A 54,486-nucleotide genomic window follows, 5' to 3' on the forward strand; every position below is an offset into this window, starting at 1 on the left:
CGAAGGACTGTACCCCAGCGATGCTGCTGTCGCAGCGATACTTCCGCGACGAGCGAACTCGCAGATCAGGACCAAACGCCGCAATTCAAGCATCAGTCTTCCTTATGCCTACCCACGAAAAGCCTCGCTTGTGCTGATGCCTTCATCAAACCACCCTGGGAACGTGACAAACATGACGGTGACGTTGTCCGCCACTTTGGCGGCAAACGAGGACATCGACCGAAGACGGCACGCCGGGGAGCGAGTGCTTCACCTGGCCTTCGGCGAGGCAGGGCTACCCGTCCACCCGGCACTGCGCGACAGGCTCGCCGGCGCGGCCGAGCGCAACGGCTACGGGCCGGTCGCGGGAGCGTCCGAGCTCAGGACGGCGGCGGCGGGCTACTGGACCCGACGCGGGCTCCCCACCGACCCCGGGCTCGTCGTCTGCGGACCTGGCAGCAAGTCCCTGCTGTACGGCCTCCTCCTGGCGATCGGCGGGGACATCGTCCTGCCCATGCCCAGCTGGGTCAGCTACGCCGCCCAGGCGGAGCTGGTCGGCTCCCGCCCCATCCTGGTGCCCGCACCGCCAGGAGGGGGCGGAGTGCCCGACCCCGACCTCGTGGCCGGCGCGGTGCTCCGGGCCAGAGCCCAGGGCCGGACGGTCAACTCGCTGCTGGTGACGCTGCCCGACAACCCGACGGGCCGCCTGGCCGGTCCGGAGACCATCGCGCGGCTGGTGCAGATCGCCCGCGAGCTCGATCTGATGATCATCTCGGACGAGATCTACCGCGACGTCGTGCACGACCCGGCCCTGCCGTTCACCTCCCCCGCCGACCTCGCCCCCGAGCGCACGATCATCACCACCGGGCTGAGCAAGAGCCTCGCGCTGGGCGGCTGGCGGATCGGCGTGGCCAGGTTGCCCGCGGGCAGCCACGCGCTGCACAGGAGCCTGCTCGCGGTGGCCAGCGAGATCTGGTCGGCGCCCGCGGCCCCGGTGCAGGAGGCGGCGGCGTACGCCTTCGACGAGCCCCAGGAGCTGCTGGCCCGCATCGAGCTCGCCCGGCGGCTGCACGGCACGGTCGCCAGGGCCGTGCACGAGAGGTTCACCGAGATCGGGGCCGACGTGCCCGCCCCGCAGGGCGGCTTCTACCTCTATCCCGATCTGAGCCACCTCCGGCTCGGCGGCTCCGCCGAGATCACCAAGATCCTGCTGGAGGAACACGGCATCGGCGTCCTGCCCGGACACGCCTTCGGCGACGACCCGGCGGCGGCGAGGGTGCGGGTCGCGGTGAGCCTCCTCTACGGCGAGACCGCCGAAGAGCGACTGACCGCTCTGAACAGCCCGAACCCCCTCCAACTCCCCTGGATCGCCGACAATCTGGACTATCTTTCGAGGGGTCTGAACGAGCTGGCCTCGGTGTCGCACGAAGCGGTGCGTGAACGGCGTCCCGCGTTCGTCCCGACGCCATGTCACAGTTAGGCGAATCTTTCCCCAAGAGCGGGTTTACCATCGCTCAAAAGGGGCCGCTGACCTGCAGGAACACCCTGTCTGCAGAAAGCTGCAAAAGATCTTCCTTACTGCATGGTTACGTGCGACCCCGCTTCCCCTCATCATGTGCTCATGCCCGCTCTTGTCACCTTGTCCGGGCGCTCCGTGCGCCTGGAACCTCTCAGCCTCGCGGCGATCGACGACCTCGTCGCCGCGGCGAGTGAAGACCGTTGCACTTACGCCTTCACTCGCGTCCCGGAAAGCCGGGACGAGATGGTCTCCTATGTGGAGGCCGCCATGGCTGAGCAGGCGGAGGGCCGCTCCATGCCCTTCGCCATCCGGTGGCTGAACACCGACCGCGTGGTCGGTGCCACCCGTCTCATGCACCTGGAGTACTGGCAGGGCCCCATGCCCTGGCCTCCGGGTACACGGGGTGCGGTGGGCGAGATCCCGTCCGTGGCGGACATCGGTTACACCTGGCTGGCCGCCAGTGCCCAGGGCACGGGTGTCAACCGTGAGAGCAAGTTCCTGATGCTCTCGCTCGCCTTCGAGACATGGAACGTCCACCGCATCACCCTCAAAGCAGATGTACGTAACACCAAGTCCCGGGCCGCCATCGAGGCCCTCGGCGCACACTTCGACGGGGTGCGGCGAGCGGATAGCCGAGGCGCCGACAACACGGTCCGAGATACCGCGTTCTACTCGATCCTGAGCTCCGAATGGCCGCTCGTACGCGAGCGGCTCGCCCTGCGGCTCGGACTGGTCGAGGCGGCCTGAGAACCTGTCCACCACGGCCCCGCCCCAAGAAAGTTTGGGCGGGGCCGTATTTTTTCCTGCCTACGCGTGCTCTACATGACACGCCCCCGCGGTGTGAGTCATGCCTAGCCGACCATCAGCATCCAGGGGCGCGCTCAACACCGGATCAAAGACCGATCAACGGCACATTTAACGATCAGTCCGGAGTCTAGGTGACAAAGGACGTTGGATCTATCATTTGGTAACAAAACGATCCATTGGCTGGGAGACATTCGGCATGGCTGGTCAGAGCGTCGAGGGCGGGCTGAGGTTCGCCGTGCTCGGTCCTGTCCGCGCCTGGCGTGACGGCCAGGAGCTCGATCTGGGCACTCCGCTGCAGCGTTCCATCCTGGGCATGCTGCTGCTGCGTGAAGGCCATGCGGTCACCCCCAACGAGATGATCGACGCGGTCTGGGGCGAGGACGCGCCCCCGCGGGCCCTGGGCGCCCTGCGCACCTACGTCTCCCGCCTGCGTACGGTGCTGGAGCCGGACCGGCCCGCCCGTTCCCGCCCGGAGCTGCTGACGTCCATCGGGAGGGGCTACGCGCTGCGGCTGCCCGACGGCTCGCTCGACCTGGTCCGCTTCGAACGCGGCGTCCAGGACTCCGAGAGCGCGCGCAAGGGCGGCCGGCTGCGCGAGGCCGCCGAGGGGCTGCGCGAGGCGCTGTCGCTCTTCGAGGGCGAGCCGCTGGCCGGGACCGTCGGCCCCTACTCCGAGCACCAGCGCGACCGGCTGGTCGAGCGCCGCATCAGCGTCGTCGAGACGCTCATGGACGTGGACCTGGAGCTGGGCGACCACGCGAAGGTCGTCTCCGAGCTGATCGCGCTGACCGCCGACCACCCGCTGCGCGAGAAACTGCGCGCCCAGCTCATGCTGGCCTACTACCGGTGCGGGCGGCAGGGCGACGCCCTCAACGTGTTCACCGAGACGCGCGAGGCCCTCGTCGAGGAGCTCGGCATCGAGCCGGGCCCCGAGCTGGCCGCGCTGCACCAGCGCATCCTGGCCGCCGACCCCACGCTGGCCGCCGCCGAGGTGCCCGCCGAGGAGCCGGTGGAGGAGCCGGAGCAGCGCCAGGCCCCGCAGTTGCCGCGCCCCGCGCAGCTCCCCGCCGCCGTCAACGACTTCACCGGCCGCAAGGAGGTCGCCGTACGGCTCCGCACGCTGCTGTCGGCCCAGTCGTCGGCGCAGTCGTCGGTCGAGGGCGTGCCCGTGATCGCGGTCTCCGGCATCGGCGGCGTGGGCAAGACCGCGCTGGCCGTGCACGTCGCGCACCTGGCCGAGGACCTGTTCCCCGACGGCCAGCTCTATGCCGACCTGCGCGGCTACACCGACGAGGCGACCGTGCCCGAGTCGGCGCTCGGCGGGTTCCTGCGGGCGCTCGGCATCCCGCCGGACATCGTCCCGGACGGGCTGCCGGAACGCGCCGCGCTCTACCGGTCGATCCTCGCCGACCGCCGCATCCTCGTGCTGCTCGACAACGCCCGCGACGCCGAGCAGGTCAGCCAGCTGCTGCCGGGTTCGCCCGGGTGCGCGGCCATCGTGACGAGCCGCGGCAAGCTGGCCGACCTGCCCTCCGCGCGGCTCATCGACCTCGACGTGATGGAGCCGGGAGAGGCGCTGTCGCTGTTCGCGTCGGTGGCCGGGGCCGAGCGCGTGTCGGCCGAGCACGGCGCGGCCATGGACGTGGTGGCCGCCTGCGGGTTCCTGCCGCTGGCGGTGCGCATCGTGGCCGCCAGGCTGGCCGCGCGCCCCTCCTGGACGGTCGCCTCGCTCGTGCCCAGGCTGGCCGACGAGCAGCGCCGCCTCGACGAGCTGCGCGTGGGCAACCTGGCCGTCGAGGCCACGTTCGCACTCGGGTACGGCCAGCTCGCGCCGGCCCAGGCGCGTGCCTTCCGCCTGCTCTCGCTGTCCAAGGGGCCCGACATCTCCACGGGGGCGGCGGCGGCCGTGCTGTCGGTGAGCCAGTTCGAGGCGGAGTCCGTACTGGAGTCCCTTGTGGACGCGAGCCTGCTCGAGGCGCCCGCGCCCGGCCGCTACCGCTTCCACGACCTGCTCAAGCTGTTCGCCAGGCGCCAGCTGGACAAGACCGAGCCGCCCGAGGCCAAGGCGCGGGCGCTGCACCGGCTGCTCGGCTTCTACCTGGCCTCGGCCCAGTCCGCGCACAGCCTGGCCTACGAGGGCAGCATGATCCCGGCCAACATCGTGACGATCAGCGAGGGGCTGTCGTTCACCAGCGTGGACGAGGCCGTGGCCTGGCTGATCGCCGAGGGCGACTCGCTGTTCGCGGCCATCAACCAGGTCGCCGCGTCGGCCGTCGCCGGCGAGCAGCTGCTGCCCGCCAGCGACCTGCTGGTGGCGATGGAGCCGCTGCTGGAGGCGGGCACGCACACGCGCGAGTTCGCCCAGGGCACGCGCGCCGTGCTGAGCGCCGCGCAGCGGCTCGGCGACCAGGGCAGCGAGCTGCGCAGCCGGTACGTGCTCGGCCGGGTGCTGTTCGCCGACAACCAGCTGAAGGCGGCCGAGGGCCACTTCAGGGTCGTCCACGAGCTCTCCACGGCCCGCGGCGAGAAGATCGTCACCGGTGAGGTGCTGAACGCCCTGGCCGTCGTCGTCGGCAGGCAGCGCCGCCACATCGAGGCGCTGGAGCTGTTCGACGCGGCGATGCGGTTCTACCGGGCCAACGACGTGCCGGCCGGTGAGGCGCTGGTGCTCAGCTACTCGGCCCGCGACCACCTGGGGCTCGGCCGCCCCGCGGACGCGATCGCGGCGGCGGAGAAGGGCCTGGCCCTGTTCACCGAGATCGGCAGCGGCGCCGGGACCGCCCGCGCCCGCTACCACCTCGGCATCGTGCTGTCCCGGGTCGGCAGGCTCACCGAGGCCGTCCACCACCACGCCGAGTGCCTGGCCTTCTTCCGGGCCAGCAAGCAGCGCGTCTGGGAGCAGCGGGTCTGCTCCCGGCTGGCCGAGACGTTCATCGCCGCCGGACGCCACCCCGAGGCCGTGCGCCACGCGGAGCAGGCGCTGGTGGTCTCCCGCGAGATCGGCCACCCGTACGGCGAGGCGCTGTCGCTCACGGTGCTCGGCAAGGCGCTGCGCGGTCTGGGCAGCACGACCAGGAGCCTGGAATGCCTACGGCAGGCGTTCGAGATCTTCTCCCGGCTCGGCGCCCCCGAGGCCGGGGACCTCAAGGCCCTGATCGAGGCCATCCCCGCCGAAGGGGCCGTCGTCGAGTCCTGAGTACAGCTCATCGTCCAGACGTGTCATCCACACATGGTTGATCAAGGCTGTCCTTTCGATGAGAAACCTGCTAAATGGACTGCCGCTACGGTCTTTACCAGGCACGACAGTAGGGCGGCAGGCTGATGAGCAGGTTTCCCATCGACCAGGCCGTCACGAATATGTCGTGATGCAGCCCGGCCGGTCATCTGTCGCCACCACGCGTCGCTAGGGGGCCCGGTTATCCGGATGCTCCGCGTAGTGGCTAGCCGCCTCACCTTAGACGACCGGCCGGACCTGACACGGCCCTCGAACCCCCCGGGGTCCGTGTCTTGGCCATGAGCCTCCACCCGAGCGCTCAACGTCCAATTGACGGGCGATTAAAGCAGGAAGTAACCCTCCGCGATCAGCGGCCTGACCGCGTCGGAGTCGAGGATCTCACCGTCGCCGACCAGCTCGGCGATCACATTGAGCAGAGGGCCGAGCGCCAGCTCGCCGTCGCAGACCCCGGCCAGCGCGGCCTCCACCGTGCCGACCTCCCTGCTGCGGCGCAGGCCCTGCGTCTGGCGCAGCACGATGCGGATGGGGTCCTCCGCGCCCGGCAGGCCGATGCGCTCGTCGAGCAGGCCGTCGGCGGTGCGCAGGAGCGCCGTGTCCAGCTCCTTGACGCGGTGCGCGGTGGCGATGGCGTCGAGCACGGAGTCCACGTAGTCGCCGACCGGGAGCGAGACCAGGTGGTCCAGGTGCTCGACGCGGACGACCGGGTCGAGCGTGCCGGAGTTGCGCATGGTGATCCAGCCGAACCCGATGCCCTCGACCTTCCGCTCGTCGAACCAGGCCAGCCAGCGGTCGTAGTGCTCGGCGTACGCCTTCGTGCCCTGCTCGGCGGCGTCCCTGAGCCAGAGCTCGACGTACTCGGCCGGGTCCTGCACGTCGCGCTGGACCACCCAGGCGTCACAGCCCGTCTCGCGCAGCCAGCCACCCACGCGGTCGTGCCAGTCCTCGCCCTCGACGTGCAGCCAGTTGGCCAGGAAGTGGGCCTGGCCGCCGGGGTTGAGGTGGCCGGGCGTGCGGCGTACGAGGTCGCGGCAGAAGCCGTCGCCGCCGGCCTCGCGGTAGGTCAGGCCGCCCCCGGGGCCGAGGACGAACGGGGGGTTGCTCACGACCAGGTCGAACAGCTCGTCCTCGACCGGCTCGAACATCGACCCCGTACGTGCCTCCACGCCGGAGACGCCGGACAGCTCCCAGCTCAGCCTGGCCAGCTCGACGGCCCGCGGGTTCACGTCGGTGGCCACGATGTGCTCGGCCCGCCCGGCCAGGTGCAGCACCTGCACTCCGCAGCCGGTGCCAAGGTCGAGCGCGCGCCCCACCGGACGGCGGGTCGCGAGCTGGGCCAGGTTGGCCGAGGCGCCGCCGGCCCCGACCACGTGGTCAGGACGCAGCGCCGGGTCGCCGGGGCGCACCTTGCGGTCGGAGACGAGGTAGCCGCCGGTCTCCCAGGGCTGCAGGTGCACGGTCGCGGTCACCTGGTCGCCGTCGGCCCTGACCAGTCCCGAGTCGAGGACCTCCGGGGCGAGGGACGCGGCGGGGACGGGAACGCCTAGCCACCACAGCCTGATCGACGCCGCCAGCGGATCGAGGTCGGCGGTGGCGCGCAGGGCCGGCACCAGCTCCTCCCTGGCCAGGGCCGAGGCCGCCATGCTGCCCAGCCGCTCACGTACGCCGTCGATCGTGTAGTCGGTCTCCAGGAGGTGATGGCGCAGTCGTTCCACAAGTCCATCCTTTCACCACGGACACTCCCGCATGGTCCGATACCGACGGTGCTCACACTGTTTCCCGACACTGACAGTGCTCATACTGTTACTTAGACACCCAAGCGTTCTGCAAGCGGCGGACAAGTAGTGAGCGGTATCTCTAAGGAGTCGCCACGTCGCCCCGAGGAGCGGACCCATGCTGATCCCTTGCTTGGCCTGCGAGTCCCGGTTCGGACCTGACGAATACTTCCGCGCCTGCTCCGACTACAACCGCGGCATGGACCTGGTGTCCTGGACGTGCCCGCGCTGCGGCAACCGCGACGACCTGCGGGTGCTGCCCGGCGAGCTGGGGTTCGGCTATCCGTATCGGGGCAGGTTCGCCGTGCACGACCGGGTCCGCGTGCCCGGCCTGCGCAGGCACCGCGGCGACCTGCGGCTGGACATCTCGCTCGACCGGGCGAGCTGGCGCGTCCACACCCGCCTCCGCCAGCCCGCATGACGGCCCGGGCGGATCAGGCGAACGGCAGGGCGGGCACGCAGGCGTGGGCGGGCCGCTCGCCGCGCAGCAATCGGGCGATGTCCTCCACCAGCATCCCGGCCAGCTCCTCCCGGCTCTCCCCCGTGGCCTCGCCCAGGCGGGGCGTCAGCACCACGTTCGGCAGGCGCGTCAGGGGGTGGGCCGGATCGAGCCACTCGCCCTCGAAATGGTCGAGCCCCGCGCCGCCCACCTGGCCCTGGCGCAGCGCGTTGACCAGCGCCGTCAGGTCGTGCAGCGCGCCGCGCGAGGTGTTGAGATAGATGGAGCCCGGCCGCATCGCGCCGAACTCGGGGTAGCCGAAGAAACCCCGCGTCTCGCCGGTCAGCGGCACGTGCAGCGACACCACGTCCGCCTCCGCCAGCAGGGCGGGCAGGGCGTGGGTGGCCTCGGGGACGAACGGATCGCAGGTGATCACCCGCATGCCCAGGCCCTCGCAGCGCCAGCGCACGGCCCTGCCGACGCGGCCCAGGCCCACGATGCCGAGCGTCCTTCCGCTCAGCCGCCTGCCGCGGTGGCGCTGGGCGGGCGGCACCTTGCCGACGCGCCCCTGGCGCACCTCCCGGTCCGCGGCCACGATGTTCCGGCTGACGGCGAACATCAGCGCGAGCGTGAGCTCGGCCACCGACTCGGGGTCACGGTCGGCGGCGTGCAGGACGGTCACCCCGTACTCGGCGGCCAGCGCCAGGTCCACGCTGGTGGTCGGGCCCATGACGGCCACCACGTCGAGGGGCAGGGCGAGCACCGACGTGCGAACCTGGTCGCCGTCGGTGATGAGCACGGTCGCGCCGGTCTCGATGACCAGGTCGGCGAGCTGCTCGTCGGTGAAGCCGAGGCTGGGACGCGCGGGAACCTCGGCCAGGTCGGCTACCTCGCCCAAGCGGGCGAGCGCGCTCTCCGGCATAGCGGGCAGTGCCAGCGCCCGAGGTCGAGTCACAAGTGGACAATAACACCACAGACGGTGCCCGGATCATCGCTCCCCGCGCTGGTCAGGCCCCTTGCGGGGGCCTGTCATTGCTGGCGGAGGCTCTGCCAGGCGGCGGCGCCCAGCCCCTTGATCTCCTCTTCCGTGGGCGTGTGGGCGCCCGCGAACCACAGGCGGCACATCTCCTGCGCGGGCCCCAGCCACAGCACGTAGCACATGGTCGGGTGGACGGGCTGGAGCAGGCCGTTCTTCATGTGCGGCCGCCACCAGTCGGAGACCTGGCGGAAGAACCCGCGCCGGGCCTCGGCCACCTCCGCGCCGCCCGGCTCGTGCTTGCGCGGCGGTCGCTCGCTGACCAGCAGCCTGGCCCTCTCCGGGTGCTCGCCGGCCCACCGCATGTGGAAGGCCACGACGGCCTCGATGCCGTCGCGGGCCTCCTCGTGGCTGACCAGCTCGGCGAGGAAGGCCGCCTGGTAGGCGGTCAGGATCTCCGCGTACAGCACGCCGAAGACATGCTCTTTGCTGGCGAAGTGGTGGTAGAAGCTGCCGACGCTGACGCCGCTCTCCTCGCGGAGGCTGGCCAGCGTGGTGGCCGAGACCCCGTCCTGACTGAAGCGGCGGAGGGCACCCTCGATGATGCGGGTACGGCCGTCGCGTCCGTTCTTGGCACTCTTCACGCTGTCAATGGTGTGCCAACAGAACCTTGTTCCGCAAATAGGCCGACTGGATCGATCATAGCGGTCACCTCCACCGATCCGGAAGTCACCTTCATCTCGGCGTCCGGCCAGAGCCGGCGGACGAGTCTCAGGACGCGCCGGTTCTCCCCCAGCACGTCCATGCCCACGGTCCGCGCACCCCGTACGGAGGCCCTGAGCAGCAGCACGTCGATCAGCCTGGGCCCGATCCCCTGACCTTGCCACTGATCGGCCACGACCACGGCGACCTCCACGTCGGCGCAGCCGCCCCTGAAGCTCATGGCGTGGCCGACGATCTCGCCGCTCTCCGTGATCGCGACGAGCGCGTCGCGGCGCTCGTCCAGCGCGAGCAGCGTGCGCACCAGCCCCGCGGCGGGGGTGCTGACGCCGGTGAAGAAGCGGAGCGTCTGCGTGTGGAGCGACAGCCCCGCCAGGAAGCGTCTGATCCGTTCCTCGTCGTCCGGGCGCGCGGGGCGGATCTGGGTTCCCTGCATAGACTCAGCCTGCCCGTGAGCGCTGAGTCTGTCAAATGAACTCAGATATAATGGGGCAATGAACGTTCCCTTCCGGGTGGACAACTGCTCGATCGAGCGCACCCTGGACATCGTCGGGGAGAAGTGGACCTTCCTGGTGCTGCGCGAGGCGTTCAACGGCGTGCGGAGGTTCGCCGACATGCAGGCGATCACCGGCGCCCCCCGCCAGGTGCTCAGCGCCCGGCTCGCCCGGCTGGTCGACGAGGGCCTGCTGCGCAAGGAGCCCTACCGCGAGCCCGGCCAGCGTCAGCGCGACGAATACCGGCTCACGGACAAGGGCCGCGACCTCTATCCCCTCCTGGTCGCGCTCATGCACTGGGGCGACAAATACCTGGCGGACGAGGACGGGCCGGCGGTGCTGCTGACCCACCGCGACTGCGGGGCCCCCATCGAGCAGCATTTCCGGTGCGCGGACGGCCACGACGTGAGCGGGCCGCGCGAGGTGACCCCGGTGCCGGGTTCGGGGGCCCAGCTCAGAAGCGCCTAGGCGCGTGAGGGGGCACCCCCTCCGGTGCCTACCCTTGAAGCGTGTACCGGTTCCTGCTGACGCCCCGATGGCTCGCGCTCCACGTGGTGGTGCTGCTGGTCATCCCCGCTTTCGTGTTCCTCGGGCGGTGGCAGTTCGGGCGCTTCGAGGAGCGCTCGGCCAACAGCGAGCGGGTCACGGCCAACATCGAGGCCGCGCCGGTGCCGCTGGAGCGGCTGGCGGTCCCGGGGCGGCAGGTCCGCGCGGATGACCGGTACCGGAAGGTCACGGTCTCGGGCACGTACGACCCGTCCCACGCCCTCCTCGTACGCCGGCGCCCCCAGGAGGGCCAGAACGGCTTCTACGTCCTGACGCCCCTCGTCACCGGCAACGGCACGGCGGTGATCGTCAACAGGGGCTGGGTCAAGGCGGGCGCCACCGCCGACGCCACGCCCGAGGTGCCCGCTCCGCCCACAGGACAGGTAAATGTCACCGGGCGGCTACGGCTCAGCGAGACCGAGGACTCCAGCGGCATCCGGGAGCGCTCCGGGCTGCCGGCCGGGCAGGTCCTGCTGATCAACGCCGACAAGATCGGCAAGGGGCTGCCGTACCGGCTGGTGGGCGGCTACGTGGAGCTGACCGAGCAGGCGCCCCCGCCCGCCACGGCACCGGCCCCGGTGCCCGAGCCTGACGTGGGCGCGGGCGGCGGCCTCAACCTGGCCTACGGGGTCCAGTGGTGGCTGTTCATCGGCATCGCCCTGGCCGGCTGGGTCCTGCTGATCCGCCGCGAGGTGGCCGAGCGGAAGGCCGGCGATTCGTCCAAGGAGTCTGTCACCGCCGCCAATTAAGGTGTTGAGGGTGATCCGCCACATTGAGTTCGCCAACATCTTCAACTTCCGCGACGTAGGTGGATATGCCGCCCATGACGGGCGCACGGTCCAATGGCAGCGGCTCTATCGGGCCGACGCGCTCGGCTGGCTGGCCGGAGACGATCTCAGGACCTTCCGCGAGCTGCGCGTGCGTACGGTCATCGACCTGCGGCACGCGTACGAGGTCGAGAAGGGGGGCCGCGTCCCGGACGCCGAGGGGCAGAGCTACCAGAACCTGCCCATCGAGGGGCGCCGCTGGGACGTCACGGTCTACGACGAGAAGAGCGGGGTCGGTCGATACCTCGCCGACCGCTACCTGGAGACGACCGAGGACGGCGTCGAGAACCTCAGGACGGCCCTGGAGACGATCGCGCGGGCCGACAACGCCCCTGTGGTGATCCACTGCGCGGCCGGCAAGGACCGCACCGGGGTGCTCGCCGCGCTCGTCCTGTCACTGGTGGGCGTGGGCGAGGACGACATCGTGGCGGACTACGCGCTCACCGGGCTGGCCACCGAGCGGTTCGTCGCCAGCTGGCGCAGCAGGCACCCCGACGCGCCCATGTGGCCGGGGTTCGGCCTGGCGCCCGCGGAGGCCATGCGCCTCTTCCTCGGCGACCTGACGGCGCGGCACGGCTCGATCGAGACGTATGTCACACAAGTCCTGAACATTTCCCCGGCCACCGTTTCCGAATTACGCGGCCACCTGCTGACTGAACCGGACTCCGAGGGGTAGTGGCAGGCCGGGTCCCACCTGCTGCGTCCAGGTGAGGGGCCCATCCCTGGCCTGGGACCGCCCGGCGACCCCCCTCCCGGCGGTCCCGGGTCGAAGATCTCGGATACCCAACGGATACGTCGCAGCTTGTTCGACGTTATCCCGCCGTCGTACGGTTACCTGCGTGACTACGCCGCTGCTCCCCGACCCTGACCCGAGGCGGCGCGACTACGTGATCATCTCCGCCGACGATCACCTGATCGAGCCTCCCGACCTGTTCGAAGGGCGGCTGCCGGAGAAATATGCCGATGTCGCGCCCAAGGTCGTGGATACGGAGGCGGGCCACCAGGTCTGGCGCTACGGCGGGGCGACATACCCGTGCGCCGGCATCGACGTGGGCGCCGGGCTGCCCCGCGAGCAGCGCACGCTCGACCCCATCAGGTTCGAGAACATGCGCCCCGGCTGCCACGACATCGAGGCCCGCGTCGAGGACATGGACCTGGCGGGCATCTGGGCCGCGCTGTGCTTCCCCGGCATGCTGGCCGGGCAGTCCGGCATGCCATTCGCCAGGACCCGCGACCAGGAGCTCGGTCTGGCCCTGGTCAAGGCGTGGAACGACTGGCACATCGACGTCTGGGCCGGCACCTATCCCGAGCGCATCATCGGCCTGCAGCTCCCGTGGCTGCCCGATCCCGACGTGGCCGCCAAGGAGATCCGCGCCAACGCCGCCCGCGGCTTCAAGGCCGTGGTCTTCCCCGAGTTCCCGACCCGGCTGCGGCTGCCGTCGATCCACTCCGGCCACTGGGACCCGTTCTTCGCCGCCTGCGAGGAGACCGGCACGGTGGTCGCCCTGCACACGGGCGACTCGTCGTGGTCCCCGGTGCCCTCGCCCGACACGCCCATCGAGGCCATCACCACGCTGATGCCGACCAGCGCGATGTTCGCCTGCGCCGACTGGCTCTGGTCGGGCGTGCCGCTGCGCTTCCCCTCGCTGCGCCTCCTCATCGTCGAGGGCGGCGTGGGCTGGCTGCCCATGCTGGCCGAGCGCGCCGACTACGCCCTCGACCACCCGGTCGCGAGCGAGGCGTCGTGGGAGGGCGGGCTCAAGCCCAGCGAGGTGCTGCGCCGCAACTTCTTCTTCGGCACGCTCGACGACCACGCGCTGTCCGGCGTGCGGCTCGCGGTCGGGCTCGACCACGTGCTGCAGGAGAGCGGCTACCCGCACTCCGACTCGACCTGGCCCGACACGCAGAAGTCCGTGGCGCGCAATCTCGGAACGCTCCCGCCCGCCGACATCGCCAGGGTCGCCTACGGCAACGCCGCCCGCCTCTTCGGCCACCCGCTGCCCTCACGCGCCTGGCTGCGGATGGAGGAGATCTAGCCCGGATCTAGCCCTCTTCCTCGACCAGCCTGGCCTGGATGACGTTGCGCTCGTGCTCGACGTAGCGGCCGCTCTCACCGAGCAGCGTGGCGGCGAGCCACAGGAACACGCCGAAGTCGTCGACCACGCCGATCATCACCAGGAAGTCGGGCACCGCGTCGACGGGTGACAGGATGTAGACCACGCCGAGCCCGAGCATGGAGAGCTTGCCCTTGCCCATGCCCGCGTACTGTCCGCGCATGACCGCGCCGACCATCCGCGGGATCGCCCGGACCCTGGTCATCAGGCCGGGCGACCCCGGCTTGGTCACGTCGCGGTAAGTCCGCCAGGCCGCCGCTGCCCGTGCTGCCTTCGCCATCATGAGGAACCCCCTACCCCCGGCTTCTCACGACATAACGCGTCGGGACCGCCATGAGTTCCTGGCCTGCTCCCGGAAGGGGCCAGCGCAGCGCAGCGTGCTCGAACGGCCTGGCCCGCTCGATCTGCGACGGCCACCCGGACGAGCAGGTCCTCCCTCCCGGCCGCCACCGCCGTCGCGCACGGCCGAGCCCGCGCTGCAGGGCTCACCCGCCTGCCGCGTCCAGCCTCAGCACGTCGTGCATGGCCCCCTACTGCCCTCGTGGGGCCAGGGCTCGCACGGCCTGCTCTATGGAGATCTCACCGCCCGGGACGGGCGCGAGGACGGGGGTGTCGAGGCCGTTGTCCACGTACTCCTGGATCCTGGCCCGGCAGGTGGCCGCGTCGCCGTGCACGATCAGGGCGTCGACCACCTCGTCGGGGATCGCCTTGAGCGCCGCCTGCCGGTCGCCGGCCTGCCAGGCCTCGTGCATGGGCCGCAGCACCTCGCCCCGGCCCAGCCAGTCGTGGAAGGCGGCGTACACCGGGACGGTCAGGTAGGTGGCCAGCATCCACCTGGCCATCTCACGCACGCGGTCGACGTCCTCGCTGACGCAGACGAACAGGCGCGCGATCAGCTCGGTGCCCTCCCCGATCTCGGCGCGCACCTTGCGCACGTCGTCGGGTGAGAGCCAGTTGGTGATCGCGCCGTCGGCCTCCGCCGCGGCGAGGTGGAGCATCCTGGGCCGCAGCGCAGCCAGCACGATCTTCGGCGGGAGCTCGGGGGCCCGCTCCAGCTTGAACCCCTTGATCTCGAACGTCTCGTACGTCTCCGAAACCTTCTCCCCGGCCAGCGCCTTCTTCAGGAAGCGCAGCGTGTCGCGCGTGCGCGCGTAGGGCTTGTCGAACCGCCCCGCGTTCCACCGCTCGACGATCGCCGGCGACGAGGCGCCGATGCCCAGCACGAACCGCTCGGGCGCCAGGTCGGCCAGCGTGGCCGCGGACATGGCCAGCAGCCCCGGGCCGCGTGTCGAGACGGGCACGATGGCGCTGCCCAGCCTGATCCCCGGCGCCCACTGCGCGGCCATCGCCAGCGGCACGAACCCGTCGGCCCCGTTGACCTCGGCGGACCACGCGTCGGTGTAGCCCAGCTCGGGCAGCTCCGCGATCAGCTCCTGCGACTTCGACAGCGGGCGATCGTAGAAGGGGATGGTCATACCCCAGTTGCGACTCATTCACGGCCTCCAAGCGCGTCCGCAGCGGCCGCTCCACCCTACCAACCGACCGGTATGGCGTCCTAGGCTCGCAACTCGTGGACCGCCGCGATGAAGTCCTTCGTGATCCCCCTCAACCCGGGCAGATGCGACAGCCCGACCAGCCGGTCCACCAGCGGCACCGTCACCTCGATCAGCCGGTACGTACGCGCGCAGCCCGGCGAGGTGTCGTGCACCCAGAACAGCACCATGCCCATGGACAGCAGCCAGAGCAGCTCGGGCAGCTCCTCACGCAGCTCGGCGTTCATGCGGTCCCGCGATCCCTCGACGACCTGGCGGTAGATCTCGATGGAGGCCTCACGGGCCGGGGACGACTGCTTGCTGAACGGGCTCAGCGGATTGGTGGGCTCGGCCGCGTGCTTGAAGAACTTCACGGCGAACTCGTGGTAAGGCTCGGAGACGCGTACCCACTCGCGTAGCACCCCGCTCAACCTGGCCGCGAACGACGTCTCGGTGGCCAGGAACTCCCTGCACGCCTCCTCGTGCTCGGCCTGGGCGCGGTCGTAGTACGCCTGGATCAACGCCTCCTTGCTCTCGAAGTAGTAGTAGGCGTTACCCACGGACACCCCGGCCTCGGCGGCGATGGCACGCATCGTGGTCGCGTCGAAACCGCGCTCCCTGAACAACCGCAATGCCGTCTCGACGATGACGTCTCGGGTGCTCTCCGATCCTCGGTTTCGGGCTTCGGACACGTTCGTCACTTTACGTCGTGATCGGGCGTCGGGCAGAAAACCCGCTCATCAGGCTGCTGTCCCTCTGTTGTGTCTGGTCAGGGCCATAGCAGCAGTCAAATCTAGCAGGTTTTGCAGTCCAAGGTCATGTAGCCGCACGGTGATCACCGCCACAAGGCAAAGTTGCACCTGCGGCATGAGTTATCTCCTGCGAAAGGTGGGATTGTCGTTTCAGGCGGAAGGGCTATTTCCGCGAAAAGGCATCGACATGTGGATACGTGGAACAGTGCGCCTCGCAGTAGTCGCACTCCTCGGCATTGAGATAACCATAATCGCGCTGGCCTCGGCCGCTTCAGCCGCCACCCACCCCGAAGGGTCGGCTGCGCCGGACAGCCAAAAATCGGCCGAGTCCGAGGGCTCGGAGCAGGAGTCCGGGTCGGACCCGGGCCGGACCTGGGCGTTCGATCGGCTCATGGCGGCCGGTGAGGACATCACCGCCACGCCAGGCTGGCCCTTCAGCGACTCGGCCGACGAACAGGAGGGACCGCCCGACGACTGGACGCCGCCCCGCCTGCACGGGCCCGCGCAGCTGACGGTCATCGACCCGCCGGCGATGGCACCGCGATCTCCGGCCACCAGATCCGCCAAGAGCCGCGTACGTGCCAGAGTGGCCCGAATGCCCCGGGTGCGGCCGCGCGCGGCGCTCAGGCGCTCTGAAGTCGATCTGACGCGTGTCCTGCCGCGCTTCGGGGCCATGCACATGTCCCACGGCCTGGCCACCGGCTGGCTGAGGAGCGGGGGCGTGCGGATGAAGTCGACCGGCAACTGCTCCAGCAAGCACGTGCACCACTGCACGTCGCTCGACTCGGTGCGGACCGGGACCATCGCCCGGATGATCGAGCTGAAGCGCGAGAGCGGCTGCCCGATCATGGTGACGGGTGGCACGGAAGCGGGCCACGCGCCCGGGCAGTACAGCCACGGCAACGGCTACAAGCTCGACATCTCTCACAACACCTGCATCGACCGGCACATCACGCGTTACCACGCGAAGGCCGGCGTGCGCAGCGACGGGGCCCGGCTCTACCGTTCCGGCTCAGGCACCGTCTTCGCCGACGAGAGCGACCACTGGGACATCCTCTTCCGGTGACAGAGCCCGGGTGAGGGTACGCCGTGCGGGGAGCGCACGGCGTCACACCACCTGGACAGCCTCGAACGGTGGACGCCGTGCGGAACGCACGGCGTCACACCATCCGGATGAGGTTACAGCTCGCCCGCGACCAGCTCGGCGATCTCCGCCGCGTTGAGCGCCGCGCCCTTGCGCAGGTTGTCACCGCACACGAACAGGTCGAGCGTGTTGGGGAAGTCGATCGCCTGACGGATGCGGCCCACGTAGGTCGGGTCGTTACCCACCACGTCGAGAGGCGTCGGGTAGACCCCGTTGGCCGGGTCGTCCATGAGGACCACCGTCGGCGCCGCCTCCAGGACGCGATGAGCGTCGGCGACCGTGATCTCACGCTCGAACCGCGCGTGCACGGCCAGCGAGTGAGTCGTGATCACCGGCACGCGCACGCAGGTCGAGGAGACCTTGAGGTCGGGGATGCCGAGGATCTTGCGGGACTCGTTGCGGAGCTTGAGCTCCTCGGAGGCCCAGCCGCCGTCCTTGTAGGAGCCGGCCCACGGCACCACGTTGAACGCGATCGGCGCGGGGAACGGCGAGTCGTCGGGCAGCTTGTTGGCCAGCACCTTGCGTACGTCACCGGCCGCCTGGCCGATCGTGCGGTCGCCCGCCAGTGCCTCGATCTCGTCGTAGAGCCGCGCCGAACCCGCCACACCGGCGCCCGACACCGCCTGGTAGGAGGCGACGACCAGCTCCGTGAGCGTGAACTCGGCGTGCAGCGCCCCCATCGCCGCCATCATCGACAGCGTCGTGCAGTTGGGGGTCGAGATGATGTTGCGCGGCCGGCTGCGGGCGTCGAGCGGGTTGACCTCGGGCACGACCAGCGGCACGTCCGGCTCCATCCGGAACGTCCCCGACTTGTCGATCACGATCGCGCCGCGCTCGGCCGCGATCGGCACCCACACCGCCGACACCTCGTCCGGCACGTCGAAGATCGCGATGTCGATGCCGTCGAACACCTCGGGCGCGAGGGCCTGCACCACGACGTCCTCGCCGCGCACCCGAAGCACCTTGCCCGCCGAACGCGGCGAGGCGACGAGACGGATCTCGCCCCAGATGTCCTCACGCGACGACACGATGTCGCGCATGACGGTGCCCACGGCGCCGGTGGCCCCGATCAGGGCAAGTGTAGGCCTGCTCATCGTCCACTACCTCCGTACACCGTGGCTTCGACCTGGTCGGCGTCGAGCGAGAACGCGCGGTGGGCAGCCTGCACGGCCGTGTCGACACCGTCCTGCTCGACGACCACCGAGATGCGGATCTCCGAGGTGGAGATCATCTCGATGTTGACCCCCGCGTCGGCGAGGGCCGCGAAGAACGTCGCCGTGACGCCGGGATGCGAGCGCATGCCCGCGCCGATCAGCGACACCTTCCCGATCTGGTCGTCGAAGAGCAGCGACTCGTAACCGATCTGACCCTGGATCTTCTTCAGCGACGACAGCGCCGTCTGGGCGTCGGCCGTCGGCAGCGTGAAGGAGATGTCCGTGCGGCCCGTGGCCGCGGCCGAGACGTTCTGCACGATCATGTCGATGTTGATCTCGGCGTCGGCCAGCGTTTTGAAGATCGAGGCAGCCTCTCCGACCTTGTCGGGGACCCCGACAACTGTGATCTTGGCCTCGCTCCGGTCGTGTGCGACGCCGGAGATGATCGGCTGCTCCATCTCGGTTCCTTCGGTGTAAGGGTCGGAGACGACCCAGGTGCCTTCCTTGGTGCTGAACGAGCTGCGTACGTGAATCGGCAGGTCGAACCGGCGAGCGTATTCGACGCAGCGCAGATGCAGGATCTTCGCGCCGCACGCGGCCATCTCCATCATCTCGTCGTACGAGATCCTGGGGATCTGCCGCGCCGCCGGCACGATGCGGGGGTCGGCGGTGAACACGCCGTCGACGTCGGTGTAGATCTCGCACACGTCGGCCTGCAGGGCCGCCGCCAGCGCCACCGCCGTGGTGTCGGACCCGCCGCGGCCCAGCGTGGTGATGTCCTTGGTGTCCTGCGAGACGCCCTGGAAGCCGGCCACGATCGCGATGTTGCCCAGGTCGATCGCCTCACGGATGCGGCTGGGCGTCACGTCGATGATGCGCGCCTTGCCGTGGATGGAGTCGGTGATCACACCTGCCTGCGAGCCGGTGAACGAACGGGCCTCGTGGCCGAGGTTGGCGATCGCCATCGCCAGCAGGGCCATCGAGATGCGCTCGCCCGAGGTCAGCAGCATGTCGAGCTCGCGGCCCGGGGGCAGCGGCGACACCTGCTCGGCCAGGTCGAGCAGCTCGTCCGTCGTGTCGCCCATGGCGGAGACGATCACGACCACGTCGTTGCCGGCTTTTTTCGTCGCGACGATCCGCTGCGCGACCCGCTTGATGCAGGACGCGTCGGCGACGGACGAACCACCGTACTTTTGCACAACGAGCGCCACGAGAGTCTCCCGGTTTGGACTGTGAGCTGCCAGTCTACTGGGGGCTTCTCATGAACCCGATGGGCTGTACCACTATCTGGACGATCAGACGGTCGTCTCCTCGGCGACGTCCAGACGCGAGTGCGCGGCCAGGGCCTGGAGGGCGCGCATCGCGGCGCCCGCGTGGTTGCCCCAGGTGTTGAAGTAGGAGTACTGCCACCACCAGAGCGCCTCATGGGGCCGCCCCGCGTGGTAGTGGCGCAGGCCGTGGATGAGATCGGCGGCGACCGCGGTCAGGTCGTCCGAGAGCCGGTAGGGCGTGACGCCGGTGTCCTTGTATGGGTCGAACACCTCGGCGTAGTCGTCGACCGGCCGCAGCCGCTCGGCCAGCGCGGTGCGGACGCCGTCGATGTCGGGGTCCTCGCTCATGGCCGGCTCGTAGTTGCCCGCGAGAATCACGTCGCGGTTGGCCCCGAGCTTGGCGCCGGCCAGGCTGACCTGCGCGACCTCCACCAGCAGCAGCGACCAGATGGCGTCGCCGCCCTCGCCGCCGGCGACCCTGGTCAGGCCGTCGACGTAGTCCTGCGCGTGCCCGGAGATCTCTTCGGCCAGCGCGTTCCACTGGTCAGACATCCAGCAGCCTCCGTCCTTCGAAAGCGCGGCCCAAGGTCACCTCGTCGGCGTACTCGAGGTCACCGCCCACAGGCAGACCGCTGGCCAGTCGTGTCACTTTGATGCCCATCGGCTTGACCAGACGGGCGAGGTAGGTAGCCGTCGCCTCGCCCTCGAGGTTGGGATCGGTGGCGAGGATGAGCTCGGTGACCCGACCATCCGCCAGACGTGTCATGAGCTCGCGGATGCGCAGGTCGTCGGGGCCGACACCGTCGATCGGGCTGATCGCGCCGCCGAGCACGTGGTACGTGCCACGGAACTCGCGCGTCTTCTCGATCGCGACGACGTCCTTCGACTCCTCCACCACACATATCACGTGGGTGTCGCGGCGCGGGTCACGACAGATCCGACACTCCTCTTCGGAGGCCACGTTTCCGCAGACGCGGCAGAAACGGACCTTCTCCTTGACCTCCAGCAGCGCGTGCGCGAGCCGCTTGACGTCGGCCGGATCGGCCGCCAGCAGGTGGAACGCGATCCGCTGCGCGCTCTTGGGACCGACGCCGGGCAGCAGGCCCAGCTCGTCGATCAGGTTCTGGACGACCCCCTCGTACATGCCTAGAACCCTGGCAACTGTCCGAGGCCGCCGCCACCCAGCCCCTGGGCCAGCGGGCCGAGCTTCTCCTGCTGCAGATCGGCCGCGGCGCGGACGGCGTCGCGGACGGCCGCGATCACCAGGTCGGCGATCGTGTCCGCGGTGTCCTGCGCGTCCCCGGCGTCGATCACGCTCGGGTCGATCCTGAGCTCCAGCAGCTCACCTGAGCCGTTGACCACGGCCGTGACAAGGCCACCGCCCGATGAGCCCTCGATCTGCGCGTCGTTGAGCTCCTGCTGGGCGCTCACAAGCTGCTGCTGCATGAGCTGGGCCTGCTCCAGCAGCTGCTGCAGGTTGACATCCCCTGGGTTCACCGTCGTGCGCTCCTCGTGGCTCCGGTTCTTGACTGCCACGAGCCTACGGGGTTTGGGCGTCGTCCTGTACTGGTGCAGCCCTACCTGGGATGTTTTTTGGCCGGATCTCGGCCCCCCTCCAGCGTCCGAGACCCGGCCACCACGTCGGCGGAGCGGCCGCACCACGCCGACGCGTTGCCACAAGAAGTTAGCGACCCTGACGTTGCACACACGTTGCGTTCATTCAATCACCCTGTGCAATCCCCCCTTAGGGGTTGCGCGGACCGCCCGCAGGACGGATGCTCTTTGTTGACTACTTGGAGTGACCGATGAGTTACGCAGACCTCGACGCGTACTCGCGCCTGCTACGCGGAGCGCACGAAGCGGCGGCGGCCGGCCGCGTGCCTCCGGAGCCGCCCCGCCGCCTGATCACCGCCTCCTGGGAGCGGTCGCTGGAGGCCGGGATCGACCCGGAGGGCAAGAGCGCGCCCCTGGTCTACGACCTTTCCCACATCAAGGACGTCCGCCAGGCGCACCCGTTGCAGCCGTTGCTGCCCCTCATCGCCCAGACGCTGTCCAGCCTGGCCGACGAGGTCCTGATCGTCACCGACGGCGGCGGACGGGTGCTGTGGCGCGAGGGCAACCACGCGATCATGCGCCGGGCAGACCAGATCGGTCTGGCCGACGGGCACCAGTGGGCCGAGGGCACGGTCGGCACCAACGGCATCGGCACCGCGCTCGAAGCGGGCCGGCCCGTGCACGTCTACTCGGAGGAGCACCTCATGCGGGTGCTGCACATCTGGTCGTGCAGCGCCGCCCCGATCACCGACCCGGACTCGGGCCAGATCGTCGGCTGCGTCGACGTCAGCGGCACCTCGCGCAGCCTGCACCCCGCGACCGTCGCGCTGGTCGCGGCCACGGCCAAGCTCACCGAGACCCAGCTCGCGCTGCGCATGTACGAACGCGACGAGCGCCTGCGCCGCCGCTTCGAGTCCCTGCGCGGGCGGCACGGGGTCCTGCTGTCTGCCACCGGTCGCGTGCTCTCCGGCGACCCGGCCGGCTCCCTGGGCGAGCGCATCCGCCTGTCCGGCCGACGGGTGATACTCCAGGACGGTTCCGCCGCCGTGCTGGAGCCGTTCTCCGACGGCTTCCTCCTGCGTCTCACGCCGTCCGCGGCGCCTCCCACGCTCGTCCTGTCCTTCCTCGGCGAGGGGCAGCCGGTAGCCACGTTCGGCGAGCTCGACCGGCCGCTCTCGCTCCGGCACGCCGAGATCCTGGCCCTGCTCGCGCTGCATCCGCACGGGCTGACGGCCGAGCAGCTCTCGTTCCACCTCTACGGCGACGACGGCAACCCGGTGACCATCAGGGCGGAGATCCACCGGCTGCGGGCCCAGCTCGGGGAGGCCATCGCGGCCAAGCCGTACCGGCTGACCTGCCCGTTGGAGGCCGACTTCCTGGAGGTACGCCGCCACCTGTCGGCCAACGACTCCCGCGCGCTGGCTTGCGCGTACCGGGGCCCGCTGCTGCTCCGCTCGGAGTCGCCGGAGATCCGCCGCGAGCGGGACGAGCTGGAGGCGCAGGTACGCGTGTGCCTGCTGCGGCACGGGTCGCCGGACGAGCTGTGGACGTACGCGCAGACCTGCAGCGGCCGGGACGACTACGAGGTCCTGGAGCGCCTGGCCGCCCTTCCCTCCACCGACCCCCGCTCCGCGGCCGCCCGCTCCCGGCTCTGCCCCTGACGCTCAGACGCTGCCTCAGGCGTGGTCTTCCGGCACGGCCCTCGGTGTGGTCTCAGGCACGGCCTTCAGCGCGGCCTTCAGTGCGGTCTCAGGCACGATCTCCGGCACGGCCTTCACCGTGGCCTCAGGCGCGGCCTTCGGTGCGGTCTCAGCTGTGGTCGATCTCGCCGATCACCCGGGCGCCGAGCTCACGCTCCAGCAGGGCCATACCGGAGACCGCGTCCACGTCGGCGTCGACGTCGTTCAGAGGGTCGACGTCGTCCGACTCCGGGCCCTTGTTGCGGGTGGGGACGCTCTCCGGCCAGGCCGCGGCGCTGCCACGGGCGGCCGGAACGCGCGGACCCGCCTGGGCCGCGGCCCGCGCCGCCGACTTCGCGGCGGCCATCCCGTTGCCGACCGCGACGACGGAGACGGTGTTCGTGGGGTCGGGGGCCGGCGGTGAGCCGGGGCTGAGGTCGTCGGGGGCGTCGGGCCAGGACTCGTCCGTGGTCTGACGTCCGGTGGACCCGGCCGCGGGGTGGCCTGGGCCGGCCTCCTGGGCGTCCCCGTCCTCGTGGGACCCGCCGTGGGAGGCCGTACGCCCCTGGGAAACGTGAGCCCCCGGCTGGGCGCCCGCCCCGCCCTGGGCACCGGAGGCGCCGGTGGGTCCGGGCACGCCGGAGGGGGCGGAAGGCGGACCGGCCGAGCCGGAGGCGGCGTGCGGACCGGTCGAGCCGGCGGGGGCGGCGTGCGGGCCGGCCGAACCGGGCGCCGCGCCGTGACCTCCCGCCGGGCCGTGACCTCCCGCCGGGCCGCTGTGCGCGGGCGGGCGGGGAGCGCCCCGGGACGCGGAGCCGCCGCCGGGGGCCGGGGAGCCGCCGACGACCGCCTCGACGCGCCACGTGCCGCCGAGCACGTCGCCGAGCGCACCGGCCACGACGGCGTCCTTGCCGCCGCCCGTGAAGTTCTTCATCGCGCCGACCTGGGTGAAGCCCAGTGTGACGATGTTGCCTTCCACACCCACGACCTGGGCGTTGGTGCTCACGTTCGCCCAGACGACGATGCTGCGCTGCTTGAGCGAGGCCAGCACGGCGGCCCACTGCGCCTGTAGGGCTCCCGCCCCACTCCCGGTGGGAGCGCCGCCACCGGGCTGGCCGCCGCCGGCCGCCTGGGGCGCGCCGCCTGCCGCTGGGGCCGCCTGTGGCACGGAAGGCGAACCGGGACGAGCCGGCTCAGGCCAGTCGTCACCCCCTGCCGCACCGGAACCGACTGCAGCCGGACCCTGGCCACCCACCGCCGCTTCACCCGCGCTCCCAGCACCCGCCGGGGCCGGCACGCCACTCTGCCCGGACGAGACGCCCGGTCGAGGGATGGACACCGAACCGGGATCGGCCGTACCGGCTGGACCAGAAACGGGCGGGGCGGAGACAGGCGGGACAGAAGCCACGGAAGGGACGGGTGGGGCGGCGACCCTGGCGGCGGCCATCTGAGCGACAGCCCCACCACGCTCCAGCCGCTCGAGACGGGCGAGCAACGCCTCCTCACCCTGCGCGGCCCCCGGAAGCAGGACGCGCGCGCACATCAGCTCCAGCAGCAGCCGAGGCGAGGTGGCCCCGCGCATCTCGGTGAGACCGGCGTTGAAGACCTCGGCCGCGCGGGTGAGCTCCGCCGGGCCCATCGAAGCGGCCTGCTGAACCAGGCGCTCCAACTCATCGGCGGGCCGGTCGAGCAGCCCGCTCGACGCCGCCTCGGGGACGTTCGCCAGGATGACCAGGTCACGGAAGCGTTCGAGCAGGTCGGAGGCGAAGCGGCGGGGGTCGTGGCCGCCCTCGATCACCCGGTTGACCGCGTGGAACACCTGCCCGCCGGCACGCGCCGCGAACGCGTTGACGACCTCGTCGAGCAGGTCGCCGTCGGTGTAGCCGAGCAGGGAGACGGCCTTGGCATAGGTGATGCCGTCCTCCTCGGCCCCGGCGAGGAGCTGGTCGAGGATCGACAGCGAGTCACGCGCCGAGCCCGCGCCCGCCCGTACGACCAGAGGCAGCGCGGTGGGCTCGAAGGGCACGCTCTCGGAGTTGAGGATCTCCTCCAGCAGCGCGCGGAGCGTCGCGGGCGGCATCAGCCTGAACGGGTAGTGGTGGGTACGCGACTTGATCGTGCCGATGACCTTTTCCGGCTCGGTCGTCGCGAAGATGAACTTCAGGTGCGGCGGGGGCTCCTCGACGAGCTTGAGCAGCGCGTTGAAACCCTCCCGGGTCACCATGTGCGCCTCGTCGATGATGTAGATCTTGTAGCGCGCGGAGACGGGGGCGAAGAACGCCCGCTCACGCAGGTCGCGCGCGTCGTCCACGCCACCGTGCGAGGCGGCGTCGATCTCGATGACGTCGAGGTGGCCAGGACCGGTGGGGGCGAGCGCGACACACGACTCGCAGACACCGCACGGGTCAGGCGTCGGCCCCTGCTCGCAGTTGAGAGAGCGCGCCAGGATGCGCGCGCTGGAGGTCTTGCCACACCCGCGGGGGCCGCTGAACAGGTAGGCGTGGTTGATCCGCCTCGTACGCAACGCCTGCCGCAGCGGGTCTGTGACGTGCTCCTGACCCTTGACCTCGGCGAACGTCCCGGGCCGGTACTTGCGGTAAAGCGCAAGGCTCATGCGACCATCCCGCCTGCGAGGGGGCTCTCAACGAAGAGACCCCTCGCACACCCGCCAGAGCCCGCTTATCCTTGCTGCCTTCCGGCCCTGGGGAGGTTCACAGGATGACGCCGCGCGAGGGGTCCCTGCACAGTCTAGCCGGATGACGCAGTGCTCGCTCCACACCGGAAAAGGTGGTCTGCACACGCCCAGAAGTCCGGTAAGCTCGTCGGCGGAGGATTCGCCTAGTGGCCGAGGGCGCACGCTTGGAAAGCGTGTATAGGGCAACCTATCAGGGGTTCAAATCCCCTATCCTCCGCGCCTGGTTGAGGCAGTAAACGCGAAGGGGCCGACCCCATCCAAGTCGGCCCCTTTCGCTATGTCGGGTCTCAGTTTGGGTCTCACTTGGGTTCCCCTGGCCACAAGCAGCGCCCACTCGCGCCCCTACGCGACGAGTCGCCAGGAGCCAACGAAACCCAAGCGTCCAGTCTCTCGGCGTTGCATCCTGGATGCGTGCAGAGGTCCACAGATTCAGTCAACTCGTGGCCAGAGCGTCGTCCTCGCCTCAGGCTCGCTCGAATCGGCCTTGTGATCGCTCTGGCCTTGACGGGCTCCATCTTGCTGGCATCGGCAGCTCTCGTGATCGCCCTCTGGCTGATCGGCTTCCCAGCACTTAGCCCACCTACCAGCGGCCTGTCCCTGACCGTCCTCCTGGACCTGGTGAAGATCTCCTTCGGCGTGACTGCCGGTGCGGGCGCCGTCATAGCAGTGATCGTGGCTTACCGTCGACAGAAGGTTGTCGAGGCTGCCGAATTGCGTGCAGAAGCTACCGAGCAGCGAGAAGTTACAAAGCTATTCAACGAACGCTACTCCTCAGCGGGAGAGATGCTAGGCCACGATTCTCCTGCCGTGCGACTAGCAGCGATCCAAGCCCTGGCTGCCCTCGCAGACGACGCACCTACGCACCAATTAAGGCAGATGGTTATCGATGTCCTATGCGCTTATCTGCGGATGCCGCAATGGACTTCCGAAACCAAAGACATCCCTCAAGCCGACCGAATATTCATCGAGGGACACCGCGAGGTCCGACACGCCATCATCCGCGCTATTGCTAGCCGCCTCCAAGAAGGCACTGCCGTGTCCTGGAAGGGTCATGATCTAGATCTCACACGCGTAGTCTTCGACGGCGGCGATTTCTCGGGGGCTGTCTTCTCGGCAAGGAGCATCAACTTCAGTGGCGCAATGTTCACCGCTGGACGAACGTCGTTCGCTAGGGCCAGATTTGCGTCAGGCAACGTAGGCTTCAACCAAGCGAAGTTCTCTGGCGGCGAGGTTGAGTTTACGGGAGCAGAGTTTGAAGACTGCAACCTATGGTTTCACGGCGCCAGCTTCGAGGGCGCTAAGGTTTACTTCAATGGGGCAAAATTTAGAGGAGGCATAACCTATTTCAACTTCGCGAGGTTCATCAGCGGGTCCGTGAATTTTCAGTGGGCAGAGCTTAGCGGAGGCGTAATAGACTTCCATTTCGCCGAGTTCCAGGGTTCAAGTATCACTCTGGATGACGCCAAATTCATGGGCGCAAAGGTAACCTTTCTCGGCGCAAAAGATTGGTCAACGCCGCCGAGCTTCCCAAAACACGGCACAGTTGGACTAATCCTCCCTAAAGGTTTCCCGGATTCGTCGTCCGATCTGAAGGAAGGCAGCGGGTAGAGCCTATGCGCTGCAGCCCCGCCCGCTGCCCTACTTCTTGTTCCGGGAATGCCTTAGCTTTCGGCTTCGTGCCACAGCAGGCCGTCAACCTGCTGGGCCACAGTTTGTCGGATGACGTCTGTGACATGCTGATACCGATGCGCCATCCCCGAACTTGACCAGCCCATGATTGCCATCACGGTTCGCTCGGGGACTCCCAGGATCAGGAGCACTGTCGCTGCGGTGTGTCGCGCGTCGTGCAGACGGCCGTCTCTAAGCCCAGCGGTGGCGAGCAGGGCTTTCCACTCGTGATAATCGCTGTACGGGCTGACCGGTGCCCCGGTCGAGGTGGTGAAGACCCAGTCTCCCTCTTGCCAGAGCTGGCGCGCCTTAGCGAGCTCCGCTTGCTGTTCCTCGCGGTGCTTGCGCAAGAGGGCCACGAGTTGTGCGGGGAGACCGATAGTTCGACGTCCTGCACGGGACTTGGTCGCGGCTGTCAAGTCGCGCACCTGCAGGCGCTTAGGGCAGTAGCCCGGCTTGCGTCCGCAGGTGCCGTCACATCCGTGCTCGTATCGGGGACGTTGACGGCCACGCCGCACTCGTAGCGTTCCCTTGTCGAGGTCTACGTCCGCCCACTGCAATCCGAGCGCCTCGCCTTGGCGTAGCCCGAGGGCCAGCGCGACGGCCCAGCGGGCACTATTGCGAGGTAGGGTGTCGGCCGCCTTCATGAGGCGCTTCACCTCATCGATCTCGTATGGCTCTATCTCCTCCTCTGCCAGCGTCGGAGCCTTCGCCAAGGTCGCGGGGTTGGTGGAGAGGTAGCGGCGACGTACGGCTACGTTGAGCGCCGCACGGATGGTGCGGTGCACGTGATGCGCCGTACCGGCAGATTTCCCGGACGCCTGGATCTTGGCGTAGAGCTTCTCCAGGTGCTCGGGCGTGAGTTTGTCGAGGTGATGGGCGCCGATGCCAGGAATGAGGTGCGTCACCACATCGACCTTGTAGCCGGAGTGCGTGTTTTCCCGGATGGCAGGTGGGACCGCGACGTTCTCGATCCAGTGAGTCAGCCACTTCGCAACCGTCCACCGCTGGCCGGCCTTGCGGACGTTCCCGCCGTCCCGCTGACGCTCCAGCTCACGCACGGCCTTGATGACCTCGGTTGGTGTCTTGCGCTTCACGTGCCGGCGGTCGGGCGTGCCGTCGTCCTTGACGCCCACTGTCACCCGGCCGTGCCACTTGCCGTCGCCGCCGAGGTAGACGGTCGATGCGCCGTTGGGCCTGCGTCCCATGTCAGCGGCTCCCTTCGCGGAGGCCACTCACGTAAGCGGCGAGGCATTCGATGGGGACTCGGCGGAGTCGGCCGATGCAGACGGACTCCACTTCGCCGGTCTTCACGAGCTGGTACATCTGCGTCCGCCCGATCCTGAGCCGGTGCGCGGCCTCTTCGACGGTGAGCAGCAAGGGCATGTCCTCCTGGGTGACGGTGTCGGTCGTGTCGAGCCGGACGCTGTCCGGCACGGTGATGGTCATGACGGCGTGTCCTCCTCGTGCACAGGGACAGCAGGGACAGTGGGCAGGGACGTCTGTCCCTGCTGGCTGGCCGCGTTCGTGCTGCTCAGAGCAGGTTCAGGGACACCAGGGACGACGGGGACACTTTCTTGGGCCGATGTTCCTGGCACCCGGTAGCGGCTGCTGGCGTCCACGCAGAGCTGTCCGTCGCTGGCCATGCGCGGGCAGGTCTTGCGGACGTTCTCGTAGGACAGGCCGGTGCCGTCGGCGATGGCCTTGGGCGTGCTGTTCGGGTTCGCGCGGACGTAGCGGACGATGGTCGCGCGGGTCTCTCCCAGCGTGTGATCCTCAGGCGGGCCGTCCAGCAGGTGCCACACCCCGGCGGCGGGCTGGAAGGCCATGGCGTACTCGGCCTCTTCGACGTCGCGGCCGGTGACATGCAGTACCCCGTCGGCGGTTCCGCGCTGGCGCTTGAGTACCAGGGTGGCGTCGGCGGCACCGGCCAGGCCGTTGGTGCCGGAGACCTGCTCCAGGAAGTCGTCAGAGCCCATCTTGCGGACGTGGTGGACCAAGACGACGGCCACGCCGTAGGTGTCGGCCAGGTTCTTGGCGCGGCTCATGGCGGTGTAGTCGGCGTCGTAGGCGGACAGGCCGGGCGGTGTGGTGCCCCGGATCTTGGCGAACACGTCGATGACGACCATGCGCGCGCCGGGGTTGCGTTCCAGCCATCGGGCGATGGCCTGGTCTCCGCCCCTTGGAAGGGTCTCGCACGCGGTGGCCAAGGTCAGGCCGCGTGGTGCGGGGTTGTCCCCCAAGATCTTGCCCATGCGGGACTGAAGGCGGCGCGGCGTGTCCTCCAGCGCCAGGTACAGCACCGGGCCGGGCTCTACCTCTATGGCTTCCAGGGCCTTCCCTCCTCCGGCGACTGCGACGGCCGTGGCGAGTGACAGCCAGGACTTGCCGACCTTGGGCGGACCGGCGAGCAGGTTGAGCCCTTCGGCGATGACGCCGGGCACGGCCCACTTGGTCGGCGGGAAGGTCACGGACATCAGCTCGTCAGCGGTCCACGAGGTGCGGAACGGCGTCGGCGAGGCTGCTTGGTCGCTGGGCACGTGGACCGCATCACCCGCGACCAGGCGCAGATGTGATGGGCGTTCGCTCGTCATGCGGCCACCGTTCGCGGGCGGCGCGCACCCGCCCGAAGTCCGCTGGCGATGGTGCGCATGGCCGCGCCGTAGGGCTGGCCGACCTGCTGGGCGGCGTTGGCCAGCCAGCCTGTTACGTCGGCCTCGGGCAGCTCGCCGCCGGCCACGAGCTGTCCGAGCGCGACGGACGCGCGATAGAGCGCGGTGTTGTGCCCATGCGGCGGGGAGCTGGTCACGCGTTCCAACTCGCCGGTGATCGCTGTGCGTAGGTAGGAGCCGTGCCGGTCGGCGGCCAGAGTGATCGAGACGGGTTTCTGTGCGGGCAGTGGCTTGGGTCGCAGCAGCTCTGCCAGCCAGGAAGGCAGCGGGGCGACAGGCGAGGAGTGAAGGACCTCGTACGAGCCATGACCGTCACTGGCGTGAACGCGGCTTCCGGGTCCGACGACGTAGCCGCCCACTGCGCGCGTGTCGATCAGCCAGCCCAGCGTGCCTTGGGTGTTGGCCAGAGGCACATCGGCCGGGGCGCTGAAGTAGAGATGCAGGCCGCCGCGCCGGGTCTGCACCTGGAAGGTCTCCAGGGGCAGTTCCTGCCCCTGCGTGGCGCACAGGGCCGCGAACACGTCGGCACCGTCGTGGATGCCGGGACGATCCCATTCCGGCGGCGGCGTTTGGCGGGAATTCGGCAGATCGAGGTCGATGACCACGAGTCCCGAAGGGCCGCAGGCCACCCCGACGTTGTACGGCTTGCGCCAGGTGGCCTGGATGATGTCGGGCCGTACGGTCGCGCGCTCTTCCCAGCGGGTGAAGCCGCGGGACGGCTCCTTCCCGCCCGGAGCGAGCGGGAAGACGTGCCAGCCACGAGCGGCGGCGGCCAGGGCGTAGCGGATCGGGTCAGCGGTCATGGCGCTCTCCTGTTCGTGGGTGGTCATCGGGTGCCGTCGGTGTAGAGGCGGCGGGCGAAGTTGTAGGCGTGGCGGCCCCAGCGGAGCCGCAGGCCGGTGCCCTGGCAGCGGCGGCACTCATGAGTGCCACGGCCGATGCGGTTGGGCAGATGGCGCTTGCCGTGGCACTTGCGGCAGGTGCCGAACGGGTGGATCCAGCAGGCGACGGAGTAACGGAAAGTGACGAACGCAACCAGGATCGCGGTGGTGATAGCGAGGAAGGCGACGGGGTCCAAGACAGCCTCCAGGGCCGGTTTCTGGGTGTCGTCAACCAGGGACGCTAGCGCGCTAGCGGCCTGATCAGGCCAGGTTTTTGGGTGCTAGCGGAGGTGCTAGCGCTAGCAGGGTGAGCAGCTAGCGCTAGCACCTTCCAGACGGTCAGCCGGAGCCGTTCCGGCGGTTACGCTCCGCGATGACGTCGGCCAGATCGTCGAAGCGGATGCCACGCCGGGTGACGGGCTTGCCGTCGATCCGGCGGCCGATGGAGGCGACCGTCACGCCGTGCGGCTTGAGCGCGGTCGTGAGCTGTTCGGAGGCCCACCCGTTGTAGACGTCGGGCCGCAGCTCGCTGAGGTAGCCGCACAGGGTCTCGTTCCACGCGCCGTTCTCCCCGGCGGGCCAGACCTTCGCCAGGTCAGCCAGCAGGTCGTACGTGGGCGCGTCCTGGCGGGTCTGGGTGTCGGCTTCGGGCAGCGTCCCGGCGGCGGTGCGGAGAGCGACGGCGCGGGCGACGACCTTCTGAGCGTCGTCAGAGTTCACCTCGTACGAACGGCGGGCGGCCGGGGTGCCCAGGCCGGCCAGGATGCCCCATCCGGCCTCGACGACCGGCTGGAAGACGGTGGCGCGGTAGCCGTTCTTGTACATCGAGGTGCCAAGGATCATGTCGTTGGCGACCTGGTCGGCCACCGACATGCAGTAGCGGGTGTTGACGTTGCGGGTGATGCCAGTCGGCAGGCTGTCCTTGTCCGGGATCTGGGTGCCGATCAGCAGGATCACGCCCAGGGCGCGGCCGAGCTTGATGACCTTCTCGCAGACGTCCCCGGCTTCCTTGCCGTGCTTGGGGTCGAGGAACAGTTCCTGGATCTCGTCGATGGCGACGATCAGCGGGTGCAGTCCCGAGCCCTTGAGGCTGGCCAGCTCAGGAGTGACCTTGTTCTCCGGGGCCTTGCCCAGCGCGGCGTAGTGTGCGATGCGCTTCGACCGGCGCTCGCACTCCTTGTACAGCCAGCGGATCATGCCAGCGCAGCGCGCCTTGGTCTCGTCGTCGAAGCCGTTGCCGTACTCGGTGCAGACCGGCTCCAGGACCTTGAAGTCCCCGACGCCCTTGAGTTCGTAGATGCGCAGCTCGGCGCGCGGGTCGAGGGCGGCAGCCAGCACGGCCAGGCGCAGCGCGAAGGTCTTGCCGGAGCCGGGCTGGCCGCCCACGAGCCAGTTGCGGAACATCAGGGAGGCGTTGACGGTCTCCATGCGCGGGGTGGTGGCGAACGGGAAGGGCTTGAAGACGTCCACCTTGCCGTCTCGCAGCAGCGGCCAGGCTGGCTGCTTCATCTCGGACGCGGGCTGGTAGCCGACCCAGAGCGCCAGGCGGCCGGGGTGGCCGGCACCGGGCTCGGGCCAGACCTGGTCCATCGGCAGGCGCATGGCGGACGCCAGGCGACCGCGCCGGGCCACCACATCGGCGGCTTCGACCCCGTAGGGCAGGTCGATGACCGCTAGGTGGCCGGGGCCGTCGCGGTGGATCTCGGTCGGGAAGCTGATGGCGTTCGGGTCCTTGCTCACGGCCTGGTTGATGCCGGAGATGCCGCAGTGCAGCAGCGCGCGGCGGACCAGCTCGGCAGTGAGCTTGCGGTAGCGCGGTCCCTCGGAGACGCGGTCCGTGATGGGCGCGTCCGCCGGGCGACCGGCCCGTGCGAGCACCGGCAGCATGGCGGCCAGGGTCGCCCACCGCACCCACGTCGGCAGGTCGGCCAGGGCGAACACGAGCAGCCCGACAGCGGCCACGATGCTGCCTCCGGTGAGCACGAACCAGCGCCACCGGGACTGACGCTGGCGCTGCTTGTCGAGCTTCAGCCAGGTCTCGGGGTCGTTCCGGTCGGCGGCGTACTGGCGCAGCGCCCAGTTCCCCTCTTCGGCCGTGGCCCAGTGCAGCAGGCGCCCCAAGGTGCCGAACAGGCCGGGGACGGCGTACCAGAGCGTCTTGACCGCGTACTTGGGCGAGCGCACGGCGTGGTAGCCGATCACGTAACCGGCGTCTCTGGCCTGCCAGGCGAGCATCGCGCGGATGCCTCGCCAGGTACGAAGCGCAGCAGGGACGATGGGCGCCCGGCGCTGGACCTTCCGGGGCACGTACGTGGTGTCGTCGTCCGGCGGGTCTACAGGGCCGCCAAGGCTCCTGTCTTCGGTCGCGACGGTCTCGCGATCGAAGAACTCGTCCTCCTCGGCAGGCTCGGTGTCGTCGTCGGACGGGCGCACCTTGCGGCGGCTGTCCAGCGGCACGACCTGGCCGCCGGGGTCGCCGGCCTTTGGGTCAGGCAGGTCCGCGAAGCGGAAGCCGTTCAGACCGGTCACCGGAGCGTCGCTGGGCTGGTTTTCCGGTTCGTGCGGGTTCTGGGTCATGATGAGTGCACCTCGTGGCCGTTGCTAGGGGCGGGGTTGCGGGGCGCGACCGGAGTCTTGGCGGATGAGGTCGCGCCCTGCGTGTTGGTCGAAAGGGTCTGGAAGGCCATGTGGATCTGAGCCCGTGTGCGCGGGCCGGTCACCAACATGCGGATGAAGGTGGCCACCGGGATGGCCAGGCAGATGGCCGTGACGACGACGGCGATGTTCAGCACGGGATTCCTCCTTTCAGATGGGGTTGTTGCGCAGGGCATCGCGGACGGCTCGGGCGGTGTCCATCCCGCACCCCAGGGCTCGGCGGAACTTGTCCGCCCCGGAGTCGACGGAGAGCTGTCCGGTACTGATCAGGCGGCGAGCCTTGATGGTCAGCTTGTCGAGCGTCGCGGCGTTCACCCTGTACGAAGGGCTGGTAGGGGTACCGGACGAGCCGTGATCAAGGCCGGAGAACGCGGCCAGGATGATGGGCAGTGCGGTGACGACCGCCACCGCTACGATCGGCCCCAGAACGTGCAGGACGAGCCGGGACAGCGAGAAGTCGGCGGCCACCAGCGGCAGGTACGGCCAGGCGTTCATGGCGAGCGTGAGCGCCAGGAACAGCCACTCGATCCGTACGAGCTTGGGGTCGTCGAGCGGTTGGCCTCGCGTGCCGAGATAGGCGCGTGCGCCCACCACAACCAGCAGGGCCAGGGACAGGAACGGTTCGACCAGCCAGGCGAAGATCCAGGCCGGGGACCAGGGCGCGGCACCGTCCGCCGCGAAGTGCTGCACACCCGCGGTTGACCAGGCCAGCGCGAGCGTGAGCGAGACGAGAGCGGCGGTGACCAGCAGGCGCCGCATCCGGGCGGCCTGCCAGGCGCGCATCTCAGGGTCTTGAGCCAGGGCGTGCAGCCGCGCGGCCTGCTGGGCGGCCTTGCGGCGCTTGCGCACCTTGGGCGTGTCCAACAACAGCGGGGCGTCGTCGTCCTGGAGGTCGGCCAGCAGATGCGCTTCGGCCACCTCGGCGCGTAGCTTCCGCACGCGCTTGGTCTCACCGGTCGCCGGCGGCCGGGGCGGCGAGACGGTGACCGAGCTCTGGTTGGCGAGCGCTTCCAGATCGGCCAGCGCGCTGGCCATCTCCTCAGGAGTCGGCTCGTGGGACGGGTCGGGACTGCCGATGGTGCTCATGACGGGTCGTTCCTTTCAGCGGCCGGACTGGGAACGGGCGAGAGTGCGGCAGACCAGGCAGCCGCCGTGCGTGCGCGGGCCGTGGGTACGGCAGAGCTGCACCTGAAGGGCAGCAGCGGTGCCGCAGTGGCGGCAGCCGTACGGACTCTGGGAACGGCGGGTGCAGTCGGAGCACTGGAAGCGGCCGGCCATCACGCCACCGCCTCAGCGGTGATGCCGTTGCGGTCCTCGGGGCTCAGCCCGGCCCAGACGCCGTCGCTCGGGTCGAGCACCAGCGAATAGGTCAGGCACTCCCCCAGCGCCGGGCAACGGCGGCAGATGGCCTTGGCGCGCTGCTCGCGCTCCTGGCGCTCGTCAAAGGTCTCTTCGTCGATGCCGGTGAACAGGTCAGCGGTGTCCGGGCCGCATGCGGGACCGGCGGCCAACACCGCGCCCAGCGGGTCAGCGAAGCGATTCATGCCCGCACCCCCAGACCGTTCAGGAGGTCGGCGAGCGTCAGCCGAGCGCAGGTAGGACAGACAGGCGGGGTGAGAGGTTCAGCGCCGGACAGGCACTCCTCCACTCCCTCGCAGACGATGCAGATGAACTGCACGTCGTGGGTCATGATGAGAACACCTCTCTTGAGGAGGAACCGGGGCGGCTCGTGTCTTGGCGGATGAGGGCCGCCCCGGTGCTTGATGGATCAGCGGATGTGCAGCAGGGCAGATATCCCTGCGTGGGCCGCCTTTTTCGGTGGGAGGCGGTAGCCCGGATTCAGTTCTCAAATGCGCGAGTGCTCCAGCCCGTCGGCGTGCGCCGATGTCGGCGCCTTCCCAGGTCTTCCGGCTGTGCAATGGAGCGATTTGGCCAGGTAGAGCACCAAGTCGCCCGCCATACTCCCCACCTGACCAGGTTGGCTAGGCAGGTTGTACAAGCATCATGTTGGATGGGCTGGCTAGTCATGTCAAGCGTCATGCCTAACTTGCCTAGCAAAGTTGTTCAGGTGCCGCTACGATCGGGGGCATGAGACTCGATCCGGACGACCCTCGTCCGCCCTTTCAGCAGGTCGCGACGCAGCTCAGAGCGGCCATCCTCACTAGGAAGTTCGCGCCGGGAGAGAAGCTCCCCTCCGGGCCGGAACTCGCCAAGACCTTCGGCGTGGCGCGCCAGACGATCCAGCAAGCCATCCGCCTGCTCCGGGAAGAGGGCCTGATCGTTTCCCGGCAGGGAAGCGGCGTGTTCGTCCGCGAGAAGACCGCCCGCCCCGTCGGCCTGCGACCTCACATCGAGGAAGCGTTCAAACGGCCGGAAGTCTCCATCGACTTCGCCGGGTTCTCCGGCGAGACGCTGCACGGGGCGGTGATGGAAGCGCTCGACAACATCCGAGCTGGCCGCCTGACTCCGGAGCGCATCTCCATCCGGCTCCTCCTACCGGACACTGGCCGGCCGTGGTCTCTCCCTTGCCGGGTGGACAACGGGCAGGATGAACCGCTGTTCAGGCAGCGCGCCGAAAAGATCATCTCCCGGCATGCCCAGGCCATCGTGGACTCGGTCCACGAGCTGAGGGATCTCGGCCTGGTGCCGCATGCGTCCGCCGACGTTCGGATCAGCGGGGAACCGCCCCGGTTCAAGATGTACGTGATCAACGGGGAAGAGGCGTTCTTCGGCTACTACGCCGTGGCGGAGCACACCGTGGCGTTGGGCGGGGCGCCGGTCGCGATGTACGACCTGATGGGCAAGGACACCGAGCTGTTCCACTTCGCGCTGAGCGACGGTCCCGATTCCACGTCGGCCCAGTACGTGCAGCAGTCCTCCGTGTGGTTCGACGCGGTGTGGAACAACGTCGCTCGCGAGGTGTCGTGATGGCGCTCTCGGGCCCTGACGCCGTACGGGCCGTCATGGGGGAGGCGCGGTGCCTCCTGCTCGACTTCGACGGGCCGGTCTGCGACATCTTCGCGGGACTGCCGGCACCGACCGTCGCAGCCAGTCTCCGTGCCACGCTGGAGAAGGCCGGCGCGAAGCTCCCGGCGCAGGCTCGCGCTGCGGATGACCCTCTGGAGGCGTTCCGGCTCAGTGCCTCCCTCGGTGACGAGCTGAATCAGCTTGCCCTGAGGGTGCTCATGGACCTGGAAGTGAAGGCGGCCGGAACGGCTCGCCTTACTCCGGGCGCGGTGGATCTGATGGAGCGGGCGCACGACAAGGGCCTGCCCGTGGCCATCGTCAGTAACAACTCGGTGGCCGCGGTGACGACCTTTCTGGATCGCGAGGGACTTGGCGGCCTGGTGCAGTACGTCTCGGCGCGAGCGGCGGCGGACCCTTCGCTCATGAAGCCGAGCCCTTACCTGCTCGACCAGGCCCTCAGCCATCTCGACGCGGAGCCGTCGTCCGCCTTGCTCGTCGGGGACTCGGTGACCGACGTCGAGGCGTCCAAGCTGGCCGGTGTGGTCGCCGTCGGCTACGCCAACCGGCCGGGGAAGCTCGACCGTCTGGGCGATGCAGGTGCCGATCTCCTCGTGACCAGCATTGAAGAGCTGGCGGATGCACTGACCAAGCCCGAGCGCGCATGAGAGCCCACCTGGCGAGGTCCCTTGTGCTGGATGTCAGCTCATCAAGGCATCTCAGGGCCTCATTCGTCGACGTGATCGTCCATGACCGGACCAGCATCGATCGCCGACCGCGCAAGGACCACGGTGCGGCCGTCGGCGTAGGTGACGACCAGTACAGGTTCCCCTTCGGGGAGGCCCAGGGTTGTGCGCTCCGCGACAGTCGGCATCCGGGCCGTGATCCGCGCGGGCTTCTCCAGGCTCACCACCGTGAGCTCTGGCGGCGTCCGTATGGTGCTCCCCCGCCGGTTCTCCGTGTCGATGAGCCCTTCGGCACGCAGCAGCCGCAAAGCCTGGCGAACGGTGGCCTTGCCGGTGCCGAACTCCTCGGCCAGGGCGTCTTCGTTCTTGAGCTTGTCTCCAGGCTGTAGCGCGCCGCCCTCGATCTGGGCACGCAGAAGGTCGGCCACCTGCCGATAGAGCGGCGTGAATGAGTTCGGATCAACCTGCACCGTCCTCATGATTCTCGCGCTATAGCGCTCCTGCACCTTTAGGCTATTACGTAATAGCGTAATGATGAGCACTCAGTGACCAACTCCACACGGAGAAGTTCAGCCATGACCGGGTACACGACCATCCCGTACACGATCGCCTTCGCCAACGAACTAGTGACAGCGCCGATCGCCTTCGAGCCCCACGCGGGCCGACTCCGCCTGGCCTACCAGCCGTCTCACCCTGGCGACTGGATCAAGCCTCCCGCCGCCAAGTCCTGGGAGCCGGGCGTCCTGCGCGCCAGGGTGCGCGACCTACTGGACAAGCCCCGCCTGCGCGGTTCCGAGCGCATGAGGAAGCTCAACACGCGGCGACAGTGGCGGTGCATGAACAAGCTGCTCTGCCAGGTATGCGGCGGTCCAGCGGTAGACACGGAGTCGCGCCTGATCCCCTGGCTACTGACCAAGACCGTGTTCGAGCGCACCAGCCTGGACAGCGGCCGGACCAACGCCCCGCCGACGTGCTGGAGCTGTGTCCCCAAGGCTCTGGAGCAATGCCCCATGCTCCGGGCGGACTTCACCCTGCACACCGTGCGGGTCGCCGAGACCGTTGGTGTGCTGGCTGACCTCTATCGACCGGGGATCTTCCGTGAACCGATCCCGACCGCGCACAACGTCTTCGTTCCATGGGACGCGCCCCGGTACCACCCTCGTACGCTTGCCGTCGCCCAGGTGCTGGAGCTGCATGGCATGAAATCGGTGGATCTTTAGGGGATCGCACGTGGCTCCGGCAGTTAGTGTCCCTGCCGTCCCCACCATCCTTGAACCTGCGGTGACCAGCGCGAACGCAGGCCAGGATGAGGGACGGTCCACCTCGATGACCGTCCCAACTGTCCCTGGCGTCACAGTTCTAGCCCTGACCAGCGCAAACGCGACTACCAGCGAGGGACATTCACGCGTTAGAGGTGTCCCTGCTGTCCCACATCCCGGACTCTGTTAAGGGGAAAGGTGCTTCGCCCGCCTTCTCCTGGCGCTAGGCGCCAAACCTGCTGTAACACCGGGGGCAGTGCTGCACGGGGGTTTCCTATCTGTCCCAGTCTCCCTTTAGCGCTGGCACCTCGACGACCCACCACTCGTCGGGACCGCATTGAGCCAGGACGGTGCCCAGTAGCCAAGGCCACGAGTCGCGGTCGATGTTCTGGTCATCGCGTAGGGGATACTTGACGAACGGTGGTCCTGACCTGCATGTAACCCTTCACAACCCAGTTCCCCTTGAGCCGAGGGTAGTGATCATGTGGGTCTCACGGTAAGCCGCTGACCTCGTCTAAGAAGGCAGGTGAGTGGCAGGGAAACCACTCACCAGGGTCGGCGCGCGGACTCTACCTCCCGACACCAGAATTCGCCGAGACAATCATGATCAAGATCAAGAAGACCAAAATGGCACCGGCGGCCCACACAAACCCCAACCCGGCTTGTGGTCGCGTCGGCTCGGCTTCCTTAGTGGCGGAGACAGGCCCGAGACGATCGATTCGAGTGGCCTTGACCGGGGGGGCCTTCGGTGCGTCGATCAAGGCCGGCGCCGCTTGGGTGGTCAGGCGCCTGTCCGGGTCCTTGTCCAGCAACCCCGTGATCAGCGGCGTGAGCCGTCCCGCGCGTATGGGCGGCGGGGCCTCCTCAAACAGCACTGCGGTCAGGCAGCCGGTGGGGGTGTCGCGACGAAACGGCGAAACTCCCTCGACGGCCTGATACAGCGTCACCCCCAGCGAGAATAGGTCACTGGCCGCGAGCCCGTCAGTGCCGCGTGCCCGCTCAGGGGCCATGTACTCCATCGAGCCAATGACCGCCCCGGTGACGGTCAGGGCAGTGTCCGCGTGGTGGAACGCGATGCCGAAGTCGGCGAGCAGAACCTCCCCGCTCTTGCTGATCATAACGTTGGCCGGCTTGACGTCGCGATGCACGATTTCGGCATCATGCGCCGCGCCGAGCGCTCGCAGCAGCTTGGCGGCGACGTTCGCCGTCTCCTCAACCGATAGCGGCCCGTGCGCGTCGAGATGATCCTGCAGCGAGCGGCCGTCGATCAACTGCATGACGATCCACGGGAGGTCGTTCTCGGCGACGACGTCGTGTACTCCGACGATGTTCGGGTGGTCGCGCAGTCGGGCGGCATTGCGGGCCTCACGCGTGGCTCTGGCCAGCCGGTCTGCCTTCTCGTCCTCGGCCATCACCGGGGGCAGCCATAACTCCTTTACGGCGACGTCGACGCGCAGGGTCTCGTCATGAGCCTTCCAGACCCTTCCGAATCCGCCTGATCCAAGCTCGGAGACCAACCGGTAGCGGCCGCCGATCAGCTTGCCTGGTCGTGTGCCCTGCGCCACGGTCACCCCTTGCTTGATGCAAACCCACCCAGAAGGAGCTGCTTTTCGATCACGTCCTGAACCCCGCCACTGTACTGACTCCGCTCAACCCCGGCGAGGAAGTAGTACTGTCCAGACACCTCTGATCAGGATTGCCTATAGGTGTGGCCGACAGTAGCTACGGTGGTGATCACCTGTGTGCAACCGACAGATTCGAGCGATGCTGGGAAGTGTCGGTGTTGCGCAAACGAGTTAGTCGCACTAAGTCCTCGCCTACTAGCGAGGGGAAGTCAGCCTCGTTGCCCGAGACGTTTCCTGCTGTCTTAGGCGCCGCAGGGACCGCATCGCTCAACGCCAGCGCCCCAGAACCCCGAACGCCGGCGGTTACCCCCCTGGTGTTACAGCATGCAGTGCGTACTCTCGCCAAGGTTCTATTGAATGACAACCTCGCCTAGTACGAACGGCAGTGTCCAAAAAGTTGGCACCTGACTTGCTCACATCGCTCTGACGCAGGAACGGCCGACTTGAACACTCGGTGTCGAAAGGGTGGAGCTGCAAGCGATCCAAGCCGGTCCATCCCCGCGTGCGCGGGGAGCACAGACCGAGTTGCAAACGCAGGTCCGTGGGCGAGGGACCATCCCCGCGTGCGCGGGGAGCGTCACCTACCAAACCAGCCGCAACTCCCGCACGAGATCCACCCACTCATGCGGGAGCCCACTGCACCGACCAGCACCTACGCGAGCCGCCCGCCCTGGGCAACCGGAAACGCCAGAGACGAGTCACACCTCTTCTCTTTAGCGCGCCCGCGCGAGTACCACGCCCGCGCGGGAGCCGCAAGCGATCCAAGCCGATCCATCCCCGCGTGCGCGGGGAGCGTCACCTACCAAACCAGCCGCAACTCCCGCACGAGATCCACCCACTCATGCGGGAGCCCACTGCACCGACCAGCACCTACGCGAGCCGCCCGCCCTGGGCAACCGGAAACGCCAGAGACGAGTCACACCTCTTCTCTTTAGCGCGCCCGCGCGAGTACCACGCCCGCGCGGGAGCCGCAAGCGATCCAAGCCGATCCATCCCCGCGTGCGCGGGGAGCACAGACCGAGTTGCAAACGCAGGCCCGTGGGCGAGGGACCATCCCCGCGTGCGCGGGGAGCATCACCTACAAACCCAGCCGCAACTCCCGCACGAGATCCACCCACTCATACGGGGGCCCACTGCACCAACCAGCACCTACGCCAGTCGCGAGTTAACCATACTTCCCATACATGAGGAGCTTCGCTCTCAAGCTCCGAAGGACGTTGTATTTGCATCTTGAGATCAGCCGTAATTGCGAAGCGCAGTTGGCATTACGCATCAGCCATTTAGCGCCTACACGCCCCCGTCTGGACGGTTCACTCTTCTCGGACCGGCAACTGATCTTCTTGGTACAACGAGCAGGCTTAGCAAGCACATTCCGTCAAGCAAAGCATTAGGGCGATTGCTCATTTTGCAAGTTGGTTGATATGCACTTATGCATCAGCTTGAGCTAACGCGGCCGATTCAACCACACGAACGGCACTGTGACTAAAATAGTCACAGTACCGGCCATGCAGCTTGATCTTTCGAGCTGGCTTGCGCCTGCACTAACTTTCACAGGGCTGCTACACCCCACAACAGCCCGAGGTGTGCTATAACCGCGCGCACATACGCATAGCTCCAGACAGCGCTGTAGTCAATCCTGGCGAGCGAGCAGCCCTTCAGGGTCCCCGAGAGGCAGCTCGCGGGAATTATGGGCTTAGAAGTGATCTGAGGGCCGCAGAGGCGGTAGTGTGTCCCCGTGCTCTCCTCTGAGAGCACAACATGACGGCCATGCTGTCCGGAAACGGAAACAGCCCCCCCGCTGGTACCGGGGGGGCCGTCATTCCACAGTTCGTATGACCCCTAGGAGGCCACACGTGTACGCGAGTGTACGCGAAATCAGCAAGGAAGACCAGGTCGGCAGGTGGGAGGGCGCGCTGCAGCGCGTAGAATCCGCGCCTGCTCCGCAGCCGACGGCGCAGCTGCTGGGCAGCCCTGCCGCGCTCGTCTTCATCGGCATCCTCGCCCTCATGCTTGTCCTGGGAGTGATCCTGCCTGCGGTTTGGTCCCGCAATCCCGAACGCCGCTCGGCCGCGTTCAAGGTGATGGACCGCATCTTCAAGTTGATGCGTCGTCGATCCTGAAACCCTTCGACGGAGAGGAAGGCAGCCTGATCGCTACTTCCCTCTCCGGGCCCGCGGCAGTAGCCAACAGCTCACTACCGCGGGTCTCAATTTGGGTCTCAGTACGCCTCCGAACAGAGGCGTTCATGCGGGTTCGCAATGCGCCTCAATACCTGCTCAGATGCCTCTGCGGACTCAGCCGCACAAATATCCGCAGACTTGGAAAGCGTGTATAGGGCAACCTATCAGGGGTTCAAATCCCCTATCCTCCGCGCCTGGTTGAGGCAGTAAACGCGAAGGGGCCGACCCCATCCAAGTCGGCCCCTTTCGCTATTCCGGGCCTCAGTTGGCCTGTCCAGGGCCTCTTTCCGCCTTCCAGCTGAGACCCCCGACGTGGTCGGCCGCGGTGTGACGGGTGTCGTGAGCAGGGCCTTCCACTCGTGATGGTCGGTGTACGGACTCACAGGCCGGCCGGTCGTCATCAGGTGTAACGCTGGAGGCGGTTTTGTCGAGATTCTGTGCACTGAGCGGTTGACGGCATCGCGGCGCTGTCATGATCTCGGAGGCGCCTCACCGATGGGATCCGCGATGCCTACTCGCTCGCTCGTGCTGCTGGCCGCCTCGCTCCTCACGGGCTGCCTCGCAGTTCTGGTGCTCGTCCAGGACTCCGACCTGGTGCTCTTGAGGGAGCATCTGAACCATCCGTTCGCGCTCGGTGTGCTGGCCTGCGCGTTGATGACGTTGGGCGCCCTCGGGCTGCGGTGGAGGTGGGTACGGACCACGATCATCATCCTCGCCGGGCTGGGTGCGAGTGCCGCGCTGTTCGTGGGGTTGGTCGCCACCGCGCTCACCGCTACCGAGGAGGTCGGCTTCGTCGACGGACCGGCGCCGTACCGGGTCCGGCTTCAGCAGGCGGCAGCCGGACTCGGACCGGACGCGATCATGCGGCTCAGCATCCGCAAGGACGACGGGCTCCACAGCAGGGAGTGGTATCTGGGCTGCTTCAATGACGACGACCCCGCTGACGCCTTCGACTCGGTCAGGTGGACAGGGCCGAGTTCGGTCGAGATCCGGGTGGTCGACGGGCGGACGTTCCCCGTGGCCCTGGACCCCGCCTCAGGCCGGCCCCGGACCACCGCCTCCGTCAACTGCTGACAGGTGTCCCGTCCGTGGAGGATCTGTTCGGCGGGGCTGCGCCGTACTACGCGAGATACCGTCCGGGCTACGGCCGGGCGGCGATGGAGCACCTGGCGGAGACGTTCGGCGAGGCCAGCCGGGTGCTGGATCTCGGCTGTGGTCCGGGGACGATCGCGATCCCGCTGGCCCGGCGGGTGAGGGCGGTGCTCGCGGTGGATCCGGCGCGGGAGATGCTCGCCGAAGGGAGGCGGCTGGCCGGGGGTGTCGCCAACATCACCTGGGTGCGGGGCGACTCGACCGTTCTGCGGGGGTTGCCGCCGTTCGAGCAGGTGGTGATGGGTCGGTCGTTCCACTGGATGGATCGTAGGTCCGTGCTGACGGAGCTGGACGAGCTGCTGCCGGCCGGCGGCGCGGTGGCGCTGGTCGGTCCGGCGAGGCGGCGGGGAGAGCCGTGGCAGCCGGATTCGCAACCGTGGCAGCCGGTCGAGAGGCGGGTGTGCGAGGAGTTCGGCCTCGACATCGGCACGGCCGCCAACTCGTTCCACGCGACCGGCGAGCACCACCACGAGGTGCTGGCCGCCTCGCCCTTCGGCAGGGTGGAATCCCGGGTGTTCAGCCGGCGGCTGGTCTGGGACGTGGATGGGCTGGTCGGGCTCCAGCTCTCCTACTCCTACAGCTCGCCCGCCAGGCTGGGCGGCCGTCTGCCCGTGTTCGTCGAGACGCTGCGACGGGCGTTGCTCGCCGACAATCCGGCAGGCCGGTGGGAGCAGGAGCTGGCGAGCGAGGTGCTGGTCGCCAGGCGGCCCTGAAGCGTATGCGAAATCTAGGGTTTCACCCGGCCGGCCCGGGACTCGAGGTATCGCTGCTCGGCGAGGCTGGCCGTGGACTTCGCGGCGCGCCGGTAGTGCTCGTACGCTCCGGCCGTGTCGCCGGTCTGCTCCAGCAGATGCGCCCGTACGGACAGCAGCCGGTGATGCCCGGCCATCCGCTCGTCGCCGTCCAACGTGGACAGCAGGGCCAGCCCGGCCGACGGGCCCTCGGTCTCGGCGAGCGCGATCGCGCGGTTGAGGGTGACCATCGGGTTGGGCGCGATCCGTTCGAGGATCAGGTAGAGGGCGTGCACCTGCGGCCAGTCGGTCTCCTCGGCCGTGGCCGCGTCGGCGTGCGTGGCGGCGATGGCGGCCTGCAACTGGTAGGGCCCCAGCGCCGGGCCGGCCAGCGACGCCTTGACCAGCTCGATGCCCTCGTCGATCAGCCCCCGGTCCCACTTCGTACGGTCCTGCTCGTCCAGCGGTATCAGGTCGCCGGCCGCCGTCGTACGTGCCTGCCGGCGAGCGTCGGTCAGCAGCATCAGCGCGAGCAGCCCGGTCACCTCGCCGTCCTCGGGCAGTTGCGCGTGCACCATCCTGGCCAGCCGGATCGCCTCGTGCGCGAGGTCGGAGCGGTGCAACTCGCTGCCAGAGGAGGCGGTGTAGCCCTCGTTGAAGATCAGGTAGAGCACGTGCAGGACGACCTGCAGCCGTTCCTCGCGCTCCGGGCCCTCCGGCAGGCCGAACGAGCTGCCGGCGGCCTTGATGCGCTGCTTGGCCCGGCTGATCCTGGCCGCCATCGTGGCCTCCGGCACCAGGAACGCGCGGGCGATCTCAGCAGTGGTCAGGCCGCCGACCGCCCGCAGCGTCAGGGCGGTCTGGGAGGCCGCGGTCAGGGTCGGATGGCAGCACAGGAACAGCAGGACGAGCGTGTCGTCGGTGTCCGGCACGTCCTCGGGCTTCACCTCGGTGGCCGTGGCCGACTCGCGCTCGCGGCGCGCATGGTCACTGCGCATCTGGTCGATGAGCCGCCGGGAGGCGACGGTCACCAGCCAGCCGCGCGGGTTGTCCGGCAGCCCCTCGGCCGGCCACTGCACGGTGGCGGCGAGGACGGCCTCCTGCACGGCGTCCTCGCACTCCTCGAACTGGCCGTGCCGGCGTACCAACGCGCCGAGGACCTGCGGCGTGAGCTCACGCAGCAGGTCCTCGATGGCTGATGTCGTCATGCCTCCAATTGTCCGTCAGCGAACATCACCTGCCGCACCTCCACCCCCAGACCCTGGATCGCGGTGTCCGGGATCTGTGTCGCCAGCTCGATCGCCCGCTCCTTGTTCTCGCAGTCGATCAGGTAGAAGCCGCCCAGGTACTCCTTCGCCTCCAGGAAAGGGCCGTCGGTCACCACCGGCTGGCCGTTGCGCACGGACACCACAGCCGCCTGTGACGGGTCGACCAGCGCCTGCGTGGTGATCAGCTCGCCGGATTCCTTCAGCGCCTCGATGAACCTGCCGTGGCCATCACCGATCGCCGCCTTCTCCTCGTCGGTCAGCGCGTCCAGCACGGCCGGATTGATGTGCAGGCTGATCAGGAACTTCATCGTGTCCTCCTTGTGGTTCGCGAGCCCCGGCCGGGGCCTTCGACCGGTTGGTCGGAGCCGCCGCCGCCGTCTTGACATCCCCCGGCAGAACATTCGCATGAGTTTTTCGCCGCCCCACCGTGGCGGCGGTCGCGCGAGGTCTCCCCCGTGTCGATGTCAAGAAACTCTCGACCGCTCCGACCAACCGGCGAAACGTCGAGAGAACAGGGAGTTCCGGATATGAGAGTCAACCGGGCATGGCTGGGACTGGCCGTCCTCATGCTGCCGACATTGCTCGTCGCGATGGACATGACGGCGTTGCTCCTCGCGCTTCCCCAGCTGAGCGCCGACCTGGGTGCCACCAACGTCGAGCAGCTGTGGATCAGTGACAGCTACGGGTTCATGGTGGCCGGCATGGTCATCACGATGGGGACGCTCGGCGACCGGATCGGCCGCCGGCGGCTGCTGATGATCGGCGCGGCGGCGTTCGCGGTGCTGTCGGTCGTGGCCGCCTTCGCGGTCAGCCCGCTGATGCTGATCGTCGCACGGGCGCTCCTGGGCATCGCCGGCGCGACCCTGGCGCCGTCCACGCTTGCCTTGATCACCAACATGTTCCGCGACGAACGGCAGCGCGGGCAGGCCATCGCGATCTGGGCGACCTGCCAGTTCACCGGCGGCGCGCTCGGACCCGTGCTCGCCGGGTTCCTGCTCCAGCACTTCTGGTGGGGATCGGTATTCCTGGTCGCCGTGCCGGCGATGGCGCTGCTGCTCCTCACCGGGCCGGTCCTGCTGCCGGAGTTCCGCAGCGACCAGGCCGGCCGGCTGGACCCGGCCAGCGTCGGGCTGTCTCTCGTGGCGGTGCTTCTGATGGTCTACGGCCTCAAGCAGCTGACCGTCGAGAGCGTGCCGGTCGTCCCGGCGGTGGCCCTCGTCGTCGGCGCGGTCGTCGGATCGCTCTTCGTACGCCGGCAGCTGCGGCTGGAGACGCCGCTGCTGGACCTGCGGCTGCTCCGCAACCGGCCGCTCACGGCCGTGATCGTTGCGCTGGTCTTCGCTGGCATCGCCATGGCCGGCACGGGCCTGCTGGTGACCCAGTACCTGCAGAGCGTGCTGGGGTTCTCGCCGGTCGCGTCGGCGGTGCTGTTCGCGCCCATGGGCCTGGGCGTGGCGGTCGGCACCATGGCCGCGCCGGCGCTGGCCCGGCGGGTGAAGCAGACGACCGCGATCGCCAGCGGGCTGGTGGGATCTGCGCTGGGCAGCCTGCTGCTGGTCGCCGTCGACGGTCCGAGCGCCCTGCCGCTGGTGATGATCGGCATCACCGTACTGGCGCTGGGCACCGGCCCGCTGTTCGCGCTGGGCACCGGCCTGGTCATCGGGTCCGTTCCGCCGGAGCGCGCCGGCTCGGCGGCGTCGATGTCGGAGACCGGCAACTACTTCGGCGGCTCGCTCGGCTTCGCGCTGCTCGGCGTGGTGGCGGCGGTGGTCTACCGCAGCCGGATGAACGGCACGTCCGACTCGCTGGCCGGCGCGGTCGCCGCGGGCCGGCACCTTCCCACCGATCAAGGTGCGGAACTGCTGCACGCGGCGCGGGAGGCCTTCACGGCCGGCCTGCACGTCACGGGCGGTGTCGCCGCGGTCATCTTCGCCGGGATGGCCGTACTGGTCCTGGCCATGCGCCCGGCAACCCGGGCCGCCTCGGCCCCGCTCCCCGAGGGCGCTCGCTCATGAGCCCGTGGTCGCCGCTGTCAGCCGCGCCGACGCTAGGCGGGCACCAGGGCCTTCGATCGGTCGGTGGCCATGTGGATGGCGAAGGCGCCGAGGATCGTGCCGGTGACGTAGCGCTGGACGCGGAGCCAGAGGGGGCGGCTGCCCAGGAAGGCGGCCAGGGCCCCGGCCGAGATGGCGATCAGGCCGTTGACCGTGGTGGCGACCACGATCTGGACCGAGCCGAGCGCCAGGCTCTGCAGCAGTACGTGGCCCATCGAAGGGTCGATGAACTGCGGGAGCAGCGACAGGTACAGAATGGCGATCTTGGGGTTGAGCAGGCAGGTCAGCAGACCCATGCCGAACAGCTTGCGCGGGGGTTCGGGGGTGAGCGTGCGCGGCTGGAAGGCCGAGGTGCCGCCCGGCTTGACGGCGTTCCAGGCCAGCCAGAGCAGGTACCCGGCGCCGGCGAGCTTGAGTGCCGTGTAGGCGGCCGGTACGTACGCGAAGACCGCCGTCAGCCCCAGGCACGTCGCGGTCAGGTAGAGCGTGAAACCGAGGAAGACCCCGGTGAGGGAGATCAGGCCGGCCCGGCGGCCCTGGGAGATCGATCGTGAGATCAGATAGACCATGTTCGGCCCGGGCGTGAGAACCATGCCCAGCGACACCAGCGCGATTCCGATCAAGCCAGCCGTCATATCGGCAGATTAGCGGACATATCCGGTCGCGCGCATCCCAGTATGTCGCGCTGCGTATTTGACCCGTTGCTGGGGAGTAGGGAGGCATGCAGTTCGACGACGACGCGCAACTCGATCCGTCGCAGGTCGAGGACGTACGGGCCTCCGGTCCGCAGCCGGGCGGGGGCGGGATGCCGGGCGGGTGCATGCTGCCCATCGGCGGCCGAGGAGGCTGCGGCGGCTGCCTGCTGCTCATCCTGGCGGCGGCCGGGCTGTTCCTGTTCGGGGTCATCCCCTCGCCGTTCAGCGGCCAGGGAGGCGGGCCGCAGGGCGGCGGGCGGCAGCCGAGCGCCCCGGCCATACCCGCCCAGACCGGCAACCTGGCGGCGCGGTGCCGGACCGGCGCCGATGCCGAGCAGTCCGAGGACTGCCGCGTCGTCGGCACGGTCAACAGCATCCAGACGTACTGGCGGCAGGCGTTCCAGGAGCGCGGGCGCACGTACAAACCCGCCAGGACCGTGCTGTTCTCCAACGCGGTCAACACCGGCTGCGGCACGGCCGACGCCGCCGTGGGGCCGTTCTACTGCCCCGTCGATCGCAAGGTCTATCTCGACCTGTCGTTCTTCAACACGCTCCAGCGCGACTTCGGCGCCGAGGGCGGTCCGTTCGCGCAGGCGTACGTGGTCGCCCACGAGTACGGCCACCACGTCCAGAACCTGCTCGGCACCATGAACAGGGTCGGCCCCGACAGCAGGCCCGGCGCAGGCAGCCCGTCGGTGCGGCTGGAACTGCAGGCCGACTGCTACGCGGGCGTCTGGGCGCACAACGCGGTCAAGACCGGCTTCTTCCGGGAGCCGTTCTCCCAGACGGACATCGACCAGGCGCTCAGCGCGGCCGCGGCGGTCGGCGACGACAGCATCCAGCGCCGCACGCAGGGCCGGGTGACCCCCGACGCCTTCACCCACGGCACGTCGCGGCAGCGGGAGAGCTGGTTCAGCGTCGGGTACGACAGCGGGGACCCCAAGCGGTGCGACACGTTCTCCGGAGGTATTTGATACGGCTCTGTGGGGAAGCTGTCATGCGGGCGGCACCCCCAGAAGGGACGTCAGCATGGACTTCAGGGACGACGTCGAGCTCGACTCCTCGCAGGTGGAGGATGCCGGCGGCGGTTATTCGGGCGGTGGCGGCGGCGGCTTCCCCGGCGGCATGATCATCGGCGGTGGCGGCATCGTCGGCCTGATCGTGCTCGTGCTGGTCGTCGTGCTGAACAACGTGGGCGGTGGCGGCGGCGCCGAGCCCGCCCAGCGGCGGTCCCCGTCCAACCTGTCCGGGCAGTGCCGGACGGGCAAGGACGCCGACCAGTCGGAGCGGTGCCGGGTGGTGGGCGTGGTCAACAGCATCCAGGACTACTGGAAGCAGGAAATTTCGGGATATCGGGCGGCGAAGACCATCCTCTACTCCGGTCGCTTACGTACGAGCTGCGGCACGGCCAGCTCGGCGGTCGGCCCCTTCTACTGCCCCGGCGACCAGCGCGTCTACCTCGACCTGAGCTTCTTCGACCAGCTCCACACCCAGTTCGGCGCCAAGGGCGGCCCGTTCGCGCAGGCGTACGTGATCGCCCACGAGTACGGCCACCACGTGCAGGACCTGCTCGGCGCGCTCGACACGGGCGGCTCCTCCGTCTCCACCGAACTCCAGGCGGACTGCTACGCCGGCGTCTGGGCGCACAACGCGGTCAAGACGGGCTTCTACGAGAAGCCGTTCACCCGGACGGATATCTCCGAGGCCCTGGACGCCGCCGCGGCGGTCGGCGACGACAGAATCCAGCAACGCACCCAAGGCAGAATCGATCCTGAATCGTTCACGCACGGCAGCTCGAAGCAACGCGTCAACGCCTTCCAACGCGGCTACGAAAAGGGCACAGCCGACTCCTGCGAACCGGGCGACCTGCGCTGACGCTCCCGGACAACGCAAGGAATCGGATTCTCTCCTAAAATCGGGGGGGTGATCTTCAAGCTTGTCGGCGACGGACGCCCTTATCCCGACCACGGTCTCTCTAACCGAGAGTGGGCGCAGATCCCTCCACGGCAGGTCCGGCTCGACTCGTTGATCACCACGAAGGCCGTACTGGACCTGCATTCGCTGCTCGCCGCCGACTCCACCTTCTACGGCGACCTTTTCCCGCACGTGGTGCAGTGGCAGGGCGAGCTCTATCTGGAGGACGGTCTGCACCGCGCGTTGCGCGCGGCCCTGCACCAAAGATCGATCCTGCACGCCAGGGTCCTCGAGCTGCCCAACTGAGAAAGGAAAAAGGGAGCCGCGGGATTCGCGGCTCCCTTTTCGCATGCGCTCCATGAATGATGTTGGAAAGACTCGGGAGCGCCCCGCCGCATGACGAAGGGCCCCCGACCCGTAGGTCGGAGGCCCTTCTCGTGGCGGTGGTGGTGGGATTTGAACCCACGGATGAGTTGCCCCATCACACGCTTTCGAGGCGTGCGCCCTCGGCCACTAGGCGACACCACCGCGCATGAGCTTACCGGATCCGGCGAGTAGCGAAGAACCGCTTTAGTACCGACGAGCACTCGTCCGCCAACACTCCCATGACGACCTCGGGCCGATGGTTGAGCCGGCGGTCGCGTACGACGTCCCAGAGCGAGCCCACGGCCCCGCCCTTCTCGTCCACCGCGCCGTACACGATCCGGTCGACTCGGGCCAGTACAGCGGCGCCCGCGCACATCGTGCAGGGCTCCAGGGTCACGACGAGCGTGCAGCCGGTCAGCCGCCACTGCCCGCGCCGCACGGCGGCCTCCCGGAGCGCGAGAACCTCGGCGTGGGCCGTCGGGTCGGCGGAGGACTCGCGGTCGTTGCCCGCCGCGGACAGGACCTCGCCGAGCGGGTCGAGCACCACCGCGCCCACGGGGATCTCTCCCCTGGACCCCGCCGTGACGGCCTCCGCCAGCGCCAGGCGCATGGCCTCCTCGTACGTCACAGCGAGAGCCGGGTCACCGCAGCCGGTCGAGCTCGTCGGCGAAGGCCAGCCGCTCGGCGATCACCGACAGGATGTCGGCCGGCAGCATGCCCTCCTCCATGCTCAGCTCCAGCAGCTCCTCGGAGCTGAGCCCGAGGTCGCTCAGCAGCTCGTAGTCGCCGGCCGGGCGCACGCCGAGGCCGTTGGCCTCCTTGTCGGGCGCCACGCCGGCGAACTCGGCGAACAGCTCGCCGAGCGGGTCGGACAGGATCGCGTGCGCGTCCGACAGGAACACGCGCGGCTCCTCCTCGCCCCGGTAGCGGGCGATCGCGAACCACTCGTCCTCGACCTCGACGCAGAGCAGGGCCAGCTCGTCGCCGGAGAGGCTCAGCGTCTCCGTGACCGCGTCACCGAGGTCGTCGACGATCTCGGCCGCGCTCAGATCGATCTCGGCGCCGCTCCAGCCGTCCGAAGTCCTGACGAAAGCCGCAGAGAAGGTGTTGGACGCCATGTCCGAGCTCCAGGGGGTCAGCCGAAGACCGATTCGATGGCACGCTCGAACGGCTCGGAGAAGCCGAGCCGCGCGGCGATGCTGGACAGCACATCTTCGGGCAGCAAGTCGATGTCGCCGGAGAGGATGCCCAGCTCCATCTCGTCCAACCCGAGATCGGCGAAGATCGACAGATCTCCGGCGGGGAGCACGGTCTCCTCGTCCTGGAGGATCTCGTCGAGCTCCTCCTCGTCCGGCACCGGCACGTCGAGGTACTCGAGAACCTGGCGGGCCAGCGGGAAGTCCCAGGAGGCCGCGATGTCGGACAGGAACACGTCCACCCGCTCGCCCAGGACCCGCAAGGCTACGAAGAACTCGTCACCCACGGCGACCAGGCCGATCGTCCCGCTCTCGCTCGGCTGCTGACGCAGGGCATGGATCAACCCCTGCAGGTCGGACGTGAGCACGACCGGCAGGAGCTCGGCATCCCAGCACCCGTCCTCGCGATAGACCACGATGGCGAAGTCCAGAGCGTCATCTTCGTCTGCCATCGCCATCCCCACCCGACTTCTGACACGACAGGTATTACCAGCACCCAATCGTTCCAGACCCGCGCACGAGGCGTGTGCCTCTCGGACTAAATTGTGATCAAAACCCATGGCCTGAGGGACCGTCGGGGGTGGGCGCGGTCAGGGGAGCACCGCAGGTGGCGGGGGGTCCCCATGCACGTTCGCCAGCGGATAGCCTTGCCGCTTATGGAAACCCTCGTCGTCGACCATCCGCTCGTGGCCCACAAGCTCACCACGCTGCGCGATGTCCGCACCGACTCGCCGACCTTCCGCAGGCTCGCGGACGAGCTGGTGACGCTGCTCGCGTACGAGGCCACCCGCGACGTGCGGATCAACGACGTCACGGTCGAGACGCCCGTGGCCCCCGCCCACGGCGTGCGACTGGCCAAGCCGTACCCCCTGGTGGTGCCCATCCTGCGCGCCGGGCTCGGCATGCTCGACGGCATGACCAGGCTGCTGCCCACGGCCGAGGTCGGGTTCCTCGGCATGATCAGGAACGAGTCCACCCTCCAGGCCGAGACGTACGCCACGCGGCTGCCCGACGACCTGTCCGGGCGCCAGTGCTACGTCGTCGACCCGATGCTGGCCACCGGCGGCACGCTGGCGGCGGCCGTGCAGTTCCTGTTCGACAGGGGCGCGGTCGACGTCACGGCCATCTGCCTGCTGGCCGCCCCCGAGGGCCTGGCGTACATGGACAAGGTGTTCGCCAACTCGGGCAAGCCCATCCGCGTGGTGACCGCCGCGCTCGACGAGCGGCTCAACGAGAACGGCTACATCGTGCCCGGCCTCGGCGACGCGGGCGACCGCCTCTACGGCGTGGTCTGACGCCACGACGGCTGAAAAGCACCTTTCCCGTCACACGCAGTCATCTCTTCGTTACATACTGTTGTTTCGTGGGTACGAAGAGGCAGGAAGGCAACTTCCGCATGCGCGTGGGGGAGCACGATGAGCGATCACAGCGAGGCGGAGCCGGCTCCGTACGCGGAGGTGGAAACTGTGCTGTGCGACGAGTTCGCCGGCATCCACTCCGCGACCACCGTAACGCGCTGCGTTGAAGCTGCGCACTACGGCGCGCTGGAGGTCACCGGTTACGCCCATCCAAGCCTTGTAGAGCGCATCGCACGCAAGCACCTTCACGTCCTGGCCCTGGTGGCCAGCGAACGCGGCTGACAAGATCAAAACTATCCCGCGAAGGCATCTTTACCCGGGCATCCGGGTGGGTAATGTATAGGGCGGGTGGAGTGGGTAAGGGCACGGAGGCGACGGTGCAGGTCAAAAAAGTCCTCACATACGGTGGTATCGCATTTGTCGCGTACTACCTGTTCGCGCGACCATCTGACGCCGCGGACGCGGTGAGAGGAGCGTTCGACACGGTGTTCAACGCGGCCGACTCGCTGGCTCAATTTGTGAACAGCCTGTCATGAGACTTGTGACCCACGGGGACTCCGCCCCGTCGTCGGTCAACCGATACCTTCTCCCCCAAGAACAACAGTTCATCATGGTCCGGCGGCACCCTGCGATCTTGCTACGGCCGGTTGCCGAGGTGCTCGCCGGCCTGATCGTCGCGGGCTTGCTCAGCAAGTTCTTCGGAGGCAGCGATCAGGGTGGCACGGCGCTCGTCGTCGTGTGGTGGTTGTGGCTCCTGCTTCTGGTGCGTTTCGTGTGGAAAGTCGCGGAGTGGTCGGTCGATTACTTTGTGGTGACTTCGAAGCGCATGCTGCTGACAACGGGCTTGATCACCCGTAAGGTCGCGATGATGCCTTTGGGCAAGGTCACCGACATGAGCTTCCAAAGAAGTCTGCTTGGGCGCATGCTCGGTTACGGTGAGTTCATCCTCGAGTCAGCAGGTCAGGACCAGGCACTCTCGACGGTGGAGTACATTCCGTACCCCGAGACGCTGTACCTCGAGGTCTGCGGGATGCTTTTTCCCAGCAAGGACGAGAGCGACGATTAATCTCCTCGCGGGGAATTCTTCACTCGGGGATACCCGATTCGGCTACTTCATGCAATCATTGCGTGTTGTTGACCCTTCCCCGCCTTGAGAGATGAGATGCCGAGTCAGGGAACCATCGGTGACCGCGTCCGCGGACTGCGGCTGAACAGGCGGATGTCCCAGGCCCAACTGGCCGGACCCGACCTGTCTGACAGTTATGTCTCGCTCATTGAGTCGGGCAAGCGCACGCCGACTCCTGTCGTGGCCCGGCTGCTGGCCGAGCGGCTGGGGTGCACGACCGAGTTCCTCCTTCACGGGATCGAACCTCGGCAGCGCATCGACACGGAGCTCGGCCTGCGTCACGCCGAGCTCGAGCTGCAGCATGGCGACCCGTCCGTCGCCGCCGACCGCTTCACGGAGATCGTGAAGGCGGCCGACGAGGAAAACGCCATGCTGACCGCGCACGCCCGGTTCGGCAGGGCGCGCGCGCTCGAGGCCCAGGGTCGCCTCGGCCAGGCGGTGGAGGCGTTCGAGCGCCTGCGCAGGGAGGCCGCGGCTCACCCCGAGCGGCTGGCCGACCTCCCGCTCACGATCGCACTGAGCCGCTGCTACCAGCGGGCGGGCGACCGCCTGCGGGCCCGCGACCTGGCCACCGCCGCCCTCCAGCAGGCCGAGCGGCTGTCCATCACGCAGGGCGAGATCGCCGTCGACCTGGCAGCCGCTCTGGTCGAGGCGCGCAGCGAGCGCGAGAGCGAGTCCCGCGAGCTGGGATACGTCCAGCGGGTGCTGGCTCTGACCGGCGTTCCTCAAGTTGTGGACCGTTCCGGAGAGATCCAGGCGCTGTGGCACGCGAGCGCCGCCGCCGCTGCCGGCGAGGACTCGGCGCTGGCCGTGCGCCTCGCCGACGA

At 68.7% G+C, this 54,486-nt stretch carries 57 protein-coding genes, 2 tRNA genes and 1 other RNA gene (2 of these 60 cut by a window edge); 27 read left to right on the forward strand and 33 right to left on the reverse strand.

Features of this window, described 5'->3' with window-relative positions; genetic code table 11:
- Positions 1–93, reverse strand: partial view of a LysR family transcriptional regulator gene (locus AB0L65_RS30090; RefSeq protein WP_364251775.1) — the 5' portion only. Its footprint begins 885 nt before the window's first position; only the first 93 of its 978 coding nucleotides appear in the window; it begins with the start codon at positions 91–93; its stop codon lies off the left edge, out of view.
- A 79-nt stretch (positions 94–172) separates the two neighbouring features.
- Between AB0L65_RS30090 and AB0L65_RS30095 the strand changes: the two genes are divergently transcribed.
- The 3 genes from AB0L65_RS30095 (at position 173) to AB0L65_RS30105 (ending at position 5,501) form a co-directional block, all read left to right on the forward strand.
- Positions 173–1,459, forward strand: a complete 1,287-nt coding sequence (locus AB0L65_RS30095) for a pyridoxal phosphate-dependent aminotransferase (RefSeq protein ID WP_364252210.1) — start codon at positions 173–175, stop codon at positions 1,457–1,459.
- A gap of 141 nt (positions 1,460–1,600) precedes the next feature.
- Positions 1,601–2,245, forward strand: coding sequence for a GNAT family protein (locus tag AB0L65_RS30100; protein WP_350724051.1), 645 nt, complete (start codon positions 1,601–1,603; stop codon positions 2,243–2,245).
- Between the two features lie 256 nt (positions 2,246–2,501).
- Positions 2,502–5,501: a BTAD domain-containing putative transcriptional regulator gene (locus tag AB0L65_RS30105; protein WP_364251778.1), complete on the forward strand. Its 3,000-nt coding sequence runs from the start codon at positions 2,502–2,504 to the stop codon at positions 5,499–5,501.
- A 359-nt stretch (positions 5,502–5,860) separates the two neighbouring features.
- Here AB0L65_RS30105 and AB0L65_RS30110 read toward each other — a convergent pair whose 3' ends face one another.
- On the reverse strand, positions 5,861–7,252 hold the full coding sequence (locus AB0L65_RS30110) for a methyltransferase (protein WP_364251781.1): 1,392 nt from the start codon (positions 7,250–7,252) through the stop codon (positions 5,861–5,863).
- 178 nt (positions 7,253–7,430) lie between these two features.
- On the opposite strand from AB0L65_RS30110, the gene AB0L65_RS30115 reads away from it, so the two are divergent.
- Positions 7,431–7,733, forward strand: coding sequence for a hypothetical protein (locus tag AB0L65_RS30115; RefSeq protein ID WP_364251784.1), 303 nt, complete (start codon positions 7,431–7,433; stop codon positions 7,731–7,733).
- A 13-nt stretch (positions 7,734–7,746) separates the two neighbouring features.
- Here the strand turns inward: AB0L65_RS30115 and AB0L65_RS30120 are convergent, their stop codons facing one another.
- The 3 genes from AB0L65_RS30120 to AB0L65_RS30130 form a co-directional block, all read right to left on the reverse strand.
- Positions 7,747–8,706 carry an NAD(P)-dependent oxidoreductase gene (locus AB0L65_RS30120; RefSeq protein WP_364251787.1) on the reverse strand — a complete coding sequence of 320 codons (960 nt, stop codon included), beginning with the start codon at positions 8,704–8,706 and terminating at the stop codon, positions 7,747–7,749.
- A 74-nt stretch (positions 8,707–8,780) separates the two neighbouring features.
- Positions 8,781–9,371: a TetR/AcrR family transcriptional regulator gene (locus AB0L65_RS30125; RefSeq protein WP_363978970.1), complete on the reverse strand. Its 591-nt coding sequence runs from the start codon at positions 9,369–9,371 to the stop codon at positions 8,781–8,783.
- Positions 9,368–9,883: a GNAT family N-acetyltransferase gene (locus AB0L65_RS30130; protein ID WP_364251790.1), complete on the reverse strand. Its 516-nt coding sequence runs from the start codon at positions 9,881–9,883 to the stop codon at positions 9,368–9,370. The genes AB0L65_RS30125 and AB0L65_RS30130 overlap by 4 nt, the downstream gene beginning before the upstream one ends.
- Positions 9,884–9,941: 58 nt before the next feature.
- Here AB0L65_RS30130 and AB0L65_RS30135 point away from each other — a divergent pair, with 58 nt between their 5' ends.
- The 4 genes from AB0L65_RS30135 to AB0L65_RS30150 all read left to right on the forward strand — a co-directional run bounded on the left by AB0L65_RS30135 (position 9,942) and on the right by AB0L65_RS30150 (position 13,350).
- Positions 9,942–10,409: a helix-turn-helix domain-containing protein gene (locus AB0L65_RS30135; protein WP_364251793.1), complete on the forward strand. Its 468-nt coding sequence runs from the start codon at positions 9,942–9,944 to the stop codon at positions 10,407–10,409.
- Between the two features lie 41 nt (positions 10,410–10,450).
- Entirely contained in the window at positions 10,451–11,236 is a 786-nt protein-coding gene (locus tag AB0L65_RS30140; protein WP_364251796.1) for an SURF1 family protein, read from the forward strand.
- Positions 11,237–11,246: 10 nt separating this feature from the next.
- Complete coding sequence (locus AB0L65_RS30145) at positions 11,247–11,990, forward strand: tyrosine-protein phosphatase (protein ID WP_364251799.1); 744 nt, start codon at positions 11,247–11,249, stop codon at positions 11,988–11,990.
- Positions 11,991–12,153: 163 nt separating this feature from the next.
- The gene (locus AB0L65_RS30150; RefSeq protein WP_350724068.1) at positions 12,154–13,350 is read left to right on the forward strand and encodes an amidohydrolase family protein; all 1,197 of its coding nucleotides are present in this window, start codon (positions 12,154–12,156) and stop codon (positions 13,348–13,350) included.
- Positions 13,351–13,357: 7 nt separating this feature from the next.
- Here the strand turns inward: AB0L65_RS30150 and AB0L65_RS30155 are convergent, their stop codons facing one another.
- From AB0L65_RS30155 to AB0L65_RS30165, 3 genes are all read right to left on the reverse strand, one after another.
- Positions 13,358–13,711 (reverse strand): YkvA family protein, encoded by a 354-nt coding sequence (locus AB0L65_RS30155; RefSeq protein ID WP_364251802.1) that lies wholly within the window; start codon positions 13,709–13,711, stop codon positions 13,358–13,360.
- A gap of 247 nt (positions 13,712–13,958) precedes the next feature.
- A complete protein-coding gene (locus tag AB0L65_RS30160) occupies positions 13,959–14,921 on the reverse strand; it encodes an LLM class F420-dependent oxidoreductase (protein ID WP_364251805.1) in 963 nt (320 codons plus the stop codon).
- A 62-nt stretch (positions 14,922–14,983) separates the two neighbouring features.
- A complete protein-coding gene (locus AB0L65_RS30165) occupies positions 14,984–15,652 on the reverse strand; it encodes a TetR family transcriptional regulator (protein ID WP_350724074.1) in 669 nt (222 codons plus the stop codon).
- 451 nt (positions 15,653–16,103) lie between these two features.
- Between AB0L65_RS30165 and AB0L65_RS30170 the strand changes: the two genes are divergently transcribed.
- On the forward strand, positions 16,104–16,778 hold the full coding sequence (locus AB0L65_RS30170) for a hypothetical protein (RefSeq protein WP_364251808.1): 675 nt from the start codon (positions 16,104–16,106) through the stop codon (positions 16,776–16,778).
- Between the two features lie 113 nt (positions 16,779–16,891).
- Here AB0L65_RS30170 and AB0L65_RS30175 read toward each other — a convergent pair whose 3' ends face one another.
- The 5 genes from AB0L65_RS30175 to AB0L65_RS30195 form a co-directional block, all read right to left on the reverse strand.
- The gene (locus tag AB0L65_RS30175; RefSeq protein ID WP_364251811.1) at positions 16,892–17,950 is read right to left on the reverse strand and encodes an aspartate-semialdehyde dehydrogenase; all 1,059 of its coding nucleotides are present in this window, start codon (positions 17,948–17,950) and stop codon (positions 16,892–16,894) included.
- On the reverse strand, positions 17,947–19,221 hold the full coding sequence (locus AB0L65_RS30180; RefSeq protein ID WP_364251814.1) for an aspartate kinase: 1,275 nt from the start codon (positions 19,219–19,221) through the stop codon (positions 17,947–17,949). The genes AB0L65_RS30175 and AB0L65_RS30180 overlap by 4 nt, the downstream gene beginning before the upstream one ends.
- A gap of 84 nt (positions 19,222–19,305) precedes the next feature.
- Positions 19,306–19,833: a DUF5063 domain-containing protein gene (locus AB0L65_RS30185; RefSeq protein WP_350724082.1), complete on the reverse strand. Its 528-nt coding sequence runs from the start codon at positions 19,831–19,833 to the stop codon at positions 19,306–19,308.
- Positions 19,826–20,425, reverse strand: a complete 600-nt coding sequence (gene recR / locus AB0L65_RS30190; RefSeq protein ID WP_103957155.1) for a recombination mediator RecR — start codon at positions 20,423–20,425, stop codon at positions 19,826–19,828. Before recR ends, AB0L65_RS30185 begins: the two co-directional genes overlap by 8 nt.
- A gap of 2 nt (positions 20,426–20,427) precedes the next feature.
- On the reverse strand, positions 20,428–20,778 hold the full coding sequence (locus AB0L65_RS30195; RefSeq protein WP_350724084.1) for a YbaB/EbfC family nucleoid-associated protein: 351 nt from the start codon (positions 20,776–20,778) through the stop codon (positions 20,428–20,430).
- A 308-nt stretch (positions 20,779–21,086) separates the two neighbouring features.
- On the opposite strand from AB0L65_RS30195, the gene AB0L65_RS30200 reads away from it, so the two are divergent.
- Entirely contained in the window at positions 21,087–22,496 is a 1,410-nt protein-coding gene (locus AB0L65_RS30200; RefSeq protein WP_364251817.1) for a GAF domain-containing protein, read from the forward strand.
- A gap of 148 nt (positions 22,497–22,644) precedes the next feature.
- On the opposite strand, the gene AB0L65_RS30205 is transcribed toward AB0L65_RS30200, so the two are convergent.
- Entirely contained in the window at positions 22,645–25,128 is a 2,484-nt protein-coding gene (locus AB0L65_RS30205; protein ID WP_364251820.1) for a DNA polymerase III subunit gamma and tau, read from the reverse strand.
- Positions 25,129–25,159: 31 nt separating this feature from the next.
- An RNA gene (gene ffs / locus AB0L65_RS30210) (signal recognition particle sRNA small type) lies at positions 25,160–25,255 on the reverse strand.
- An 86-nt stretch (positions 25,256–25,341) separates the two neighbouring features.
- Between ffs and AB0L65_RS30215 the strand changes: the two genes are divergently transcribed.
- Together AB0L65_RS30215 and AB0L65_RS30220 are read left to right on the forward strand one after the other, a co-directional pair.
- Positions 25,342–25,426, forward strand: a tRNA-Ser gene (locus AB0L65_RS30215).
- Positions 25,427–25,695: 269 nt separating this feature from the next.
- Entirely contained in the window at positions 25,696–26,817 is a 1,122-nt protein-coding gene (locus AB0L65_RS30220; protein ID WP_364251823.1) for a hypothetical protein, read from the forward strand.
- Positions 26,818–26,870: 53 nt separating this feature from the next.
- Here AB0L65_RS30220 and AB0L65_RS30225 read toward each other — a convergent pair whose 3' ends face one another.
- From AB0L65_RS30225 to AB0L65_RS30265, 9 genes are all read right to left on the reverse strand, one after another.
- A complete protein-coding gene (locus tag AB0L65_RS30225; RefSeq protein WP_364251826.1) occupies positions 26,871–28,085 on the reverse strand; it encodes a site-specific integrase in 1,215 nt (404 codons plus the stop codon).
- 1 nt (position 28,086) lies between these two features.
- Positions 28,087–28,326 carry a helix-turn-helix domain-containing protein gene (locus tag AB0L65_RS30230; RefSeq protein WP_364251829.1) on the reverse strand — a complete coding sequence of 80 codons (240 nt, stop codon included), beginning with the start codon at positions 28,324–28,326 and terminating at the stop codon, positions 28,087–28,089.
- Positions 28,323–29,471, reverse strand: coding sequence for an AAA family ATPase (locus AB0L65_RS30235; RefSeq protein WP_364251832.1), 1,149 nt, complete (start codon positions 29,469–29,471; stop codon positions 28,323–28,325). Before AB0L65_RS30235 ends, AB0L65_RS30230 begins: the two co-directional genes overlap by 4 nt.
- Entirely contained in the window at positions 29,468–30,352 is an 885-nt protein-coding gene (locus tag AB0L65_RS30240) for a bifunctional DNA primase/polymerase (protein ID WP_364251835.1), read from the reverse strand. Before AB0L65_RS30240 ends, AB0L65_RS30235 begins: the two co-directional genes overlap by 4 nt.
- Positions 30,353–30,375: 23 nt before the next feature.
- Positions 30,376–30,627, reverse strand: a complete 252-nt coding sequence (locus AB0L65_RS30245; protein ID WP_364251838.1) for a hypothetical protein — start codon at positions 30,625–30,627, stop codon at positions 30,376–30,378.
- Between the two features lie 142 nt (positions 30,628–30,769).
- Positions 30,770–33,007 (reverse strand): cell division protein FtsK, encoded by a 2,238-nt coding sequence (locus tag AB0L65_RS30250; RefSeq protein WP_364251841.1) that lies wholly within the window; start codon positions 33,005–33,007, stop codon positions 30,770–30,772.
- Complete coding sequence (locus tag AB0L65_RS30255) at positions 33,004–33,222, reverse strand: hypothetical protein (RefSeq protein WP_364251844.1); 219 nt, start codon at positions 33,220–33,222, stop codon at positions 33,004–33,006. The genes AB0L65_RS30250 and AB0L65_RS30255 overlap by 4 nt, the downstream gene beginning before the upstream one ends.
- A gap of 13 nt (positions 33,223–33,235) precedes the next feature.
- The gene (locus tag AB0L65_RS30260) at positions 33,236–34,171 is read right to left on the reverse strand and encodes a hypothetical protein (protein WP_364251847.1); all 936 of its coding nucleotides are present in this window, start codon (positions 34,169–34,171) and stop codon (positions 33,236–33,238) included.
- Positions 34,172–34,362: 191 nt separating this feature from the next.
- A complete protein-coding gene (locus tag AB0L65_RS30265) occupies positions 34,363–34,629 on the reverse strand; it encodes a WhiB family transcriptional regulator (RefSeq protein ID WP_355192990.1) in 267 nt (88 codons plus the stop codon).
- Positions 34,630–35,173: 544 nt separating this feature from the next.
- Here AB0L65_RS30265 and AB0L65_RS30270 point away from each other — a divergent pair.
- Positions 35,174–36,013, forward strand: a complete 840-nt coding sequence (locus tag AB0L65_RS30270; protein WP_364251851.1) for a GntR family transcriptional regulator — start codon at positions 35,174–35,176, stop codon at positions 36,011–36,013.
- Positions 36,013–36,717: an HAD family hydrolase gene (locus tag AB0L65_RS30275; protein ID WP_364251854.1), complete on the forward strand. Its 705-nt coding sequence runs from the start codon at positions 36,013–36,015 to the stop codon at positions 36,715–36,717. Before AB0L65_RS30270 ends, AB0L65_RS30275 begins: the two co-directional genes overlap by 1 nt.
- A 59-nt stretch (positions 36,718–36,776) precedes the next feature.
- Here the strand turns inward: AB0L65_RS30275 and AB0L65_RS30280 are convergent, their stop codons facing one another.
- Positions 36,777–37,214, reverse strand: a complete 438-nt coding sequence (locus tag AB0L65_RS30280) for a GntR family transcriptional regulator (protein WP_364251857.1) — start codon at positions 37,212–37,214, stop codon at positions 36,777–36,779.
- A 96-nt stretch (positions 37,215–37,310) separates the two neighbouring features.
- Between AB0L65_RS30280 and AB0L65_RS30285 the strand changes: the two genes are divergently transcribed.
- The gene (locus AB0L65_RS30285; RefSeq protein WP_364251860.1) at positions 37,311–37,955 is read left to right on the forward strand and encodes a hypothetical protein; all 645 of its coding nucleotides are present in this window, start codon (positions 37,311–37,313) and stop codon (positions 37,953–37,955) included.
- A 608-nt stretch (positions 37,956–38,563) separates the two neighbouring features.
- On the opposite strand, the gene AB0L65_RS30290 is transcribed toward AB0L65_RS30285, so the two are convergent.
- Entirely contained in the window at positions 38,564–39,565 is a 1,002-nt protein-coding gene (locus AB0L65_RS30290) for a serine/threonine-protein kinase (RefSeq protein ID WP_364251863.1), read from the reverse strand.
- A gap of 1,907 nt (positions 39,566–41,472) precedes the next feature.
- On the opposite strand from AB0L65_RS30290, the gene AB0L65_RS30295 reads away from it, so the two are divergent.
- From AB0L65_RS30295 to AB0L65_RS30305, 3 genes are all read left to right on the forward strand, one after another.
- On the forward strand, positions 41,473–41,739 hold the full coding sequence (locus tag AB0L65_RS30295; protein WP_364251866.1) for a hypothetical protein: 267 nt from the start codon (positions 41,473–41,475) through the stop codon (positions 41,737–41,739).
- A 567-nt stretch (positions 41,740–42,306) separates the two neighbouring features.
- Complete coding sequence (locus AB0L65_RS30300; protein ID WP_364251869.1) at positions 42,307–42,873, forward strand: hypothetical protein; 567 nt, start codon at positions 42,307–42,309, stop codon at positions 42,871–42,873.
- Positions 42,874–42,887: 14 nt separating this feature from the next.
- Entirely contained in the window at positions 42,888–43,664 is a 777-nt protein-coding gene (locus AB0L65_RS30305; protein WP_364251872.1) for a class I SAM-dependent methyltransferase, read from the forward strand.
- 14 nt (positions 43,665–43,678) lie between these two features.
- Here AB0L65_RS30305 and AB0L65_RS30310 read toward each other — a convergent pair whose 3' ends face one another.
- Both AB0L65_RS30310 and AB0L65_RS30315 read right to left on the reverse strand, forming a co-directional pair.
- Positions 43,679–44,890, reverse strand: coding sequence for a sigma-70 family RNA polymerase sigma factor (locus AB0L65_RS30310; RefSeq protein WP_364251875.1), 1,212 nt, complete (start codon positions 44,888–44,890; stop codon positions 43,679–43,681).
- The gene (locus AB0L65_RS30315) at positions 44,887–45,258 is read right to left on the reverse strand and encodes a YciI family protein (protein WP_350724098.1); all 372 of its coding nucleotides are present in this window, start codon (positions 45,256–45,258) and stop codon (positions 44,887–44,889) included. Before AB0L65_RS30315 ends, AB0L65_RS30310 begins: the two co-directional genes overlap by 4 nt.
- Before the next feature lie 219 nt (positions 45,259–45,477).
- Here AB0L65_RS30315 and AB0L65_RS30320 point away from each other — a divergent pair, with 219 nt between their 5' ends.
- Positions 45,478–46,965, forward strand: coding sequence for an MFS transporter (locus tag AB0L65_RS30320; RefSeq protein WP_364251878.1), 1,488 nt, complete (start codon positions 45,478–45,480; stop codon positions 46,963–46,965).
- A gap of 32 nt (positions 46,966–46,997) precedes the next feature.
- Here AB0L65_RS30320 and AB0L65_RS30325 read toward each other — a convergent pair whose 3' ends face one another.
- Positions 46,998–47,627: a LysE family translocator gene (locus tag AB0L65_RS30325; protein ID WP_364251881.1), complete on the reverse strand. Its 630-nt coding sequence runs from the start codon at positions 47,625–47,627 to the stop codon at positions 46,998–47,000.
- A gap of 98 nt (positions 47,628–47,725) precedes the next feature.
- Between AB0L65_RS30325 and AB0L65_RS30330 the strand changes: the two genes are divergently transcribed.
- Genes AB0L65_RS30330 through AB0L65_RS30340 form a run of 3 tightly spaced genes read left to right on the forward strand, consistent with a single transcriptional unit; the run spans position 47,726 to position 49,919 of the window.
- On the forward strand, positions 47,726–48,673 hold the full coding sequence (locus AB0L65_RS30330) for a neutral zinc metallopeptidase (RefSeq protein ID WP_364251884.1): 948 nt from the start codon (positions 47,726–47,728) through the stop codon (positions 48,671–48,673).
- A gap of 55 nt (positions 48,674–48,728) precedes the next feature.
- The gene (locus AB0L65_RS30335; RefSeq protein ID WP_364251887.1) at positions 48,729–49,574 is read left to right on the forward strand and encodes a neutral zinc metallopeptidase; all 846 of its coding nucleotides are present in this window, start codon (positions 48,729–48,731) and stop codon (positions 49,572–49,574) included.
- A 48-nt stretch (positions 49,575–49,622) separates the two neighbouring features.
- Positions 49,623–49,919: a type II toxin-antitoxin system VapB family antitoxin gene (locus AB0L65_RS30340; protein ID WP_185069514.1), complete on the forward strand. Its 297-nt coding sequence runs from the start codon at positions 49,623–49,625 to the stop codon at positions 49,917–49,919.
- A gap of 132 nt (positions 49,920–50,051) precedes the next feature.
- Here AB0L65_RS30340 and AB0L65_RS30345 read toward each other — a convergent pair.
- The 4 genes from AB0L65_RS30345 to AB0L65_RS30360 all read right to left on the reverse strand — a co-directional run bounded on the left by AB0L65_RS30345 (position 50,052) and on the right by AB0L65_RS30360 (position 51,633).
- A tRNA-Ser gene (locus tag AB0L65_RS30345) sits at positions 50,052–50,141 on the reverse strand.
- A 10-nt stretch (positions 50,142–50,151) separates the two neighbouring features.
- Positions 50,152–50,589, reverse strand: a complete 438-nt coding sequence (tadA, locus tag AB0L65_RS30350; RefSeq protein ID WP_364252213.1) for a tRNA adenosine(34) deaminase TadA — start codon at positions 50,587–50,589, stop codon at positions 50,152–50,154.
- 31 nt (positions 50,590–50,620) lie between these two features.
- Complete coding sequence (locus AB0L65_RS30355; protein ID WP_364251890.1) at positions 50,621–51,097, reverse strand: tRNA adenosine deaminase-associated protein; 477 nt, start codon at positions 51,095–51,097, stop codon at positions 50,621–50,623.
- 17 nt (positions 51,098–51,114) lie between these two features.
- Positions 51,115–51,633: a tRNA adenosine deaminase-associated protein gene (locus AB0L65_RS30360; protein WP_355192944.1), complete on the reverse strand. Its 519-nt coding sequence runs from the start codon at positions 51,631–51,633 to the stop codon at positions 51,115–51,117.
- 198 nt (positions 51,634–51,831) lie between these two features.
- Here AB0L65_RS30360 and upp point away from each other — a divergent pair, with 198 nt between their 5' ends.
- From upp to AB0L65_RS30385, 5 genes are all read left to right on the forward strand, one after another.
- Complete coding sequence (gene upp / locus AB0L65_RS30365; RefSeq protein ID WP_350724129.1) at positions 51,832–52,470, forward strand: uracil phosphoribosyltransferase; 639 nt, start codon at positions 51,832–51,834, stop codon at positions 52,468–52,470.
- Positions 52,471–52,590: 120 nt separating this feature from the next.
- On the forward strand, positions 52,591–52,815 hold the full coding sequence (locus tag AB0L65_RS30370; RefSeq protein WP_192788986.1) for a hypothetical protein: 225 nt from the start codon (positions 52,591–52,593) through the stop codon (positions 52,813–52,815).
- A 71-nt stretch (positions 52,816–52,886) separates the two neighbouring features.
- On the forward strand, positions 52,887–53,069 hold the full coding sequence (locus tag AB0L65_RS30375) for a hypothetical protein (RefSeq protein ID WP_192794450.1): 183 nt from the start codon (positions 52,887–52,889) through the stop codon (positions 53,067–53,069).
- The gene (locus AB0L65_RS30380; RefSeq protein WP_192788987.1) at positions 53,066–53,599 is read left to right on the forward strand and encodes a PH domain-containing protein; all 534 of its coding nucleotides are present in this window, start codon (positions 53,066–53,068) and stop codon (positions 53,597–53,599) included. Before AB0L65_RS30375 ends, AB0L65_RS30380 begins: the two co-directional genes overlap by 4 nt.
- A 96-nt stretch (positions 53,600–53,695) precedes the next feature.
- On the forward strand, positions 53,696–54,486 hold the 5' portion of the coding sequence (locus AB0L65_RS30385) for a helix-turn-helix transcriptional regulator (RefSeq protein WP_364251893.1). It continues 553 nt past the right edge of the window; the window shows 791 of its 1,344 coding nt (coding positions 1–791); it begins with the start codon at positions 53,696–53,698; its stop codon lies beyond the right edge, outside the window.

Origin of the sequence: Nonomuraea sp. NPDC052116 (assembly GCF_040680035.1) — a bacterium.
GTDB lineage: Bacteria > Actinomycetota > Actinomycetes > Streptosporangiales > Streptosporangiaceae > Nonomuraea > Nonomuraea angiospora_A.

Bases quoted from the DNA above. Each gene is read 5' to 3' on its own strand.
- AB0L65_RS30095 (WP_364252210.1), top strand. From the start codon at position 173: ATGACGGTGACGTTGTCCGCCACTTTGGCGGCAAACGAGGACATCGAC.
- AB0L65_RS30100 (WP_350724051.1), top strand. From the start codon at position 1,601: ATGCCCGCTCTTGTCACCTTGTCCGGGCGCTCCGTGCGCCTGGAACCT.
- AB0L65_RS30105 (WP_364251778.1), top strand. From the start codon at position 2,502: ATGGCTGGTCAGAGCGTCGAGGGCGGGCTGAGGTTCGCCGTGCTCGGT.
- AB0L65_RS30115 (WP_364251784.1), top strand. From the start codon at position 7,431: ATGCTGATCCCTTGCTTGGCCTGCGAGTCCCGGTTCGGACCTGACGAA.
- AB0L65_RS30130 (WP_364251790.1), bottom strand. From the start codon at position 9,883: ATGCAGGGAACCCAGATCCGCCCCGCGCGCCCGGACGACGAGGAACGG.
- AB0L65_RS30135 (WP_364251793.1), top strand. From the start codon at position 9,942: ATGAACGTTCCCTTCCGGGTGGACAACTGCTCGATCGAGCGCACCCTG.
- AB0L65_RS30155 (WP_364251802.1), bottom strand. From the start codon at position 13,711: ATGATGGCGAAGGCAGCACGGGCAGCGGCGGCCTGGCGGACTTACCGC.
- AB0L65_RS30160 (WP_364251805.1), bottom strand. From the start codon at position 14,921: ATGAGTCGCAACTGGGGTATGACCATCCCCTTCTACGATCGCCCGCTG.
- AB0L65_RS30170 (WP_364251808.1), top strand. From the start codon at position 16,104: ATGGCGGCCGGTGAGGACATCACCGCCACGCCAGGCTGGCCCTTCAGC.
- AB0L65_RS30175 (WP_364251811.1), bottom strand. From the start codon at position 17,950: ATGAGCAGGCCTACACTTGCCCTGATCGGGGCCACCGGCGCCGTGGGC.
- AB0L65_RS30185 (WP_350724082.1), bottom strand. From the start codon at position 19,833: ATGTCTGACCAGTGGAACGCGCTGGCCGAAGAGATCTCCGGGCACGCG.
- recR (WP_103957155.1), bottom strand. From the start codon at position 20,425: ATGTACGAGGGGGTCGTCCAGAACCTGATCGACGAGCTGGGCCTGCTG.
- AB0L65_RS30200 (WP_364251817.1), top strand. From the start codon at position 21,087: ATGAGTTACGCAGACCTCGACGCGTACTCGCGCCTGCTACGCGGAGCG.
- AB0L65_RS30205 (WP_364251820.1), bottom strand. From the start codon at position 25,128: ATGAGCCTTGCGCTTTACCGCAAGTACCGGCCCGGGACGTTCGCCGAG.
- AB0L65_RS30225 (WP_364251826.1), bottom strand. From the start codon at position 28,085: ATGGGACGCAGGCCCAACGGCGCATCGACCGTCTACCTCGGCGGCGAC.
- AB0L65_RS30230 (WP_364251829.1), bottom strand. From the start codon at position 28,326: ATGACCATCACCGTGCCGGACAGCGTCCGGCTCGACACGACCGACACC.
- AB0L65_RS30235 (WP_364251832.1), bottom strand. From the start codon at position 29,471: ATGACGAGCGAACGCCCATCACATCTGCGCCTGGTCGCGGGTGATGCG.
- AB0L65_RS30240 (WP_364251835.1), bottom strand. From the start codon at position 30,352: ATGACCGCTGACCCGATCCGCTACGCCCTGGCCGCCGCCGCTCGTGGC.
- AB0L65_RS30250 (WP_364251841.1), bottom strand. From the start codon at position 33,007: ATGACCCAGAACCCGCACGAACCGGAAAACCAGCCCAGCGACGCTCCG.
- AB0L65_RS30260 (WP_364251847.1), bottom strand. From the start codon at position 34,171: ATGAGCACCATCGGCAGTCCCGACCCGTCCCACGAGCCGACTCCTGAG.
- AB0L65_RS30265 (WP_355192990.1), bottom strand. From the start codon at position 34,629: ATGAATCGCTTCGCTGACCCGCTGGGCGCGGTGTTGGCCGCCGGTCCC.
- AB0L65_RS30270 (WP_364251851.1), top strand. From the start codon at position 35,174: ATGAGACTCGATCCGGACGACCCTCGTCCGCCCTTTCAGCAGGTCGCG.
- AB0L65_RS30275 (WP_364251854.1), top strand. From the start codon at position 36,013: ATGGCGCTCTCGGGCCCTGACGCCGTACGGGCCGTCATGGGGGAGGCG.
- AB0L65_RS30280 (WP_364251857.1), bottom strand. From the start codon at position 37,214: ATGAGGACGGTGCAGGTTGATCCGAACTCATTCACGCCGCTCTATCGG.
- AB0L65_RS30285 (WP_364251860.1), top strand. From the start codon at position 37,311: ATGACCGGGTACACGACCATCCCGTACACGATCGCCTTCGCCAACGAA.
- AB0L65_RS30300 (WP_364251869.1), top strand. From the start codon at position 42,307: ATGCCTACTCGCTCGCTCGTGCTGCTGGCCGCCTCGCTCCTCACGGGC.
- AB0L65_RS30310 (WP_364251875.1), bottom strand. From the start codon at position 44,890: ATGACGACATCAGCCATCGAGGACCTGCTGCGTGAGCTCACGCCGCAG.
- AB0L65_RS30315 (WP_350724098.1), bottom strand. From the start codon at position 45,258: ATGAAGTTCCTGATCAGCCTGCACATCAATCCGGCCGTGCTGGACGCG.
- AB0L65_RS30320 (WP_364251878.1), top strand. From the start codon at position 45,478: ATGAGAGTCAACCGGGCATGGCTGGGACTGGCCGTCCTCATGCTGCCG.
- AB0L65_RS30330 (WP_364251884.1), top strand. From the start codon at position 47,726: ATGCAGTTCGACGACGACGCGCAACTCGATCCGTCGCAGGTCGAGGAC.
- AB0L65_RS30335 (WP_364251887.1), top strand. From the start codon at position 48,729: ATGGACTTCAGGGACGACGTCGAGCTCGACTCCTCGCAGGTGGAGGAT.
- tadA (WP_364252213.1), bottom strand. From the start codon at position 50,589: ATGCGCCTGGCGCTGGCGGAGGCCGTCACGGCGGGGTCCAGGGGAGAG.
- AB0L65_RS30355 (WP_364251890.1), bottom strand. From the start codon at position 51,097: ATGGCGTCCAACACCTTCTCTGCGGCTTTCGTCAGGACTTCGGACGGC.
- AB0L65_RS30360 (WP_355192944.1), bottom strand. From the start codon at position 51,633: ATGGCGATGGCAGACGAAGATGACGCTCTGGACTTCGCCATCGTGGTC.
- upp (WP_350724129.1), top strand. From the start codon at position 51,832: ATGGAAACCCTCGTCGTCGACCATCCGCTCGTGGCCCACAAGCTCACC.
- AB0L65_RS30370 (WP_192788986.1), top strand. From the start codon at position 52,591: ATGAGCGATCACAGCGAGGCGGAGCCGGCTCCGTACGCGGAGGTGGAA.
- AB0L65_RS30380 (WP_192788987.1), top strand. From the start codon at position 53,066: ATGAGACTTGTGACCCACGGGGACTCCGCCCCGTCGTCGGTCAACCGA.